Consider the following 45096-nt stretch of genomic DNA (forward strand, 5'->3'; position numbering starts at 1 on the left):
GACACGAAGAAGACCCCCAACCGATGGGTTGGGGGTCTTCTTCGTGTCTGTGGGGCTAACAGGATTTGAACCTGTGGCCTCATCCTTATCAGGGATGCGCTCTAACCAACTGAGCTATAGCCCCGCCGCGCTGCGGTGTGTCCCGCGCGCTGACCTCTGAAGATTAGCGCACGTGCGGGCCAGTCCCAAAATCGATACCTCCGAGGGGACCGGACAGGCCCTGAGGGACCGGACCGGCAGGGAGCAGGCAGCCGGAGGAGGCGGCCGGGAAGCAGAACAGGGCCCCGCCCTGTGGGGGCGGAACCCTGGTCCTACGTAGACCGCACGTAGGGCTACGCAGCTCTACGTAGCCCTACGGAAGATGCGTATCCCTACGGCATACAAGAAGCGAGCAGGAAGAGAACTACTCGTCCTCGGCCAGCGTCAGCTCGACGCCGCCCACGAAGCCCGCGGAGAGGTTGTAGATGAAGGCGCCGAGCGTCGCGAGGGCCGTGGCGAGAACCACGTCGATGACCGCGATGATCGTCGTGAACATCAGGACGCGCGGCAGCGACAGGAAGGACTGCAGGTCGAAGCCGTTGGACTCGTTCGATCCCGTCGCCTCGGAGATCGTGCCGCCCACAGTCGAGAAGACGCCCATGGCATCCATGACCATCCACAGCACGGCGGCCGCGACGATCGTGCAGATGCCGAGCGCGATGGAGAGCAGGAAGCTGACCTTCATCACCGACCACGGGTCGACCTTGGCCACCCGCAGCCGCGCCTTGCGCGTACGAGGCGTCGTGCGCGCCCCGGTCCGCGGCCTGCGCACGGAACCCGTCTGGGAGCCCTGCTGATAGGCCTGCGGCGGGTGGTACGGCTGGGAACCCTGCTGCTGGGGCTGCCGCTCCCCTGGCAGGGCGCCACCGCCGCCCTGGGACGCCTGGGCCCCGGCAGCGTACGACGCGTCGTACTGCGGTGACTGAGCCGACTGCGGCCCTCGGGTGTCGGTCACGGTTCCCCCCTGGGATCCACGGGACTCATGCGAGTCGGGAGAATCAGTGGCGGAGCCACGGACACCGTCTGTACCGGCTGGGCCGGTTCCACTTGCTCCGGCGCCCGTGGCTCCACTCACGATGACTCTCTCCTCGCGCTACTCGGCCGTGGACTCCGTGCCCTCGTCCGTACCGGCGACCGGCTCGCCGTCTGCCGATTCGACGACGATGTCACCGTCGACTTCCTCAGCCTCGCGTCCGGCCTCGGCGTTACGAGCGATACCGACCACGGCATCGCGCTTGCCCAGGTTGATCAGTTGGACGCCCATGGTGTCACGGCCCGTCTCCCTGACCTCGTTGACTCGCGTACGAATCACACCGCCGCCCAGGGTGATGGCGAGGATCTCGTCGGTCTCCTCCGTCACCAGCGCGCCCACGAGTTCGCCGCGGTCCTCCACGATCTTGGCGGCCTTGATGCCGAGGCCACCACGACCCTGGACGCGGTACTCGTCGACGTTGGTGCGCTTGGCGTACCCACCGTCGGTTGCGGTGAAGACGAAAGTACCCGGCCTGACGACATTCATCGAGAGCAGTTCGTCGCCGCCGCGGAAACTCATTCCCTTGACGCCCGAGGTCGCGCGGCCCATGGGACGCAGCGCATCGTCCGTCGCGGTGAACCTGATCGACTGTGCCTTCTTGCTGATGAGCAGCAGATCGTCCTCGGCCGACACGAGTTCGGCGCCGATCAGCTCGTCGTCCTTGCCGTCGTCCGTCTCGCGGAGGTTGATCGCGATGACGCCGCCGGCGCGGGGCGAGTCGTAGTCCTTGAGCGGGGTCTTCTTTACGAGGCCGCCCTTTGTGGCGAGAACCAGGTAGGGCACCGCTTCGTAGTCACGGATCGCGAGGATCTCGGCGATCTTCTCGTCCGGCTGGAAGGCGAGCAGGTTCGCCACGTGCTGGCCGCGGGCGTCGCGTCCGGCGTCCGGCAGTTCGTACGCCTTCGCCCGGTAGACCCGGCCCTTGTTGGTGAAGAACAGCAGCCAGTGGTGGGTCGTCGACACGAAGAAGTGGTCGACGATGTCGTCTTCCTTCAGCTTCGTGCCGCGGACTCCCTTGCCGCCGCGCTTCTGGGAGCGGTAATCGACGGTCTTCGTGCGCTTGACGTAACCGCCGCGCGTGATCGTGACGACGATGTCGTCCTCGGCGATCAGGTCCTCCATGGACATGTCGCCGTCGAAGGGCACGAGCGCCGAGCGACGGTCCTCGCCGAACTTGTCGACGATCGCCGCGAGCTCCTCGCTGATGATCTGGCGCTGCCGCTCGGGCGAGGCCAGGATCGCGTTGTACTCGTTGATCTTCGCCTGCAGTTCGTCGTGCTCGGCGACGATCTTCTGGCGCTCCAGGGCGGCGAGCCGGCGCAGCTGCATCTCGAGGATGGCGTTGGCCTGGATCTCGTCGATCGAGAGCAGGCCCATCAGGCCCTCACGCGCGACGTCGACCGTCTGGCTGGCCCGGATGAGCGCGATGACCTCGTCGATCGCGTCCAGGGCCTTCAGCAGGCCGCGCAGGATGTGGGCCCGCTCCTCGGCCTTGCGCAGCCTGTACTTCGTGCGCCGGACGATGACCTCGACCTGGTGCGTCACCCAGTGGCGGATGAACGCGTCCAGGGAGAGGGTGCGCGGCACACCGTCGACCAGGGCCAACATGTTGGCGCTGAAGTTCGACTGCAGGTCGGTGTGCTTGTAGAGGTTGTTCAGGACGACCTTGGCGACCGCGTCCCGCTTCAGGACCACGACGAGGCGCTGGCCCGTGCGCGACGACGTCTCGTCGCGCACGTCGGCGATGCCGCCGACCCTGCCGTCCTTGACCAGGTCCGCGATCTTCTGCGCGAGGTTGTCGGGGTTGGTCTGGTAGGGGAGCTCGGTGACCACCAGGCACTGGCGGTTCTGGATCTCCTCGACCGCGACGACCGCGCGCATCGTGATGGAGCCACGGCCCGTGCGGTACGCCTCCTCGATGCCCTTGCGGCCCACTACTAGTGCGCCGGTGGGGAAATCGGGGCCCTTGATGCGCTCGATGAGCGCGTCGAGAAGCTCCTCGTGCGAGGCGTCCGGGTGCTCCAGGGCCCACTGCGCGCCCGCCGCGACCTCGCGGAGGTTGTGCGGCGGGATGTTGGTGGCCATGCCGACCGCGATGCCCGCCGAGCCGTTGATCAGCAGGTTCGGGAAGCGCGCCGGCAGGACCGTCGGCTCCTGGTTGCGGCCGTCGTAGTTGTCCGTGAAGTCGACGGTCTCCTCGTCGATGTCACGGACCATCTCCATGGCCAGCGGCGCCATCTTGCACTCGGTGTACCGCATGGCGGCCGCCGGGTCGTTGCCCGGGGAGCCGAAGTTTCCGTTGGAGTCCACAAGCGGCATCCGCATCGACCACGGCTGGGCCAGGCGGACCAGGGCGTCGTAGATGGAGGAGTCGCCGTGCGGGTGGTAGGTGCCCATGACGTCGCCGACGACGCGGGCGCACTTGTAGAAGCCCTTCTCGGGGCGGTATCCGCCGTCGTACATCGCGTACAGGACGCGGCGGTGGACGGGCTTGAGGCCGTCCCGTACGTCGGGCAGCGCACGCGACACGATGACGGACATCGCGTAGTCGAGGTACGAGCGCTGCATCTCCGTCTCGAGCCCGACGGGCTCGACACGCATGCCCACGCCGGGAACGGCGGGCTCCTCTTCGGGCATCACAGGGGTGTTCTCGTCGGCCATTGCTGGTCAAAGTCCTTTCGAGGTGCGGCTTGTACGGCCGACTCAGATGTCGAGGAAGCGGACGTCCTTGGCGTTGCGCTGAATGAACGAGCGCCTCGCCTCGACGTCCTCTCCCATCAGCACCGAGAACAGGTCGTCGGCCTGCGCCGCGTCGTCCAGGGTGACCTGGCCGAGAACGCGGTGATCCTGGTCCATCGTCGTGACGCGCAGCTCCTCGGCGTTCATCTCGCCGAGACCCTTGAAGCGCTGGACCGAGTCGTCCCTGACGCGCTTGCCGGCCTGGCGGCCGAGCTCGATCAGGGCGTCGCGCTCACGGTCGGAGTACGCGTACTGGAAGTCGTCGCGCGTCCACTTGATCTTGTAGAGCGGCGGGCGCGAGAGGTACACGTGCCCGGACTCGACGAGCGGCCGCATGAAGCGGAACAGGAACGTCAGGAGCAGGGTGTTGATGTGCTGGCCGTCGACGTCGGCGTCCGCCATCAGGATGATCTTGTGATAGCGGAGCTTCTCGATGTCGAAGTCCTCGTGCACGCCCGTGCCGAAGGCCGAGATGAGGGCCTGGACTTCCTGGTTGTGCAGGATCTTGTCGATCCGCGCCTTCTCGACGTTCAGGATCTTGCCTCGGATGGGCAGGATCGCCTGGTACATCGGGTCACGGCCGGACTTCGCCGAACCACCGGCGGAGTCACCCTCGACGATGAAGATCTCGCACTTCGTCGGGTCGTTCGACTGGCAGTCGCTGAGCTTTCCGGGCAGCGAGGCCGATTCGAGCAGCCCCTTGCGCCGGGTCAGGTCGCGCGCCTTGCGGGCGGCGACGCGGGCCGTGGCGGCCTGGATGCTCTTACGGATGATGTCCGAGGCCTCGTTCGGGTTCCGGTCGAACCAGTCCGTGAGGTGCTCGTGCACGACCTTCTGCACGAAGGTCTTCGCCTCGGTGTTGCCCAGCTTGGTCTTGGTCTGGCCCTCGAACTGCGGCTCGCCCAGCTTCACCGAGATGATCGCCGTCAGACCCTCGCGGATGTCCTCGCCCGTGAGGTTGTCGTCCTTCTCGCGCAGCAGCTTCTTCTCGCGCGCGTACCGGTTGACCAGGCCCGTCAGGGCGGCCCTGAAGCCCTCTTCGTGCGTACCGCCCTCATGCGTGTGGATCGTGTTCGCGAAGGAGTAGACACCTTCGGTGTACTGCGAGTTCCACTGCATGGCGATCTCGGCCGAGAGCATGCGCTCCTTGTCCTCGGCCTCGACGTCGATGACGGTCGGGTGGATCACCTCGCCCTTACGGGAGTTGAGGTACTTCACGAAGTCGACGATGCCGCCTTCGTAGTAGTACGTCACCGTGCGGGCCTCGGCGGCCTCGTCGTCGGTGGCCTCGGTCGAGTCCGCACCCGCCGTCGCCTTCGCCGACTCGCGCTCATCAGTGAGTTTGATGGTCAAACCCTTGTTGAGGAACGCCATCTCCTGGAAGCGCCGCGCGAGCGTCTCGAAGGAGTACTCGGTCGTCTCGAAGACGTCCGGGTCGGCCCAGAAGGTGACCGTGGTGCCCGACTCCTCGACCGCCTCGTGCTTGGCCAGCGGGGCCGTCGGCACGCCCAGCTTGAAGTCCTGGGTCCAGCGGAAGCCGTCGCGCTTGATCTCGACCGCGAGCTTGGTGGACAGGGCGTTCACGACGGAGACGCCGACGCCGTGCAGACCACCGGAGACGGCGTACCCGCCGCCGCCGAACTTTCCGCCCGCGTGCAGGACGGTCAGAACGACCTCCACCGCGGGCTTCTTCTCCACCGGGTGCATGTCGACGGGGATGCCACGGCCGTTGTCGACCACGCGCACGCCGCCGTCGGGCAGGATCGTCACGTCGATGGTGTCCGCGTGCCCGGCGAGGGCTTCGTCGACGGAGTTGTCGACAACCTCTTGCACGAGGTGGTGCAGGCCACGCTCACCGGTCGACCCGATGTACATGCCAGGTCGCTTGCGGACCGCGTCCAGACCCTCGAGGACGGTGATCGCGCTGGCGTCGTACGAGGCTGTGACCTCGCCGTTCTCGCCGGCGGCGGTGGACGGGATGTTCTCGTTGGGGTTGCCGGAATCGGCCACGAAGCGCCCTTTCTGGCACAGCACAAGCCAAGCACCCGGCGGTGGCCGGAGCGGCTGCGTCGTTCAGCGATAGTCAGCGTTGCTCGGTGCGTCCCACAAGTGGGGCGGGATTAGCTTCCAGTCTACCGGTAGCGCCGACAGTGATGGGGGTTTGCCGGTACCTGAGTCCGCATGTGCCGTCCTGAACCGGCATCATCCGACTCCCCATATGCGGCCTGGGGCTCTAAGAGGCTCACAGCGGCACTCAGCGCTTCGGGGTGTCAACCCCGAGCTACCAACCGGTACGGCCTCAGCCGTAGGTGTCCCCGGGGCCTGTGCTGCCCGGTGCGCGCAGGGGTCCGAAGCGACGCGGGGGACCACCGGGACCGAGGACTTTGATGAGGCGCACGGTGCCGTGACCCAGGTCTTCGTTGAGGCGCGCGACCAGTTGCGGGGCCAGCAGGCGCAGGTTCGTCGCCCAGGCCGTGGAGTCGCACTGGACGGTCAGGATCCGCTCGTTCTCGTCGTAACGCTGCGGGACGCAGTGGTTGGCCAGGTCGTCGCCGACGATCTGCGGCCAGCGGCCCATCACCCCGCCGACCGCGGCCGGCGTCTCCCAGCCGCGCTCGGTGATCAGGCGGTTGATCGCGGAGCCGAGCGGTTGCGGGTCACGCCCGTCGGCGCGCGCGCCGGAGCGCAGGCCGCCCCTGCGGGCCTGCTTCTTCTGCTGCGCGGCGTCTCCACGCGCGCGTGCCTGTTCCTTGGCGGCACGCAGAGCGACCCGGGCGAGGTCGACGCCGGAGGGCTCGGGGGTCTTCTTCGGCGGTCCCGCGTCCTGAGGGGCGCCCTCGGCAGGCTCTTCGGCGCTCATACGCGCTCCCTGCTCAGGCAGGTCATACGCGCTCCACCACGCCGTCCGACACCTCGAACCGCGTCCCGGCGAGCACGCCCGGCACGTCGTCGTCCACGGCGGCCGTGACCAGGACCTGCTCGCCGGGCGCCACCAGCTCCGCCAGGCGCTCCCTGCGGCGCGCGTCGAGTTCCGCGAACACGTCGTCCAGGACGAGCACCGGTTCGTTCCCCTCGGCGCGCAGGAGGTCGTACGAGGCCAGGCGCAGCGCCAGGGCGTACGACCAGGACTCGCCGTGGCTCGCGTACCCCTTCGCGGGGAGCTGGCCCAGCTTCAGGATCAGGTCGTCGCGGTGCGGCCCGACCAGCGTCACGCCCCGCTCGATCTCCTGCTTGCGCGCCTCTTCGAGGGCGGCGATCAACTGCTCGTAGAGGGCCTCGCGCGTGTGTCCTTCGCCCGGCGCGGACGGCTTGTACTCCAGCGAGACGGGGCCGCCGCCGGGTGCCAGCTGCTCGTACGCCTTGTCGGCCAGCGGTTGCAGCGCGGCGATCAGGTCGAGGCGCTGCGTGAGCAGCTCCGCGCCCACGCGCGCGAGGTGCTGGTCCCAGACGTCGAGTGTGGACAGGTCCATGGAGCGCCCGCCGTGGCGCCGCGCCAGGGCCGCCGACTTCAGGAGGGTGTTGCGCTGCTTCAGCACGCGGTCGTAGTCGGAGCGCACGCCCGCCATGCGGGGGGAGCGCGCCGTGATCAGCTCGTCGAGGAAGCGCCTGCGCTCACCGGGGTCGCCCTTGATCAGGGCCAGATCCTCGGGCGCGAACAGCACCGTGCGCACGATTCCGAGCACATCACGGGGCCTGACCTGCGACGACCTGTTGATGCGGGCGCGGTTGGCCTTGCCCGGATTGAGTTCGAGTTCGATCAGCTGCTGGCGCTCGCCCTGGCGGACCTGGGCCCTGATGACGGCGCGCTCGGCGCCCATGCGCACCAGCGGCGCATCCGAGGAGACCCGGTGGCTGCCGAGGGTGGCGAGATAGCCGACGGCCTCGACGAGGTTGGTCTTCCCCTGGCCGTTCGGGCCCACGAACGCGGTGACGCCCGGATCGAGGGGCACCTCGACCCGGGCGTACGAACGGAAGTCGGCCAGCGACAGATGCGTGACGTGCATGGTGTGCGCCGACCTCCCCCGGCGTACTTCACTTGCGATAGACCTGCACAGTTTCCCGCACAGGCTGTGGATCAGTTCTCGCTCTTGGACTCGACGGCGTGGCCGCCGAACTGGTTGCGCAGCGCCGCGATCATCTTCATCTGCGGGGAGTCGTCCTGTCGCGAGGCGAACCGGGCGAAGAGCGAGGCCGTGATGGCGGGCAGCGGCACGGCGTTGTCGATGGCGGCTTCCACCGTCCACCGGCCCTCGCCGGAGTCCTGCGCGAATCCGCGCAGCTTCTGCAGGTGCTCGTCGTCGTCCAGGGCGTTGACCGCGAGGTCGAGCAGCCAGGAACGGATGACCGTGCCCTCCTGCCAGGAGCGGAAGACCTCGCGCACGTCCGTGACGGAGTCGACCTTCTCCAGGAGCTCCCAGCCCTCGGCGTAGGCCTGCATCATGGCGTACTCGATGCCGTTGTGGACCATCTTCGAGAAGTGGCCCGCGCCGACCTTGCCCGCGTGCACGGAACCGAAGTCACCCTCGGGCTTGAGGGCGTCGAAGACCGGCTGGACCTTCGCGATGTGCTCGGCGTCGCCGCCGTACATGAGCGCGTAGCCGTTCTGCAGGCCCCAGACACCGCCGGAGACGCCGCAGTCGACGAATCCGATGCCCTTGGCGGCGAGCTCCTCGGCGTGCTTCTCGTCGTCGGTCCAGCGGGAGTTGCCGCCGTCCACGACGACGTCACCCGGCTGGAGCAGTTCGGCGAGCTCGTCGACGGTGGACTGGGTCGCGGCTCCGGCCGGAACCATCACCCAGACGACGCGCGGACCCTTGAGCTTGCCCACAAGCTCTTCGAGGCTGTGGACATCCGCGACGTCCTGGTTGCGGTCGTATCCGATGACGGTGTGGCCTGCGCGGCGGATGCGCTCACGCATATTGCCGCCCATCTTGCCGAGGCCGACGAGACCGAGCTCCATCAGTGGTTCCTTAAGTAGCGATGTGGCGTGAAGGCACCTTCGTACCCGCGTCCGAGCCTACGCCCGGACGCTCGCTCACACCTGTGGGCTCAGCCGCTCAGACGTACAGGCATGATCAGGTACTTGTACGCCTCGTCGGCCTCCGCATCCATCGCCGGCCGGCCGCTCAGGAGCGCGGGCTTCGTCGACGTCGTGAACGACAGCTGGGCGACCGGGGAGTCGATCGCGCTCAGGCCGTCGAGCAGGAACGTCGGGTTGAAGGCGATCGAGACGTCGTCGCCCTCGAGCTGCGCGTCGACCCTCTCCACAGCCTGTGCGTCGTCGCTGGAACCGGCCTCCAGGATGAGCACGCCCTGCTCGAAGCTGAGCCGGACCGGAGTGTTCCGCTCGGCCACCAGGGCCACGCGCTTCACGGCCTCGACGAACGGGGCGGTCTCAATGACCGCGATCGAGTTGAACTCCGTGGGGAAGAGCGTCTTGTACTTCGGGAGGTCGCCCTCGAGGAGACGCGTGGTCGTACGCCGCCCTGCTCCCTCGAAGCCGATCAGGCCCTCACCGGCACCGGAGCCCGAAAGGGCCAGGGTGACCGTGTCGCCGCTCGTGAGCGCCTTGGCGGTGTCCAGGAGCGTCTTGGCGGGCACCAGGGCGACCGCGGACGCCTCGGGGTTCTCCGGCTTCCACAGGAACTCGCGGACCGCGAAGCGGTAGCGGTCGGTGGAGGCAAGCGTGACCGTGTCGCCCTCGATCTCGATGCGTACGCCGGTCAGGACGGGCAGCGTGTCGTCGCGGCCCGCGGCGATGGCCACCTGGGAGGCGGCGGAGGCGAAGACCTCACCGGGGACCGTGCCGGTCGCGGTGGGCATCTGCGGCAGCGCGGGGTACTCCTCCACAGGAAGCGTGTGGAGTGTGAATCGCGAGGAGCCGCAGACCACCGTGGCCCGTACACCGTCTGTGGAGATCTCCACCGGACGGTTGGGAAGGGCGCGGCAGATGTCGGCGAGCAGCCGGCCGGAGACGAGGACCGTGCCCTCGTCGTCGATCTCGGCGTCCACGGAGACACGCGCCGAGACCTCGTAGTCGAAGCTCGACAGGCTCAGTGCGCCTTCCTCGGCCTTCAGCAGCAGACCTGCCAGCACAGGCGCCGGAGGCCGGGCCGGGAGACTGCGCGCCGCCCACGCCACCGCCTCTGCGAGTACGTCGCGTTCCACCCGGATCTTCACTTAGCCGCCCTCCTGCTGTTGCTGGCACTGGGGACCAGTCTGACGCACCGCACTGACAGCGGGTGCCCGTCGGGGTCAAGTCGTGACGAGCGGCGTCGGAGGTCCGGAGAGCGAGTTGTGCACAGGCCCCCCTTCCAAGCGAATTCCCCGGTGACTCTAAGTGGGAGTAGTAGTAGGGCCTGTGGAAACCGTGGATAACCCTGTTTTCGCAGGTCAGTGCCGGTTTTTTATCCACTGTGCCTGTGGGCGGAGGCGGTGGACAACCGGTGGTTTCTGTGGACGGGCGAAAGTTCTGCACACCCGGTGCACAGGCAAGGGGTACTTCTCCCCAGCACTGTCCCCAGCTTTACCCACCTTCCCCACAGGCCAACCGACCTCCTTGGTGTGACGCCTTTCACTCGGCACGGTGACGGGGCGCGTTGCGTTGCCGAACAGTGGACAGCCGTGTGGAGAAGCTGGGGAAAGCTGGGGACAACCGGGCCGAGCCTGTGGGTTGCCGGTGGACAAGTTCATGCACACCCTGTGGACGAGATTTTCATCCACAGCCTGTGGAGAGTCTTCGTCCACGAATCCACAACCACCTGACCTGGCTTGATGATCCCTCAGCAGGGTCGCCTGTGGACATCATCTGGACAACTTCCCGGTCCCCGGGGTGTGGAGAGAAAAAAGAGCACACATCTGTGGAGAACAGCCCTCTCAGCTGGGGAAATCGAACAGCGGAGAGGGCCGAAGGGGGGCCACGCGCGCGTGCGCAACGGCAAAGGGCGCCCCGGAAGTTGTTCCGGGGCGCCCTTCGACGACGTGTCAGCGGTACGCGTGTGCGGCTCTCAGTGGCTCTCAGCGCAGCTGTGCGCGTCTCAGCCGTTCTTGATGCGGTTGGTGAGCTCGGTGACCTGGTTGTAGATCGAGCGCCGCTCCGCCATCAGCGCGCGGATCTTGCGGTCCGCGTGCATGACCGTCGTGTGGTCACGTCCGCCGAACTGCGCGCCGATCTTGGGCAGCGAGAGGTCCGTCAGCTCGCGGCAGAGGTACATCGCGATCTGGCGGGCCGTCACCAGGACGCGGCTGCGCGAGGATCCGCAGAGGTCGTCCACCGTGAGGCCGAAGTAGTCCGCGGTCGCGGCCATGATGGCCGTCGCCGTGATCTCCGGGGCCGCGTCCTCGCCGCCCGGGATCAGGTCCTTGAGGACGATCTCCGTCAGACCCAGGTCCACCGGCTGCCGATTGAGCGAGGCGAAGGCCGTGACCCGGATCAGCGCGCCCTCGAGCTCACGGATGTTGCGTGAGATACGGGACGCGATGAACTCCAGGACCTCCGGCGGGGCGTTGAGCTGCTCCTGTACCGCCTTCTTACGAAGGATGGCGATACGCGTCTCCAGCTCCGGCGGCTGGACGTCGGTGATCAGGCCCCACTCGAAGCGGTTGCGCAGCCGGTCCTCCAGGGTCACCAGCTGCTTGGGCGGCCGGTCACTGGAGAGCACGATCTGCTTGTTCGCGTTGTGGAGCGTATTGAAGGTGTGGAAGAACTCCTCCTGCGTCGACTCCTTGCTCGCGAGGAACTGGATGTCGTCGACGAGCAGGATGTCCATCTCGCGGTACCGCTTGCGGAAGGTGTCGCCCTTGCCGTCGCGGATGGAGTTGATGAACTCGTTCGTGAACTCCTCGGAGCTCACGTAGCGCACGCGCGTGCCGGGATAGAGGCTGCGGGCGTAGTGCCCGATGGCGTGCAGAAGGTGCGTCTTGCCGAGGCCGGACTCTCCGTAGATGAAGAGAGGGTTGTACGCCTTGGCGGGCGCCTCGGCGACGGCGACGGCCGCCGCGTGCGCGAAACGGTTCGACGCACCGATCACGAAGGTGTCGAAGAGGTACTTCGGGTTGAGGCGCGCGGTGGGCTCACCGGGAGCGGACGCCGGAGCCGGCTGCGCGGCCAGCGGGCCGGGGGCGCCGCTGCCGTGGACACCGTGGCCGTTGCCGTGCCCGCCTCCCCTGGGACCGGAGTGCCCGCCGGAGCCGGGCGACTGCTCGTGCCGCTCACGCCGGTCGTGGTGGTCCTGCTGGTCCTGGCGGTTCTGCCGCTCCTGGCGGTGCTGTTCGTACGGGGAGTGCTGCGGCGGCTGCGACCGGTAGTCGTGCTGGGGCTGCGGAGGGTTCGCGTACGGATCCCGCTCGGGGAAGCCGAGCCGCTGCTGCTGCCAGCCGTAGTCGTCCTGCTGCGGGGGCTGGTGCTGCTGAGGCTGATGCTGCTGGTGTTGCTGCGGCCAGGCGCCGGGCGCGGGGCGCTGGTAGTCGGGGTACGCGGGGCGGGTGGTCGGCAGCTGGTCGCCGGGCCCCCGGCCCGGGGAGTGCTCGTCCGGTACGCGGCGCCCGTAAGCGTCGTACGACTCATGTCCCTGACCGGGGCCCTGGTGCTGCTCGGGATCTTCGTAGCGCTGCTGCTGTTGCTGACCGGGCTGCTGCTGGAGCGGCGGCGCCGGCGGGGTGGGCCGGTCCATGGGGTCGCCGACCGAGTCGTCCACCGTGATGGCGATACGGATCGGGCGGCCGCACTCGCGGCTCAGCGACTCGCTGACAATGGGTGCGAGCCGTCCCTCGAGCACGCCCTTGGCGAATTCGTTCGGTACGGCCAGCAGTGCGGTGTCCGCGACCAGCGCGAGCGGCTGGCAGCGCTTGATCCAGCGCTCGTCCTTCGCGTCGACACCGTGCCCCCGCCCCTCACCCAGCAGCTGCTCCAGAACTCGTGGCCACACTGCGGCAAGATCGGCAGGTACGTCAGCCACAAGGCACGCTCTCTCACGGGGTCCCACGAAGGTGTGGTTTCTAGGGACGGAAATCGGGATGGGGAGGGAGAAGGGAATGAATCGGAGTTTGGCCACGGTAGTCAGGGCAACGGCTGCGGTTCAAGTTGTTGTCCACAGGCTGTGCACAGTGTCTCCCCCTGACGGTCGGTTTGACCGGATGGCGTAGCCCCGCGTACCGTGACCAGGTCGAGTTGTCGATGGCTGCTGCCGCCTGCCTCCGATGGGCAAAGATCACGATCTGTGATTGTGAAGCGGTGCACTCGGTGCGTATTCGCGAGCTTCTCGTGGGCGCACGGTGACAGCCAGGCGATGTCCCGCCACCACACAATCATTTCTGGAGCCCCCGAGTGAGCAAGCGCACCTTCCAGCCGAACAACCGCCGTCGCGCCAAGACCCACGGCTTCCGCCTGCGGATGCGCACCCGTGCCGGTCGCGCGATCCTCGCGAACCGTCGTGGCAAGGGTCGCGCCAGCCTTTCCGCCTGATCGCATTAGGTCATGACGTCGTGCTGCCTACCGAGCATCGGCTGAGGCGGCGCGAAGACTTCGCGACCGCGGTACGCCGAGGACGACGGGCCGGACGCCCGCTTCTCGTCGTCCATCTACGTAGCGGTGCAACGGACCCGCACGCGCCTGGGGAGAGCGTTTCCCCGACGCGTGCGGGTTTCGTCGTGAGCAAGGCCATTGGCGGCGCAGTCGTACGCAACAAGGTGAAGCGCAGGCTTCGCCATCTGATGCGTGACCGGGTGGCTCAGCTGCCCCCCGGTAGCCTGGTAGTCGTACGAGCGTTGCCCGGTGCGGGTGACGCCACCCATGCACAGCTGGCCCGAGACCTGGATGCCGCTCTTCAGCGGCTGCTGGGAGGGGGCGCTCGATGAAGTACCCACTGCTGGCTCTGATCAAGCTGTACCAGTGGACGATCAGTCCATTGCTCGGCCCGGTGTGCAAGTACTACCCGTCGTGCTCCCGCTACGGCTACCTGGCCATCGACCGGCACGGTGCGATCAAGGGAACGGCGCTGACGGCCTGGCGCATCCTGCGGTGCAATCCGTGGTCGCTCGGTGGTGTCGACCATGTCCCGCCGCGCAAGCGCCCGCGGTGGCACGAGATGCTGCGCGCCATGTGGCGCGAACGCACGGGCGGGACCGCCGCCGCTGGCGTGCCGTCCGGGGAGAGCTCCCCGGATACCCCTGGCCCGGCCGCCGAGACTCCGTCCCATGCTCAAGGAGCCTGATTAGTGGACACGATTGCCAGTCTGTTCAGCTTCATCACGACACCCGTTTCCTGGGTCATCGTCCAGTTCCACTCGCTGTACGGGGCCATTTTCGGTCCTGACACGGGCTGGGCCTGGGGCTTGTCCATCGTGTCCCTGGTGATCCTGATCCGTATCTGCCTGATCCCGCTCTTCGTGAAGCAGATCAAGGCGACCCGGGCGATGCAGACGCTGCAGCCCGAGATGAAGAAGATCCAGGAGCGCTACAAGAGCGACAAGCAGCGCCAGTCCGAAGAGATGATGAAGCTGTACAAGGAGTCGGGTACCAACCCGCTCTCCTCGTGCCTTCCCATCCTGGCGCAGTCGCCGTTCTTCTTCGCCCTGTACCACGTGCTCTCCGGCATCGCGTCGAACGACACCATCGGCGTCATCGACAAGCCGCTGCTCGAGAGCGCGCAGAAGGCGCACATCTTCGGCGCCCCGCTGGCCGCGAAGTTCATGGACAGCGAGGAGAAGGTCCAGGCCCTCCACGCCTCGCTGACCGACGTCCGCGTCGTGACCGCGATCATGATCGTCCTGATGTCGTTCTCGCAGTTCTACACGCAGCGCCAGCTGATGACGAAGAACGTGGACACGACGGTCAAGACGCCGTTCATGCAGCAGCAGAAGATGCTGATGTACGTCTTCCCGGTCATGTTCGCCGTGTTCGGCATCAACTTCCCCGTCGGTGTCCTCGTCTACTGGCTGACCACCAACGTGTGGACCATGGGTCAGCAGATGTTCGTGATCCGCCGGAACCCGACTCCGGGCTCCAAGGCCCAGGCCGCGTTCCTGGAGCGCCTGCAGAAGCAGCTCACGCACACCAAGAAGGTGCGGGGCCGCGGCAACACGAACGTCATCAAGGCGATCGTCGCCAAGGGCCGCGACCGCAACGAGTTCGAGCGCAAGTTCATCAACGGTCTGAGCAAGGAAGGCCTGGTGGCCCAGGCCGACGGCACCGTCGCGCCGAGCGAGTCCTCTGTCGCCACGGAGACCGAGGACGGCACTCCGGCCGCCGGTGGCGGTGCCCCGAAGCGACAGCAGCCCAAGCGCCAGAGCAAGTCGCAGCGCCAGTCGGCCGCCGCCCACAGCAAGGCGGAGAGCGACACGGAGACGGCTTCGGATGCGAAGACGTCACTGGAGAAGACTCAGGACGAGCCTCAGGATGCCGCTCCCAAGGACAAGCCCGCGGGCGGCAAGTCCGGGTCAGGTAACGCACGCCAAGCCAAGTCGGGGCAGCGCAAGGGCCAGCAGCGGCCCAAGCACCCGTCCAAGAAGTAGAAGGAGTCCATCCCGTGACGGAAGGCACCACCGCCCCCGCCGAGGCCGAGGTCGAGGCCGGCGACACTCTCACCCGTCTTGAGCAGGAGGGTGAGATCGCGGCGGACTACCTTGAGGGTCTGCTGGACATCGCCGATCTCGACGGCGACATCGACATGGACGTCGAGGCCGACCGCGCCGCTGTCTCGATCATCAGCGACTCGAACAGCCGCGATCTGCAGAAGCTCGTCGGCCGTGACGGTGAGGTCCTGGAGGCGCTCCAGGAGCTGACCCGCCTCGCGGTGCACCGCGAGACCGGTGACCGCAGCCGCCTGATGCTGGACATCGCGGGTTACCGCGCCAAGAAGCGCGAGGAGCTCTCCGAGCTGGGCGCCAAGGCAGCGGCCGAGGTGAAGAGCTCGGGCGAGCCGGTCAACCTCAAGCCCATGACGCCCTTCGAGCGCAAGGTCGTGCATGATGCGGTCAAGGCCGCCGGTCTGCGCAGCGAGTCCGAGGGCGAGGAGCCGCAGCGCTTCGTCGTCGTGCTTCCTGCCTGATCGCACGTTGTTTCCCCGGCCCCGTCTGCTCGCAGGCGGGGCCGGTCTTTGTCAGCCTGATAGTCAGCCACACCAGTGCGGTACGGAAGGACGGTCCTCGTGACGGAGGCAGCGGAGCTCCCCTCGGCGCCCGAGCAGGCCCGGGCGGTATTCGGTGAGCGCTTCTCGGACGCGGTCCGGTACGCGGAGTTGCTGGCCGACGCGGGAGTGCAGCGCGGACTGATCGGCCCCCGCGAAGTCCCTCGACTGTGGGAGCGGCACCTGCTGAACTGCGCGGTCCTCTCCGAGGTCGTGCCCGAGAACGTGATGGTGTGCGATGTCGGCTCGGGGGCGGGTCTGCCGGGCATTCCGCTGGCCCTCGTCCGGCCGGACCTGAAGATCACGCTGCTCGAGCCGCTGCTGCGGCGGACGACCTTCCTCACCGAAGTGGTCGAGCTGCTCGGACTCGACCACGTGACCGTCGTACGTGGCCGCGCCGAGGAGGTCCTTGGCAAGCTGCCTCCCGTCCACGTGGTGACCGCGCGGGCTGTGGCGCCGCTGGACCGCCTTGCGGCCTGGGGAGTGCCGCTCCTGCGTCCGTACGGGGAGATGCTGTTGCTCAAGGGCGACACGGCAGAGGAAGAGGTCAAGGCCGCAGGGGCTGCCCTGGGCAAGCTCGGCGCGGTGACCACTTCGGTGCTGCACGTCGGTGAGGGCGTGGTGGACCCGCTGTCCACGGTCGTACGGGTCGAGGTCGGGGAGAGCCCCGGCGGTGTGCGCTTTGCGGCCAAGCGCGCGAAGGCCGCCCGGACGGGGCGGACCCGACGTCGTCGCTGAGCGGTCCGCCCCTCGTCGTTCATCCGTCCTGACGACGAGTCGTACTCCACAAAAGATGCCAAACGTACGCATACCGGGGTGTCGCGCAAGCGGCACCCCGGCTGCCGTGCATCGTGTTTCACGTGAAACGTCGCTCACTGCTGCATGGCATCATCAGTCGCGGCCGCGCTGCTGAACCCCGCGACCGCCGCCCACTCGGTTCCCTCGACAAGGGGACGGAGTTGTCCACAGAGGTGGATTCGTCCACAGAAGACCGGGCCTCGCTGGTTCATGACCCTCAAAGCATGGGAGGCTCTGTTCATTGCGAGCCTGAAGTCGAGGAGAGTGAATCCTTGCGGTCCGACGCCAACATCGCGGGACCGATGACCGATCCGGTCCCCGGTCCCCGTACCGAGTCGGCGGGGGAGGATGTTTCACGTGAAACACCGCCCCCGATGGACGACACCCCTATCGGTCGAGCTGCCCAACTGGCGGTGGAAGCCCTGGGTCGTGCAGGCGAGGGCCTGCCACGACCCGAGCAGACCCGAGTCATGGTGGTTGCCAACCAGAAGGGTGGAGTGGGCAAGACGACGACAACCGTCAACCTCGCCGCTTCACTCGCTCTGCACGGCGCCCGCGTCTTGGTCATCGACCTCGACCCGCAGGGCAACGCCTCCACGGCTCTGGGTATCGACCACCACGCGGAAGTGCCGTCCATCTATGACGTGCTGATCGACAGCAAGCCGCTCTCCGAAGTCGTGCAGCCGGTCCCCGATGTCGAAGGACTCTTCTGTGCCCCGGCCACCATCGATCTCGCCGGTGCGGAGATCGAACTGGTGTCGCTGGTAGCACGGGAGAGCCGACTGCAGCGGGCGATCCAGGCGTACGAGCAGCCGCTGGACTACATCCTCATCGACTGCCCGCCGTCGCTCGGCCTGCTGACCGTCAACGCTCTGGTGGCCGGCGCGGAGGTGCTGATCCCCATTCAGTGCGAGTACTACGCACTCGAGGGCCTTGGTCAGCTCCTGCGCAACGTCGACCTGGTGCGTGGGCACCTCAACCCCCATCTGCACGTCTCGACGATCCTGCTCACCATGTACGACGGCCGCACCCGGCTCGCTTCACAGGTGGCGGACGAGGTGCGCACCCACTTCGGCGAAGAGGTCCTGCGGACGAGCATTCCCCGCTCGGTCCGCATCTCCGAGGCGCCGAGCTACGGACAGACCGTGCTCACCTACGATCCGGGGTCGAGCGGTGCCCTCTCGTACTTCGAGGCGGCACGTGAGATCGCGCTACGCGGCGTCGGTATTCGGTACGACGTTCAGCACGCCCACATGGGCGCTCAGAATGATCAGCACAGCACGACGGAGGGGATGCAGTGAGCGAGCGACGGAGAGGGCTGGGTCGTGGGCTCGGCGCCCTGATCCCTGCGGCCCCGACGGAGAAGTCGACCGCCCAGGCCATGAGCGGAGCTGCGGCCTCGCCCAGCGCTGTACCGGTACTCACCGCCGAGCGGGGTGTGGCGGCCGCGAAGGTGGCGGCGCTCCCGCAGAGCCCTGTTTCACATGAAACGGAGGAGCCGCCGAACGCAGCGGCGGAGGCCGAGGAAAGTTCGGTCGGAGCGCACTTCGCCGAGCTGCCCCTTGACTTCATCACGCCCAACCCGAGGCAGCCCCGTGAGGTCTTCGACGAGGACGCCCTTGCCGAACTGGTGACCTCCATCAAGGAGGTCGGGCTTCTCCAGCCTGTCGTCGTGCGACAGGTGGAGCCCTCACGCTACGAGCTCATCATGGGTGAGCGGCGCTGGCGGGCCTGCCGTGAGGCCGGTCTCGAGCGCATCCCGTCGATCGTCCGCGCGACGGACGACGAGAAGCTCCTCCTGGACGCGCTCCTCGAGAACCTGCACCGTGCGCAGCTGAACCCGCTGGAAGAGGCTGCCGCCTACGACCAGCTGCTCAAGGACTTCAACTGCACGCACGACCAGCTGGCGGACCGGATCGGCCGTTCGCGCCCGCAGGTCTCGAACACGCTGCGGCTCCTGAAGCTGTCGCCGGCGGTGCAGCGCAGGGTGGCTGCCGGCGTGCTGTCCGCGGGCCACGCTCGTGCTCTGCTCTCCGTCGAGGACTCGGAGGAGCAGGACCGCCTGGCTCTCCGGATCGTGGCCGAGGGGCTCTCGGTGCGCGCCGTCGAGGAGATCGTGACCCTCATGGGTTCGCGTCCGCAGAGCGCTCCGCGGGCCAAGGGGCCGCGTGCCGGCTCTCGGGTGTCGCCGTCGTTCACCAACCTTGCCACTCGTCTCTCCGATCGGTTCGAGACCCGCGTGAGGGTGGACCTGGGGCAGAAGAAGGGCAAGATCGTCGTCGACTTCGCCTCGCTGGAAGACCTGGAGCGCATCCTCGCGACGCTCGCTCCGGGCGAGGGCCCGGTCCTGATGAATGGGATCGCTGAGGACTCCGCCGAGGAGCCTGCCGAGGACGACACGGCCGAGGGCGAAAAGGGCTGAGTCTCCTCAGAAGGTCCTGCTGAGAGCGGGCCGTGTCCGGTGTGTACCGGAACACGGCCCGCTCTTTGCTTTCTTACGGTATCGGTGCAATCGCATCGTGGATACGATGCGATTGGGTATGGCGCATCCAGCTGGCAGCACCTCATTGGGGAGGGGAGGGCCATGCGATCGGTGAGCCGCACCGGATTGATGACTGCGGGCCTTGGGCTGGGAGCGGTCGGCGGATTCGTCGGCAGCCTGCTGAAGGAACGGAGCGCTCTGACCGCCGCCCGAGACGCGGCGGGCGAAGGAAGTGAGGAACAGCCTTCATGGGGCGTCGGCTCGTACCGCTCACGCTGGACAACCTTCCGGACCTTCCCCAGCGTTGCCGGACGTGTGTCTTCTGGGAGCTGGATCCGGTCAGCGGCCAAGCCGCGGTAAAGGCCGGTACGCCGGAGCTCGAGAAAGAGGCGTGGATCTCCGCCGTCCTGCTCGAGTGGGGATCCTGCGGCCGAGTCGTCTACGTCGACGATGTTCCGGTCGGCTTCGTGCTGTACGCCCCGCCGGCGTACGTGCCCCGTGCCACCGCCTTCCCGACGAGCCCCGTATCGCCCGATGCCGTGCAGCTGATGACCGCTTGGATCATGCCGGGCTATCAGGGCCAGGGGATCGGTCGCGTCATCGTCCAGACGGTCGCGAAGGATCTGCTGCGGCGCGGGTTCAAGGCGATCGAGGCGTTCGGGGATGCCCGATGGGAGAAACCCGCCTGCGTGCTTCCGGCGGATCATCTGCTGGCGGTGGGGTTCAAGACCGTCCGCCCCCACCCCTCGTATCCACGGCTGAGGCTTGAGCTGCGCACGACGCTCTCCTGGAAGGAGGACGTCGAGATGGCGCTCGACCGACTGCTCGGGGCGGTGCAGAAGGAGCCCGTGCTCCGACCGCTCTGACTCGCCTTCCCCTGTCATGCGAATGGGCCAGCCCCGGAGGGCTGGCCCATTCGTGTTTCACGTGAAACAACGCGCCGCTTGTCGCGGCGCCGCTCATTACTCGGCGATGAAGTCCGCGAGATCGCGCTCAAGGGCGGCCTTCGGCTTGGCGCCGACGATCGTCTTGGCCACCTCGCCGCCCTGGTACACGTTCAGGGTCGGGATGGACATGACGCCGTACTTGGCCGCGATGCCCGGGTTCTCGTCGATGTTGAGCTTTACGATCTCGATCTTGTCGCCGTGCTCGGCCGCGATCGCCTCGAGGGACGGCGCGATCTGGCGGCACGGGCCGCACCAGGCAGCCCAGAAGTCCACCAGGACGGGCTTGTCGTTCTTCAGGACGTCTTCCTCGAAGGAGGCGTCGGTCACGTTCTTCAGAGTGCCGGCCACGGCGGGCTCCTTAACTCGGTGTTGCGGTGGGGAGGATGGGATGTCAGACGGTCGCTGCGGCCGTCTCGCTGTCCACGAGGGCAGCGAGGAACCGCTCGGAGTCGAGGGCGGCGGAGCAACCGGTGCCGGCCGCCGTGATCGCCTGGCGGTACGTGTGGTCGACGACGTCACCGGCGCCGAAGACGCCGGGCACGTTCGTCCGGGTCGAAGGCGCGTCGACCTTCAGGTAGCCCTCGTCGTCCAACGTGAGCTGGCCCTTGAAAAGCTCCGTGCGCGGGTCGTGGCCGATCGCGATGAACAGACCGGTGACGGGCAGCTCGGAGGACTCGCCCGTCTTCAGGTTGCGCAGCGTCAGTCCGGAGAGCTTCTGCTCGCCCTTGATCTCGGCGACCTCGCTGTCCCAGATGAAGCTGATCTTCGGGTCGGCCAGCGCGCGCTCCTGCATCGCCTTGGAGGCTCGCAGGCTGTCGCGGCGATGCACGATCGTCACGGACTTGGCGAAGCGCGAGAGGAAGGTCGCTTCCTCCATCGCGGTGTCTCCGCCGCCGATCACGGCGATGTCCTGGTCCTTGAAGAAGAAGCCGTCGCAGGTCGCGCACCAGGAGACGCCGCGGCCGGAGAGCGCGTCCTCGTTCGGCAGGCCGAGCTTGCGGTGCTGGGAGCCCGTCGTCACGATCACGGTCTTTGCGCGGTGCACGGTGCCCGCCGTGTCCGTCACGGTCTTGATCTCTCCGGTGAGGTCCACGGAGACCACATCGTCCGGCACCAGCTCGGCGCCGAAGCGCTCGGCCTGCGCCCGCATGTTGTCCATGAGGTCGGGGCCCATGACGCCGTCCTGGAAGCCGGGGAAGTTCTCCACCTCGGTGGTGTTCATCAGCGCACCGCCTGCGGTGACGGCGCCCTCGAACACCAGGGGCTTCAGCGACGCTCGCGCGGTGTAGAGCGCCGCCGTGTAGCCGGCGGGCCCGGAGCCGATGATGATCACGTTACGGACGTCGGTCACGGCTTGATTCCTCGTCTCTGGAGACTGCTGCGTACTGCTGGTGGGTGCCTGTATCAGGTCTCTCACCCCACCCAACGGATCCTACGGGGCATGCATTCCCGACGTGTCAGAGCGCACGGAAGCATGCCGGAGACGTCAGGATGCCACGCCGGGTCGAGTCTTCCGCCGCAGCGGTGAGAGGGTCAGGGCCGCGCGTAGGAGTTGGTCAGCAGCACCTTGCCCGCAGCCGTGGCGGACGACGCCTTGTCCACGCACGTCGCGTCGATGACGTACGCGGAGACCTTCGAGCTGTCGGAGTCATGGGACGCCACGACGAGGTAGGCGTCCTTGCCCTTGAAGGTGCCCTCCTCGGCGGCGAGCGGAATCCTGTTGCCGAGGCCGAGCTGGATGCAGTCCGGGACGGCGACCGTGGCCTCGCGCTTCGGCACGGTCTTGTCCTTCGGGGACTCCGGGCTGGACCGCACATCGAAGGACGGCTTGTCGCTGCCGACGTCGGGTCCGACGGTGGGCGACTTGGCGAGCAGGTCGGTCACCTGCCCCTTGAGCTTGCCTTCGGAGAAGGCATGCGCGGAGTCCCGGCGGCCCGATGCCGTTTCGCTCGTGCCACCCGAGTCGCCGCCCACGTTCTGTATCAACAGGGAACCGAGACCGATGGCAGCAGCCGTGAGAACGGCGCCGAGTACTACGTTGCGCCGACGGCCGCTCCGGAACCGGCCTCCACGCCGGGGCCCGGTGGCGGCGCGAGAGTGTCCTGCGGGCCGGTCCATGGGCGGGGAGGCGGAAACGCGAGATGGCTCGGACGGCCCCGAGGAATCACGGGGTTCACCGGAGGCGGGCGATGTTTCACGTGAAACACGCGCGGCGACCGCAGGCTCAAGCATCGGATCCGGATCGACCGACCCGACGGAGCCGGGTGCGATGGAGTCCAGGAGTGCTTCCGCCGCCAGTGCCGCGTCGATGCGTCCGGCGACCTCGGCCGGCATCCGCGGCGGCCCCGGCAGCGTGCCGAGCATCCCGCGGATCTCTTCCAGGGAGTCGTAGACATCGGCGCAGAGGATGCAGTCGTCCAGGTGGCGTCGTACATCGACGGTCCGGGACGGGGGGAGCAGTCCCTCGGTGAGGTCGGAGATCTCAGCGACTTCTGGGTGCCCGGCCGAGTCGGTCGTGGTTGTCACGCTCGCCCACCTCCGCCCTTCACAGCAGCTGAATCGCTTGGTCCCGCATCCCGTGGTTCCGCTGCAGGTGGGACGGATGTCCCCTGCGTCCGGTTCCTTCCCGGGCCCGACTTCTTGTCGTCGTTGTCGTCGCCGCTGTCTCCACGCCGCGTACGCGTCTCCGTGCGCAGGTGAGTGAGCAGCGGCAGCAGTCTTGCTCTGCCGCGGGCGCAGCGGCTCTTCACGGTGCCGGTGGGCACCTCGAGCACCTGGGCCGCCTCGGCCACCGGGTAGCCCTGCATGTCCACCAGGACGAGGGCGGCGCGCTGGTCGTGCGGCAGGGTTCCCAGCGCCTCGACGAGCTCGCGGTGCAGATCGCCCCGCTCGACGGGGGCCGCCGCTGACTCGTGCGGTTCGAGCAGCTGCTCCAGCCGTTCGGTGTCGTCGATCGGAGAGGTCTTCCGGGACGAGGCCTTGCGCGCCCGGTCGAGGCAGGCGTTCACGGTGATCCGATGCAGCCACGTCGTGACGGCCGACTGGCCGCGGAAGGTGTGTGCGGCGCGATAGGCGGAGACCAGGGCGTCCTGGACCGCGTCAGCGGCCTCCTCGCGGTCGCCCAGCGTGCGCAGGGCCACGGCCCACAGACGATCGCGATGGCGCCGGACGAGCTCGCCGAAGGCGTCCTTGTCTCCGGCCACATGCGCGGCCAGGAGGTCCTGATCGCTCATCTCGCCGTGCGTGGTGTCGTCCACCGTCGAACCCCCTCCCCCGGTGAGCCTCGGCCTCAGCCCGTGAACTTCACATCCGTGATGGCTTGCTTGTACCCAGCACCGCTGTACTGATCCCGGGGCGAGCTCGGAACATGGGTGATCCAGACGAGCACGTACCGCGTCGCGACAGGCTTCTTTGCCTTGAACTTCGCATCCTTGCCCTGAGTCGTGACGGTCCCGATCTTCTTCATCGAGCTCGGGGGCGTCGACGAGGACATCGAGTTCGCGGCGTACAGCTCGATCGTCGTGCGGTCACCGAGGTAGCGGAGACCGATCGACGCCGTCGACACGTCCTGCTTCTTGCCGAGGTCGTAGACGATTCCGACGCCGGGCTTGTACGGAGCCAGCTTGGGACCCTCTATGAAGCTCTTGGACCGCCAGTACGTCGATTCATCGCCGTCGTACGTGTTGGGGACACCCGGAAGATCCTGCGGCCCGCCCTCAAGGACGTACTCCTGGCCATCCGCGATCTTGATGGGGTGCACAGTCTTCGGCTTGCTCTTGTCGCCCTCGTCGGAGGTGTCCGAGCTGCCGGGGTCATCGGAATTGTTCCGGTCCATCAGCGCGTCCGCCAGCTGCCAGCTGCCAAGACCAAGGGCCGCGATCAAAAGCGCGGACACGGCCCACTTGAGGGCCTTTCCGGTACGCGTCTGCAGCGGGGGCGGCGGGGCCGGAATCGTTTGGGTGGCGCCCGGAGGACGAGGCGTGGTCCGGCCGTACGTGCCCTGCTGATAGGTCGTGCGCTGGTACTCGGGCGGTGCGGTGAACACGGGCTCGGGCGGGCGGATGCGCGGCATCTCGCCGATCGCCTTCACCAGCTCTTCCGGCGTCGTGCACGGCGGCTCCTGGCGGGAGGCGGTCGCACCGTCGTTCACGAGCGCGCGCATGGCGAGCTCCGAGAGGCCCCTGTGCACGCCTGCGCGCACCTGGTCGGGTGCGATGAGGCCGACGCCCTTGGGCAGCCCGGAGAGGCCGTACGCGTCATCCTCGTACGGCCAGCGTTGGGTCAGCGAGGCGTACAGCAGTGCGCCGACCGCTTCGGTGTCCGTGCGCTGCGGAGTGTCCGAGCTGATGCCGCGGAGCGCCGCGTTCACGGCGAGGCCACGGATGCGGTACTGGCCGGAGGACGTCCGCAGCACCGCGCTCGGGGTCAGTCGCAGGTGGGCGAGTCCTTCACGGTGGGCGGCAGCCATGGCCTGCGCGACCTGGCTGACGAGCTGGTACGCGTCGTGCGCCTCAAGAGGGCCCGCAGCGAGCAGCGCGGTGAGTTCCGTGGCATCGGGCAGCCACTCGTGCACCACGTAGACGAGGTCGTTCTCCTCGACCGCGTCCAGGACGTGCACGAAGCGGGGGTCGCCTAGCAGCGCCGACGAGCGGGCCGCGGCGAGCACCGATCGTGCCCGTGGATGGTCGGCGGGCAGCAGATGCACGCCGACAGCGCGGCGGAGCTTCTCGTCCACTGCACGCCAGCTGCTGAAACCGTCCAGACGGGTGACGCACTCTTCGAGTCGGTAGCGTCTGGCGAGCTTGTGGCCGCTGTGCAGCTCGGGGGGTGATGCCGCCCCCGGGCCAGTGGGCTCACCGGTTTCTGCCGTGCCTTCTTCTACCGTTTCCCGCTCCCGGGTCTGGGCCACCCCGTCGGCCGTGGCCTCGTCCGCCTTCGCGGTCAGCGGCTCATCGCCGCTGTTGTCTGCCACGTCGACGGCAGCCGTACTCCGTTCCGCCACCGTCGTTCCTGCCTCCCCATCCATCGCGCTTCGTCAGACGCCAAAGCCAATTGTGCCCACAGTCCGGCGCTATGCACGACACGCAGTAGCCGGTGATGGTTGTGCGAACTCCCCGATCTCATCGTCCGAGACGGCCGCGGACCATCCCGACCATGGAATTCAGCTCCGCAATCCGCATCTTTCGGGCGGCAATGAAGAACACGCCCCCGAGGACGACTCCGCCGACCACCAACGCGATGAGGGAACCACCGGCACCGTCGCCCAGAGTCTTGAGGATCCCGTAGCCGACGGCTCCGGAGATGAGGGCCGCCGGGATCGATGCGCCGATGAGCCTCGTGTACGTACGTGCCACCTGTGCGCCGTCCAGATCGCCGCCCAGCCGCTTGCGCAGCCGACGCCAGGCAACGCCTACACCCACGGTGTAGGCGAGGCCGTAGGACGCCGCCATGCCGACGACGGCCCACCGGGCGGGAAGGACGAAGAAGCAGACCGCGGATGCCGCGGCGTTGACGGCCGCGACGATGACCGTGTTGTAGAACGGCGTGCGCGTGTCCTCGTAGGCGTAGAAGCCCCTGAGAACGACGTACTGGACCGAGTACGGGATGAGGCCGAGGCCGAAGGCCATCAGGGTGTAGCCGATGTTCAGTGCGCCCGAGCCGGAACTGGCGTAGAGCAGGGTCGCCATCGGAACGCCCAGGGCGATGAAGGCGAAGGCACACGGCACGATCGCCACGGCCGAGGTGCGCAGGCCGTAGGAGATGTCGTCCCGGACCGCGGCGGGGTCTCCGTCGTTGGCGGAGCGGGAGATACGGGGCAGCACCGCGGTCATCACCGAGACCGTGATGATCGCCTGCGGCATCTGCCACAGCAGCAGCGCGTAGTTGTACGCGGTGATGCCGGTGCCGGGGTGACCCAGCTTCTCGGCGGTCGCACCCGCGCTGGTGGCCAGCTGGGTGACGACGACCATGCCGAGCTGGTTGGCGAGGACGAAGAAGAGGGTCCACTTGGCGAGCCGGGCGGCCTTGCCGAGGCCGTGGCCGCGCCAGTCGAATCGGAGCCGGAGCTTGAATCCCGCTTCGCGCAGGTACGGCAGCATCGCCAGGGCCTGCACGGCGAGGCCGAGCAAGGTGCCGATCCCCAGCAGGCGGGCGCCCTCGGGAGTGATGGTGGTGGCGTTGATGCCCGTGTCGTTGAAGCTGCCGAATGCCCAGATGAACGCCGCGAAGGTGGTGATGACCACGATGTTGTTGAGGACCGGCGTCCACATCATCGCGCCGAAGCGGCCGCGTGCGTTGAGGACCTGCCCGAGCACGATGTGCACGCCCATGAAGAACATCGTCGGGATGCAGAACCGCGCGAAGGTGACCGTGACGTCCAACTTGACGGGGTCATTGGCGATTGTCGGCGACATCATGCGTACGAGCAGCGGCGCGGCCACCACACAGACGACGGTGACGCCCGCGAGCAGGACCATGATGAGCGTAAGGAGACGGTTGGCGTAGCCCTCGCCCCCGTCGTCGTCGTTCTTCATGGCGCGCACGAGCTGCGGGATGAAGACCGCGTTCAGGGCGCCACCGCCGACGAGGACGTAGATCATCGTCGGAAGGACGTTGGCGACCTGGTACGAGTCGTTGAGGGTGCCGACGCCGATCGCGGCGGCCATGACCAGGGTGCGCGCGAAGCCGGTGAGCCTGGACACCAACGTGCCCGCGGCCATCACCGCGCTCGACTTCAGCAGGCTCGCCGCACGTCCGCCACCGCCCGACTTGGGCGGGGCCGGGGCGGGAGCCGGGGGAGCTGCCGGGGCCGGGACCATCGGGGGCTCGGAGGACTGGTAGCCGCCCTGCTGGGGATAGCCACCCTGCTGCTGGTAGCCGTTGCCCTGGGGGTAGCCGTCCTGCTGGTAGGCACCCTGTTGCTGGTAGCCGCTGGGCTGCTGGTCGCGGAAGAGGTGGGCGAAGGCGTCCGGCTCGTGGCGCTCCTCGCCGGAATGGGTGACCAGGTCGTCGACGCCCACGAACTGCGTCGTACGGGCGTCGTCGCCGTACGGGAGATGCCGGGTCGGGCCTTCGGGTTCGGGGGCCGGGGTCTGGGCCCACACGCGGGGGTCCGGGGCGTGCTGCGGGGAGGGCGGCTGAGCGTAGAGCGGCTGGGGGTCCTGGTAGTAGCCGGGCGGCGGCGGGGGGTGCGCGGCGCGGTCGTACAGCGCCTCGGTCACCGGATCCTGCGCGGTGAGGTCCTGTGCCCGGTAGGGATCCTGGTCGTAGGCGTCCTGGAGATACAGGTCCGGGGCAGGCTGCGGTGGCACCTGCTCGCCCTCAGGAGGGCCGGCATCGCCCGCCCCCTGGCCACGGTCACCGTCGTACGGCGCGTTCATGGATTACCCCACCTCATCGTCCCCGGGCCCACCGGCCACGACATCGCTCAACGGTCCACTCTCTCACCCGTGTCCGATGGGTCGGCGCTTTCCGGAGCGGTGTCCGGTGTCGGGTCACTCGGCTGCTCGGGGTCGTCCTCCCCCGTCTCCGTGCCGGACTCGCCCTCGGGGCCGTCCTCCGGGTCTTCCTCGGCCTGCTGACGGGCTGCCCGCTTGCGCTGGGTGTACATCCGGAATCCCGCGAGCACGAGGAGCAGCACGCCGCCCGCGATGACGAGCATCACGGTGAGGGTGATCTCCGTGACCTTCACGTCGAAGCGGACTTTGTCGCCGTACGGCTGGCCGTCCTGCGTATAGAGCTGGGCGTAGACCTCGACCGGGCCGTTGGCATTGGCCGTGGTGGTGAACTTCACCGACTGCGCGTGTCCGCCCGAGACCTTGACCGGCTGCTCGTAGTAGGCCTTGTCGCCGATCTTCAGTCGCGTGGGGTTCGTCGACGTCAGGCGCAGAACCAAGTGGTCGACACCTTGGACCAGGTTGTTCTGCACCGTCACGGGGATCGTCGCGCTGCGCCCGGAGAGCTTCGCGTCGGACTTCGAGATCAGCGCCACCTGGTCGACGAGCGTGCTCAGGTACTTCTCCACGCTCCGGCGGAATGTCTGGGCCTCACCGGCCCGGCCACGCCAGGACGTCGACATCTCGCGGTCTATGGCCCGCCCGAAGGGCGTGATCACTCGGTCGGGCTCGCTGAGGATCGTCTGGAAGCGGTTGAGCTTGTTCTGGGTTTCCTGGATGGACTCGAAGGCGTCCTTCGGCAGCTCCTGCTTGCGCAGCGACGCCGGGTACGACCTGGCCGAAGGTACCTGGGTCGAGGCTGCCGAGTCCGGCTTCGCCTTCGCCGCCGCGGACAGGCCCTGCGGCTCCGACCAGCGTTCCTCGGAGAGAGCGGTGAGCGCCTTCGCCATCGTCTGGGCCTGGCTGGCGGACGGCATGCGCTGCGGGGCGACGACGATGCTGCGCTGCTTGTCCGGGCTCTGCAGCGTGACCATCAGGCTCTGGGCGAGGAACTTCTGCGCGGCGAGCGTGGAGCTCTCGGCCCCCGTCATGTCGCCCTGGAAGGCCGTGGAGAGGCGGGCGTCGGCCACCACCGCCGTCGTGCCGCCGCCGATGGGCCGGGCGGCGTTGGGCGTGTACGGCAGCCCGCTGGACTCGCGCAGGCTGTCGCTCCGGGCGATCACCGTATGAGCGCCGGCAGAGGTGGAGACATCGACGATCGACGGATCGAGGGCGCCGTCCACGGGCCACGCGAAGTCCGACTGCGGCTTGACGTGGAGGATGACCTCCACGGCCTTCGCCCCCACATCGGTGGCGTCCTTGAGCTGGCCCAGCGATCCGGTGACGGCCCTGCCGTTGTGGGCGAGCGAGGCGAGGTCGGGATCGGCGAAGGGCAGCGCGACGACCTTCTTGTCCTTCACCGTCTGCTCGAGCTTGTTGAGCCACGCCTTGGCGACCGCCTGGTGCTTGCCCGGGGTGGTGCTCTTGCCGTCGGCGGTCTGCACCCGGTAGTTCCGCGTCATGTGGTCGACCGAGGCCAGCAGGTCGGGGTCGATGACCCAGGTGACGTCGAGCTCGCTGCCCTTGGACAGCATCTGCTCGAGGCGACCGCCGGGAGCGAGCTCCTTGGCCAGGTCGTCGTCCGTGAAGACGGGTGTCTGCTGTTCGTCCGAGCCGGTCTCCGCCGTGAGGTGCGACGTGGAGATGAGCGGCCACAGGAAGGTTGTCTTGGTCTTCGTGTCGGCGGCGTCCGGCTGCCACGGCAGGAAGGTCCGCTCGAAGCCGAGCACCTGGGACCACGGCTGGACGGAGGTCCGGCCCGTCAGCGAGACACCGAGCTGGTAGACGCCGTCGGCGCCGAGGTCCAGGGCCTTGACCGGGACGGAGATGCTGAAGTCCTGCGGGACGCCGGGGGCGAGCTTGGAGAACTTCTTGACGTATTTGCCGCCGACCTCCGTGCCGTCCGCTCCCGGCTGGTAGCCGGTGCGCTTGGCGGCGGAGTCGATCGCGCTGCGTCCGTTGAGGACCGGCCCCAGGCGCAGCCCGACCTCGGCTCCCGTCACCGTCTGCTTGCCGTCGTTGGTGACCTTGCCGCGGACAGTGACCGTGTCCCCGTCCGACGGGGCGGCGGGTGTGAGCGAGTCGAGCGAGACGTCCACGGTTCTCGAACCGGTGGCCTTCGCCGCCGCGCCCGGTACCGCGGCGTGCGCGGTCGGCTCCGCCGACAGCTGCAGCATTCCGGTCAGCAATGGGGCCGCAGCCAGCACCGCCGCCGTACGCCGCAGCCACCGGCGGGCAGGTGAGGGACTGGTCCCCGGGAAGTCTGCCGCCTCGGCCACGCGTTGCCCGTCCTCGTTGTCGTCAGTGGTCGTCGGTTGTGCGTCCACGCATGGTAACGAGGTGCGCTGTGGCGAAGTGCCGCGGACTGCTCCACATGATCGGAAGACCTGGCCGGGGAGGGGCGCGCGGCCCCGGCGGCCCGCCGAAAACCGGGCGGCCGGTGGTGTCCGGGGCACGTACCCTTTTCTGTTGTGCCGAACGCCAATGAAGAAAATCCCAGCGCACTGAGCCAGGTGCAGCGCCGAGCGGTCAGCGAACTGCTGCGTGTGTCCCCTGTCGCGGACGACCTCGCCCGCCGTTTCCAGGAGGCCGGGTTCTCCCTCGCCCTGGTCGGCGGATCGGTCAGAGACGCGCTCCTTGGCCGGCTCGGCAATGACCTGGACTTCACGACCGACGCCCGCCCCGAGGACGTACTGAAGATCGTCAGGCCGTGGGCGGACTCGGTGTGGGAGGTCGGGATCGCCTTCGGCACGGTCGGGAGCCAGAAGGATGGCTACCAGATCGAGGTCACCACGTACCGGTCCGAGGCGTACGACAGGACCTCGCGCAAGCCCGAGGTGTCGTACGGCGACTCCATCGAGGAAGATCTCGTGCGCCGTGACTTCACCGTCAACGCGATGGCCGTCGCGCTACCCGAGAAGGACTTCATCGACCCGCACGGCGGTCTTGAGGACCTGGCAGAGCGTGTCCTGCGCACCCCGGGCACTCCCGAGGAATCCTTCTCCGATGATCCGCTGCGGATGATGCGGGCCGCGCGGTTCGCCGCGCAGCTGGACTTCGAGGTGGCTCCGGACGTCGTCGCCGCGATGAAGGCGATGGCCGAGCGCATCGACATCGTCTCCGCGGAGCGCGTCCGTGACGAACTGAACAAGCTGTTCCTCTCGCCGAACCCGGCGAAGGGACTTGCTCTACTTGTCGACACGGGCCTCGCCGACCATGTGCTGCCCGAGCTTCCGGCGCTGCGTCTGGAGAGTGACGAGCACCACCGTCACAAGGACGTCTACGAGCACTCGCTGATCGTCCTTGAGCAGGCGATGGCCCTGGAGGAGGACGGCCCGGACCTGACGCTGCGGATCGCGGCGCTGCTTCACGACATCGGGAAGCCGCGGACGCGGCGCTTCGAGGACGACGGCCGGGTCTCCTTCCACCACCACGAGGTGGTGGGCGCCAAGATGACCAAGAAGCGCATGACGGAGCTCAAGTACTCGAACGAGCTCGTGAAGGACGTCTCACGTCTGGTGGAGCTGCACCTGCGCTTCCACGGCTACGGGACGGGCGAGTGGACGGACTCGGCCGTACGCCGCTACGTACGCGACGCCGGCCCTCTCCTCGGCAGGCTGCACAAGCTGACCCGGTCCGACTGCACGACGCGCAACAAGCGCAAGGCAAATGCGCTGTCGCGTGCGTACGACGGTCTTGAGGAGCGCATTGCGCGGCTTCAGGAGCAGGAGGAGCTCGACTCGATCCGTCCCGATCTGGACGGCAACGAGATCATGGAGGTCCTGGACGTGCGGCCGGGTCCGGTGATCGGCCAGGCGTACAAGTTCCTGCTGGAGCTGCGGCTGGAGAACGGGCCGATGGAGCGGGACGCGGCGATCGCGGCGCTCAAGGAGTGGTGGGCCGCGCAGGAGTGAGGTGGGGATCGATGCGATGTTTCACGTGAAACATCGCATCGGATCCGGACATGCGAAGGGGGCACTGTTTCACGTGAAACAGTGCCCCCTTCGCGTATGCCGTTACTTGTTCTTCAGGCAGAGCACCACGTCGTGGCCGCCACCGGTCTGGTAGTAGGAGACCTCGGTCCCCTTGACCGTGTCGCACTTGCTCACGCTGCTCGTGTCGTCGAACTTCTCGATGACCTCGAACTCGGCGTCGCTCGAGGAGCAGTCGGTGTTCTTCAGGTCCGGCTGCGACTGCGTGCCCTTGTTGTGCAGGCAGTCACCGACGGCGGTGGTCTCGGCGTCGCTCTTGCCCAAGTACCACTTGCCGACTGCGATCAGGATGCCGACGAGTATGACGCCGCCGATCCGCAGAACCAGCTTGTTGACGCGTCGACCGCCGCTCGGAGCAGCCGGAGGCGGAACCGGGGCGCCCTGGTTGTACGGCGGGTAGGGCTGCTGCGGAACGCCGGGCTGGCCGGGCTGGGCCGGCTGGCCGGGGGGCGGCTGCATGCCCTGGCCGTACGGATTCTGGCCCTGGGGCGGTGTGGTCACTTGGGGGTCCCCCTAGAACGAAAGCGCGATGGCGCGGATACGACGTCCGTAAGTTATAGGGAGGCAGTGACATCTCTGAAGTTCAGAGGGGCTCTGTGTCACTGATGTGACACTTACTGCGCGTCAAACCTGGCCATAGCGGCAGCAATTGCTGCGTAGATAACGGCCACCGTGACCACCAGAGGAACGGACCGCCCATCAGGCGGCAGCATCAGTGCGGCTACTGCTGCCGCGCCGACGAACGCGACGTTGAATAGGACGTCGTAGACCGAGAAGATCCGGCCACGGAAGCTGTCGTCCACCGCCGACTGCACCACTGTGTCGGTGGCGATCTTCGCGCCCTGGGTCGTCAGGCCCAGCAGGAACGCCGCGATCAGCAGCGGGACAGGTGTGAAGGGAAGAGCGAGCGCCGGTTCCAGGATCGCCGCGGCGCCCGCGCAGGTGATGATCCAGCCGCCGGCCGTCAGTCGGCTCACGGCCCAGGGAGTCACCACGGCCGCCACGAAGAAGCCCGCCCCTGAGACCCCCACGGCCAGCCCAAGAAGGGCGAGGCCGTCGGACTCCGATGACGACCAGGCGTACCGGCAGAGCATCAGGACCATGACCGTCAGGGCGCCGTAGCAGAACCGCATCAGCGTCATCGCGAGGAGCGCGTGAGCGGCCGGGCGCCGCTGCGACAGATGCCGCACCCCGGCCATCAGGTCCCGCGCCGTCCCGGCAAGCGCCGCTCCGAGCCGGGGCCTCATCAGCTCGGGGTCCGGGCCGAGGAGCTCACGCGCCATCCGCAGCGAGGCGAGTGCCGCGCAGAGATACAGGGCGGCCCCGAGCATGACCACGGCCGCGTCCGAGTCGGAGCCCACCAGGCGCACGGCGAACGCGAGACCACCGCCCACGGTGGCGGCCAGCGTCCCCGCGGTCGGCGAGAGGGAGTTGGCCATCACCAGGCGCTCGGCATCGACCACCCGCGGCAGCGCCGCCGAAAGCCCGGCGAGAACGAAACGGTTCACGGCCGTGACGCAGAGCGCGGAGGCGTAGAAGAGCCAGTCGGGCACGCCGCTCAGCATCAGCACCGCGGTCACCGAAGCAAGTGCGGTCCGCAGCAGATTGCCGTACAGAAAAACCTGACGACGTGGCCAGCGGTCGAGGAGCACGCCGGCGAAGGGGCCGATCAGGGAGTAAGGAAGGAGCAGTACCGCCATCGCGGAGGCGATCGCGGCCGGCGAGGTCTGCTTCTCCGGGGAGAAGACGACGTACGTGGCGAGGGCCACCTGATAAACGCCGTCCGCACCCTGGGAGATCAGCCGGACGGCGAGCAGGCGCCGGAAATCCCGCAGACGCAGCAATACGCGCAGGTCACCGACGACAGCCATGGGGCACAGCCTTACATGTGAGAAGGGCCCCCAGGTAGATCACCCGGGGGCCCTCAACAACGTTTCGAGCGGCGAGCCTTAGCGCTCGACCTCGCCCTTGATGAACTTCTCGACGTTCTCGTAGGCCTCGTCGTCGAAGTACTGGACCGGCGGCGACTTCATGAAGTACGAGGACGCGGAGAGGATCGGGCCGCCGATGCCGCGGTCCTTGGCGATCTTCGCGGCGCGCAGGGCGTCGATGATGACACCGGCCGAGTTCGGGGAGTCCCAGACCTCGAGCTTGTACTCGAGGTTCAGCGGGACGTCACCGAAGGCGCGGCCCTCGAGGCGGACGTACGCCCACTTGCGGTCGTCGAGCCACGCGACGTAGTCCGACGGGCCGATGTGGACGTTGTTCTCGCCCAGCTCGCGGTCGCGGATCTGCGAGGTGACGGCCTGCGTCTTCGAGATCTTCTTGGACTCGAGGCGGTCGCGCTCCAACATGTTCTTGAAGTCCATGTTGCCGCCGACGTTGAGCTGCATCGTGCGCTCGAGACGGACACCGCGGTCCTCGAACAGCTTCGCCATCACGCGGTGCGTGATGGTGGCGCCGACCTGCGACTTGATGTCGTCGCCGACGATCGGGACGCCCGCCTCGGTGAACTTGTCGGCCCACTCCTTGGTGCCGGCGATGAAGACCGGAAGGGCGTTGACGAAGGCGACCTTGGCGTCGATGGCGCACTGCGCGTAGAACTTCGCGGCGTCCTCGGAACCGACCGGCAGGTAGCAGACGAGGACGTCGACCTGCTTGTCCTTGAGGATCTGGACGACGTCGACGGGAGCCTCGGCGGACTCCTCGATGGTCTGGCGGTAGTACTTGCCCAGGCCGTCGAGGGTGTGACCACGCTGGACGGTGACGCCCTTGTTCGGGACGTCGCAGATCTTGATGGTGTTGTTCTCGCTGGCGCCGATGGCGTCCGTGAGGTCGAGACCGACCTTCTTGGCGTCGACGTCAAAGGCGGCGACGAACTCGACGTCGCCGACGTGGTACTCGCCGAACTGGACGTGCATCAGGCCCGGGACCTTGGCGTCCGGGTCTGCGTCCTTGTAGTACTCGACGCCCTGGACCAGCGAGGCGGCGCAGTTGCCCACGCCGACGATGGCTACGCGAACCGAACCCATTCCGGTTGCTCCCTGTGTGATTCGTGTATTCCGGATGAGACCCCGCGGACCGCGGGGCCTCACTTGGCGGTGTCATCGGACGGATCCGGCGGCGGGTTCTCGTCCCGCCGCCGGGGCAGGCCGCCCGACTCCCCAGATGTGCTGTCGTGCTGAGCGGAGCTGTCCGGGGCGGACCGTTGCTGGTCCCGCCCCGCTCGCTCGCTCTCGATGAGCTCGTTCAGCCAGCGCACTTCGCGCTCCACGGACTCCATTCCGTGCCGCTGCAGCTCAAGCGTGTAATCGTCCAGGCGCTCCCGGGTACGGGCCAGGGAGGCGCGCATCTTCTCCAGACGCTCTTCGAGGCGGCTGCGACGCCCCTCGAGGACCCGCATGCGTACGTCCCGCGAGGTCTGCCCGAAGAAGGCGAAGCGGGCGGCGAAGTGTTCGTCCTCGTACGCGTCGGGGCCGGTCTGTGAGAGCAGCTCCTCGAAGTGCTCCTTACCTTCCGCGGTCAGCCGGTAGACGATCTTGGCGCGGCGCCCGGTGAGGGGAGCCGCGAGGGCCTCCTCGGGGGTGCCGCTCGATTCCTCGATCAACCAGCCGTTGGCGACCAGCGTCTTGAGGCAGGGGTAGAGCGTCCCGTAGCTGAAGGCGCGGAACACTCCCAGCGAGGTATTGAGTCGTTTACGCAACTCATAGCCGTGCATCGGGGACTCGCGCAGCAGGCCGAGCACGGCGAACTCGAGGATGCCGGAGCGTCTGCTCATCTTCGCCTCCCGTCTGCCAGCGTCTGTCGACACGGTCTTTATGCCGAGCTGATGTATCGACTCGATACATCGAGACGATAGAACGGCCTCCTTGCTGAGACAAGGGGGGAAACGGTGAACGGCGTCACATCACCGATTCGTAGGAAGTAACTTGCCTGATTTGGGGTGAACTTCTGCCCTAAGAGGGTTTTGACGGTGCGTAGTCTGTGCGCCATGCAGACCGCCGGGAACCAAGTGGCACCTGAGGGCGTCGTTGTCCCTGGTGTAGTGCGGGTGAGTGCCAGGACGGCCTCATCCGTACTTCGGGGGGACCGGAAACCAGCCGCCGTTTCCAGGCGCGGATACCTGCGCCTGCCCGAGGAGTAATCGTTCGATGAGCGAGCACCGTCGCAAACCGCCGCAGCCGCAGGGCGGCGGACGCGCCGCGGCCAGACGCGGTACCCCAGGCGCGTCGTCGGGCCGTCGCGCGGCACCGCGTGGCGCCACTGGATCGCCCACTTCCTCTACCGGCTCGCACGGATCAGGGGCCCCCGATGACGGGGACCGGTCCTACGGCGGCCGTGCCGAGGCCCGTCGTGCCGCGCAGCGCAGCGGTTCCGTAGGTTCCGGCGGCCGCCGCAGAGCGGCCGATGGGGCCGGTGCCGGGCGCGGAGGCGCCGGCGGCGGTCGGCGCGGTGGCGGTGGCCCGAACGGGCCGGGCCGCGGCCGGGGCCGTGGTGGCCATGAGCCCCGCAAGAAGCGGTTCATCGACTACCCGCGTGCGGAAAAGGACGGCCTGCGGCGCTGGGTACCCTCCTGGCGCCTGGTCACCGGCCTGTTCGTCGGGCTCGTCGGCAGCCTGATGGCGGTCACGGGAATCGCGTACGCCTTGGTGGGCGTGCCGAAGGTCGACGATGCGGCCACGGCGCAGAACAACGTCTACTACTGGGCCGACGGAAAGCAGATGGTCGCGACCGGTGGTGAGACGAACCGCCAGATCATCGACTACGAAGACATTCCCAAGGAGATGCGGACCGCCGTCATCTCGGCCGAGAACAAGACGTTCGAGGACGACAAGGGCGTCGACCCCATGGGCATCACGCGTGCCCTGGTCAACATGGCCAAGGGCGGCGAGACCCAGGGTGGCTCGACCATCACCCAGCAGTACGTGAAGAACGCGCGCCTGGGCGACCAGTCGCAGACGTTCACGCGTAAGTTCAAAGAGCTCTTCATCTCCATAAAGGTCGGCCGGCAGGTCTCCAAGGAAGAGATCATGGCGGGGTATCTCAACACCGCCTACTACGGCCGTGGGGCGTACGGCATCCAGGCCGCAGCCCGCGCCTACTTCGGTGTGGACGCCAAGGAACTGGACCCCAGCCAGAGCGCGCTCCTTGCGACGGTGCTCAAGGGCGCCACGTACTACGACCCCGCGGGTTCGCCCGAGGTCGACCCCGCGGCCTCACGCGACGCCAATACCGCCAGGGCCACCAAGCGCTGGAGGTGGATCCTCGACGAAGAAGTCAAGGACGGCCACCTGACCGCCGAGAGGCGGGCCAAGTACAAGGATTTCCCGGATCTGGAGAACCCTCGCTCCAACGCTCAGCTGGGCGGGCAGGTCGGCTATCTGGTCGACCTGGCCAAGGCGTATGTGATCAACAACAGCGATGGCCAGATCACGGCCAACGACCTTCAGCAGGGCGGCTACGAGATCCACACGACCTTCGACAGGACGAAGGTCGAGAAGCTCGAGAAGTCCGTGAACAAGGTCCGCAAGGCGAACCTCAACACCAAGCTGCGGCCGAAAAAGGACACCCACGTCCAGTTCGGTGGCGCGTCCGTGAATCCCAAGGATGGCGCGATCGAGGCCATCTACGGCGGTGAGGACGCGACCAAGCACTTCACCAACAACGCGGACCAGACCGGTGCGCAGGTCGGCTCGACGTTCAAGCCCTTCGTGCTTGCGGCGGCATTCAAGGATGGAACGCGCGATCCGGACGGGTTGGCCGACCAGGGCGAGGGCGAGCGCACCATCGTCAACCCCAAGAGTCTTTACAGCGGCGAGAACAAGCTAAAGATCAAGAACTACGACGGCAGTATCTGGAGGGACAAGAACGGCAAGGAGTGGAACCAGACCAACGACGGTGGTGCGGACTACAACCCGCCGACCTACCAGATTGATCTGCGCGAGGCGATGCGGGAGTCGGTCAACTCTGCCTATGTGCAGCTCGGCATGGATGTCGGTCTGGACAAGGTGAAGGAGGCGGCCATCCTCTCCGGTATCAAGGAGAAGAGCCTGGCCAGCTCCAATTACCCGTCCTTCTCGCTCGGTACGTCCTCTCCGAGCGCGATCCGGATGGCTGGTTCCTACTCCACCTTCGCGGCGAGAGGCAAGCAGAACGAGCCATATTCGGTGAAGGAAGTCGAGCACAAGGGCAACACCGTCTTCGAGCACGAGTCGCAGCCCAAGCGTGCCTTCGACGAGACGGTCGCCGACAACGTCACCGACGTGCTCCGGACCGTCGTCGACAAGGGCACAGGCACTTCGGCGAAGCTCAGCGGCCGACAGGTCGCGGGCAAGACCGGTACGACCGACGGCAACAAGTCGGCCTGGTTCGTCGGGTACACCCCGCAGCTGTCGACCGCGATCAGCATGTACCGGCTCGACGACAACGAGGGGAGCAAGAAGCGTGAGTTCCTCGAGATGTACGGCACGGGTGGCCAGAAGAAGATCCACGGTGCGTCGTTCCCCGCGGAGATCTGGCAGGACTACATGGAGCAGGCGCTGAAGAATGTGCCTGTGAAGAACTTCCCGGTCCCGGCTCCGATCGGCATGGTCGTCGGTGAGACTCCGCCGCCGTCTCCGACCCCGACCCCGTCGAAGACCGAGGAGCCGGAGAAGTCACCCACACCGTCTCCCTCGGACACCGGGCCTTCTCCGACTCCCTCCGGAAGCCCCGATCCCACTGAGTCCTGTTCAGACTGGGACTGGCAGTGCGAGAACGACGGCGGTGCCACGGAAGGCGGGGACACCGACGGCAGTACAGGCGGGGAGTCGCCACCGACCACTCCTGATCCGCCGGGCCAAAACGGTGGAGACGACGGAGGCTTCATCCGCGGATCGTCAGGCTGACCGAGGTTCCCCGTGCGGGTGTTTCACGTGAAACGTACGGTTTCACGTGAAACATGCGCCGGGGAGCGCCGATGAAGGCTGAGGAGGGCCGCCACACCGCACCGGTGTGGCGGCCCTCTCCGTGTTCTCAGGTGCGTACGGCAGGATGTGCGGCATGCCCAGTGCAGAGACGACGCGCACGAGCGTGCACAAGACCACTAGTGCACAACAGCCGGAGCCCGTACGGCCGACCAAGGAGGATGAGGTCGCCGCGGCCGGCAGCGAGCTGATCGGCGGACCCATCGGCCGCAGAGTGCTGTACGCGGCGACATGGTGGACCCCCGTACGCGTCATCGCGCTCATTGCCATCGGAATGTTCGCGCTCGGCATGGTGCAGAAGCTGCCGTGTTACGACGGCGCCTGGTTCCAGGGCGCGAGCTCGCAGTACACGCACGCCTGCTACTCGGACATCCCGCACCTCTACCAGGGGCGTGGCTTCGCCGACGGGCTCGTGCCCTACTTCGACAAGCTGCCGGGTGACATGGAGTACCTCGAGTACCCGGTGCTCACCGGTGTGTTCATGGAAGTGGCCTCCTGGCTGACACCGGGCAGCGGCAGCATCCAGCACCAGGAGAAGTTCTACTGGATGGTCAACGCGGGCATGCTGATGGCCTGCACGGCGGTCATCGCTGTCTGTGTCGCCCGCACTCACCGGCGCCGCCCCTGGGACGGCCTGATGGTCGCCCTGGCGCCCGCCTTCGCGTTGACCGCCACCATCAACTGGGATCTGTTCGCCGTCGCTCTCACGGCCGCCGCGATGCTGATGTGGGCCCGCAGAGGGGCGCTCTCCGCGGGGGTCCTGCTCGGCCTGGCCACCGCCGCCAAGCTCTATCCGGCGCTGCTCCTGGGGCCGCTGCTCATCCTGTGCTGGCGGGCGGGACGCTGGCGGGCCTTCTTCATGACCGCCGGGGCCGCGGTGGGCGCCTGGCTCGTGGTGAACCTGCCCGTCATGATCACGCACGACTCGACGGGCTTCCACATCCGAGAGGGCTGGGCGAAGTTCTATACGTTCAGCCAGGAGCGGGGCGTCGACTTCGGCTCGATCTGGCTGATCCTCTCCCAGCGCATGGACGACCCGCTGTCCACGGACACGGTCAACACTCTGGCGACGGCGATGATGCTCCTGGCCTGCCTCGGAGTCGGCGCGCTGGGTCTGACCGCGCCGCGCCGCCCGCGCTTCGCGCAGCTCGCTTTCCTGGTGGTCGCCGCGTTCATCCTCACCAACAAGGTCTACTCGCCGCAGTACGTACTGTGGCTCATCCCCCTCGCCGCGCTGGCCCGTCCGCGCTGGCGTGACTTCCTGATCTGGCAGGCGTGCGAGGTGGCGTACTTCCTGGGGATCTGGCTGTACCTCGCGTACACGACGAGCGGAGACGCCCACAAGGGCCTGCCGACCGAGGGATATCAGCTCGCCATCGCGGTCCACCTGCTGGGGACGCTGTACCTGTGCGTCATGGTCGTACGCGACATCCTGATGCCGGAGAGAGACCCGGTACGGCGGTCCGGCGACGACGACCCCTCAGGGGGCGTCCTGGACGGCGCACCGGACGTCTTCGTCCTCGGGCAGGCGGCTCATCCGCCGCGGCACGCGGTGCACTCCACCGAAGGGGCGCCGGTGCGCTGGGGAGCGGCGCCGACGGACGTTTCACCCTGAGCGAACAGGCTGGCGCAGAGGCGGCCGGGAAAGACCGAAGGGCCGGGATCGACGGTTGTCGCTCCCGGCCCTTCGGCCTGTGCTCGGTCCGGCTGCGATCAGCGGTCGACGATGCGGTCGAACTGGGTGGTGGTGTGCCGCAGATGGGCCACCAGCTCCTCGCCCACCTTCGGCTCGGGCGCGTCCGAGGGCACGAAGAGGATGGACACCTGCATGTGCGGCGGCTCGGCGAACCAGCGCTGCTTGCCGCCCCATACGAACGGCGACAGGTTGCGGTTGACCGTCGCGAGGCCCGCGCGGGCCACGCCCTTCGCGCGCGGCACCATGCCGTGCAGCGCCTTCGGGGCCTCCAGGCCGACACCGTGCGACGTGCCGCCCGCGACGACGACCAGCCAGCCGTCGGAGGCGACCTTCTGCTGGCGGTAGCCGAAGCGGTCGCCCTTGGTCACCTGTGTGACGTCCAGGACGGCGCCGCGGTACTGGGTGGCCTCGTGGTCACCCAGCCACAGATGCGTACCGATGCGCGCGCGGAAGCGCGTCTGGGGGAACTGCTGCTGCAGGCGGGCGAGTTCGTTGGCCTTGAGGTGGCTGACGAACATCGTGTGCAGGGGAAGGCGGGCGGCACGCAGCCGGTCCATCCAGCCGATGACCTCCTCGACGGCGTCCGAGCCGTCGGTGCGGTCCAGCGGCAGGTGGATCGCGAAGCCCTCGAGCCGTACGTCCTCGATGGCCGCGTGCAGCTGTGAGAGCTCCTGCTCGCTCACGCCGTGCCGCTTCATCGAGGACATGACCTCGATGACGACGCGGGCGCCCACGAGGCCGTGTACGCCGTCCAGGGACGACACGGAGCGGATGACGCGGTCGGGCAGCGGCACCGGCTCCTCGCCCCGCCGGAACGGGGTCAGGACCAGCAGATCACCGCTGAACCAGTCCTTGATCCGGGCGGCTTCGTACGTGGTGCCGACGGCGAGGACGTCGGAGCCGAAGCGGGTCGCTTCCTCCGCGAGGCGCTCATGGCCGAAGCCGTAGCCGTTGCCCTTGCAGACCGGGACGATTCCCGGGAACTGCTCCAGCACGTGCTTGTGGTGTGCCCGCCAGCGCGCGGTGTCGACATAGAGCGTGAGCGCCATGGCCGGATCCCGGAACCTTTCTCGTGGCTGCGGTGTATCAGAGGTATGAAGACTATTTGTGGCTCAGTGAATTGTGCCGGGTCGGCGAGGTCAGCGGCGCGACATGTAGATGTCGAGCGCCTTGTGGAGCAGCTTGTTGAGCGGGAAGTCCCACTCACCGATGTACTCGACAGCCTCTCCACCCGTGCCCACCTTGAACTGAATCAGTCCGAACAGGTGGTCCGTCTCGTCCAGAGAGTCGGAGATGCCCCGCAAGTCATAGACGGTGGCGCCGAGCGCGTAGGCGTCGCGGAGCATCCGCCACTGCATCGCGTTCGAGGGCCTGACCTCACGGCCGATGTTGTCCGACGCGCCGTAGGAGTACCAGACGTGCCCGCCGACGACGAGCATCGTCGCCGCGGACAGGTTCACGCCGTTGTGCCGCGCGAAGTACAGCCGCATGCGGTTGGGGTCCTCGGAGTTGAGGGCCCGCCACATCTGCTGGAAGTAGCCCAGCGGCCGCGGCCGGAACTTGTCGCGGATCGCGGTGATCTCGTAGAGGCGCTGCCACTCGGCGAGGTCCTCGTAACCGCCCTGGACGACCTCGACGCCGGCCTTCTCGGCCTTCTTGATGTTGCGTCGCCACAGCTGGTTGAAGCCCTTGAGGACCTCGTCCAGGGAGCGATTGGCCAGCGGCACCTGGAAGACGTAACGCGGCTGTACGTCACCGAAGCCGGCGCCGCCGTCCTCGCCCTGCTGCCAGCCCATCTTCCGCAGCCGGTCGGAGACTTCGAAGGCACGCGGCTCGATGTGCGAGGCCTCCACGTCCCGCAGGCGCTTCACCTCGGGGTTCTGGATGCCCGACTTGATCGCGGGAGCGTCCCAGCGCCGGATGACGACCGGCGGGCCCATCTTCACGGAGAAAGCGCCCTGCCGCTTCAGATGCGCGAGCATCGGCTGCAGCCAGTCGTCCAGGTTCGGTGCGTACCAATTGATGACCGGGCCCTCGGGCAGGTAGGCCAGGTATCGCTTCACCTTGGGCAGTTGCCGGTAGAGCACCAGGCCCGCGCCGACGAGTTCGCCGGTCCGGTCGTCGAACCAGCCCAGGTTCTCCGAACGCCATTCACTCTTCACATCCGCCCATGCCGGGACCTGGCAATGACTTGCCGACGGCAGGCTCTGGATATACGCCAGATGCTGCTCGCGACTGATGGTCCTCAGGGTCAGACTCATTCGGGGCGCTCCTCGGGCTGGTGTGTCCCCATGGGTACAGGGGCTCCGGCTCTCGCGCCGAAGCCTACTGTGCCCCGAGAGCGCCCCGTCTGGGCGTACGGGACCTACGCCCCCGGCCTATGCCCGGCGGGGGCGTCGAGGGGTGGCTACCAGAGCCCGCCGAAGAGTCCGCCGTGGGCCATGCCCAGGAAGAATCCGACTGCCGAGGCGCCCAGGCCGAGGATCAGACCGAAGCGCTCGCGAGTCGTCTCGGAAATGACATGTCCCCAAACGCCCGTGGCGATCCCCGCCAGACCGGCCCATGAGCTGAGCAGGTGGAGGTTGTGGAACATCGCCGTGACGAAGGCGACCACGCCCAGGACCAGGGTCACGCCGAGCAGCGCGTCCTGCATGGGATGGCCCTTGCCGTCCGTGGCGAAGAGGGAACCAGCGGTGTTCGGTCGCAATGTCTGTGCCATAAGGCACCTCCTGCGTAAGGCGGCGCATCGTAGCGCCATGCACACCCGATGTGTACAGATTCTCCCCGCCGGCCGCCGGATTTCAACCGGAAGCCCGGGTGCGGGTACTGTGTACCGTCTGCACCGGTGTCTGCCCAGGCCATGGCAGGGACTCCCGATCGGCCTACTGATCGAGAAGCCCGATTGTCAGTGGCTGCCGATACCGTTGCGTACGCATCACGACCCTCCTGCCACGGAACGACCGTGGCCGCTGAGTCCAAAGGAGGTGGGTTCCACATGCGTCACTACGAAGTGATGGTCATCCTCGACCCCGATCTCGAGGAGCGCGCTGTCTCCCCGTTGATCGAGAACTTCCTTTCCGTCGTCCGTGAGGGCAACGGAAAGGTCGAGAAGGTCGACACCTGGGGCCGTCGTCGTCTCTCGTACGAGATCAAGAAGAAGCCCGAGGGCATCTACTCGGTCATCGACCTGCAGGCCGAGCCTGCGGTCGTCAAGGAGCTCGACCGCCAGATGAACCTGAACGAGTCGGTCCTCCGGACCAAGGTCCTCCGTCCCGAGACCCACTGAGCTTCCTAGCTCAGCGGTACTCGGGATCCGAGTAGCAGCAGCAAAAGCAGCCAGCAGCAAACCCGCCGAGAGGTTCCCCCATGGCAGGCGAGACCGTCATCACGGTAGTCGGCAATCTTGTCGACGACCCCGAGCTGCGCTTCACCCCGTCCGGTGCGGCGGTCGCGAAGTTCCGTGTCGCGTCCACTCCCCGCACCTTCGACCGTCAGACCAATGAGTGGAAGGACGGCGAGAGCCTCTTCCTCACCTGCTCGGTCTGGCGTCAGGCGGCGGAGAACGTCGCGGAGTCGCTTCAGCGAGGCATGCGCGTCGTCGTGCAGGGCCGGTTGAAGCAGCGGTCCTACGAGGACCGTGAGGGCATCAAGCGCACGGTCTACGAGCTGGACGTCGAGGAAGTCGGCGCCAGCCTGAAGAACGCCACGGCCAAGGTCACCAAGACCACCGGTCGAGGCGGCCAGGGCGGCGGATTCGGCGGCGGCGGTGGCGGCCAGCAGCAGGGCGGCGGCAACTGGGGCGGCGGCTCCGGTGGCGGTCAGCAGCAGGGTGGCGGCGGTGCTCCCGCCGACGACCCCTGGGCGACCGGTGCGCCGGCCAGCGGCGGCCAGCAGCAGGGCGGCGGCGGTGGCTGGGGCGGAAGCTCCGGCGGCTCCGGCGGCTCTGGCGGCGGCTACTCGGACGAGCCCCCCTTCTAGGCCTCAGGGCCAAGGGTGGGCCGTTCCCACACTTCTTGATCAAACAGGAGAGAACACATGGCGAAGCCGCCTGTGCGCAAGCCTAAGAAGAAGGTCTGCGCATTCTGCAAGGACAAGGTCACGTACGTGGACTACAAGGACACGAACATGCTGCGGAAGTTCATTTCCGACCGCGGCAAGATCCGTGCCCGCCGCGTGACCGGCAACTGCACGCAGCACCAGCGTGACGTCGCCACGGCCGTGAAGAACAGCCGTGAGATGGCGCTGCTGCCCTACACGTCCACCGCGCGATAAGGGAAGGGTGACCGACTAATGAAGATCATCCTCACCCACGAGGTCTCCGGCCTCGGCGCCGCCGGCGAGGTCGTAGACGTCAAGGACGGCTACGCCCGTAACTACCTGATCCCGCGGAACTTTGCGATCCGCTGGACCAAGGGTGGCGAGAAGGACGTCGAGCAGATCCGTCGTGCTCGCAAGATCCACGAGATCGCGACCATCGAGCAGGCCAACGAGGTCAAGGCCAAGCTCGAGGGCGTCAAGGTCCGTCTGGCCGTCCGCTCCGGCGACGCCGGTCGTCTCTTCGGTTCCGTCACCCCGGCTGACGTCGCTTCGGCGATCGAGGCCGCTGGTGGTCCGAAGATCGACAAGCGTCGTGTCGAGCTCGGCGCGCCGATCAAGACGCTGGGCGCCCACGCGACGTCCGTGCGTCTGCACCCCGAGGTTGCCGCTCAGGTCAACATCGAGGTCGTCTCCGCCTAAGCACTGCGCTTGGCAGAGCTGAAGCAACCGTTGGGCCGCACCCTCTGGGTG

38 protein-coding genes and 1 tRNA gene are annotated in these 45096 nt (G+C 67.6%); 16 read left to right on the top strand and 23 right to left on the bottom strand.

Going from position 1 to position 45096, the window contains the following annotated elements; translation table 11 throughout:
* Nucleotides 1-50: 50 nt before the first annotated feature.
* The 9 genes from ACWFR3_RS36630 to dnaA all read right to left on the bottom strand — a co-directional run bounded on the left by ACWFR3_RS36630 (nt 51) and on the right by dnaA (nt 12768).
* A tRNA-Ile gene (locus ACWFR3_RS36630) sits at nt 51-124 on the bottom strand.
* Between the two features lie 279 nt (nt 125-403).
* Complete coding sequence (locus ACWFR3_RS36635) at nt 404-1114, bottom strand: DUF3566 domain-containing protein (RefSeq protein WP_453739022.1); 711 nt, start codon at nt 1112-1114, stop codon at nt 404-406.
* 18 nt (nt 1115-1132) lie between these two features.
* A complete protein-coding gene (gene gyrA, locus ACWFR3_RS36640) occupies nt 1133-3733 on the bottom strand; it encodes a DNA gyrase subunit A (RefSeq protein WP_453739023.1) in 2601 nt (866 codons plus the stop codon).
* Nucleotides 3734-3775: 42 nt separating this feature from the next.
* Entirely contained in the window at nt 3776-5845 is a 2070-nt protein-coding gene (gene gyrB / locus ACWFR3_RS36645; RefSeq protein WP_453739024.1) for a DNA topoisomerase (ATP-hydrolyzing) subunit B, read from the bottom strand.
* A gap of 265 nt (nt 5846-6110) precedes the next feature.
* Nucleotides 6111-6671 (bottom strand): DUF721 domain-containing protein, encoded by a 561-nt coding sequence (locus tag ACWFR3_RS36650; protein ID WP_453739025.1) that lies wholly within the window; start codon nt 6669-6671, stop codon nt 6111-6113.
* A 22-nt stretch (nt 6672-6693) separates the two neighbouring features.
* Nucleotides 6694-7815, bottom strand: coding sequence for a DNA replication/repair protein RecF (gene recF / locus ACWFR3_RS36655; protein ID WP_453739026.1), 1122 nt, complete (start codon nt 7813-7815; stop codon nt 6694-6696).
* Between the two features lie 71 nt (nt 7816-7886).
* Nucleotides 7887-8771 carry a phosphogluconate dehydrogenase (NAD(+)-dependent, decarboxylating) gene (gene gnd / locus ACWFR3_RS36660; protein WP_453739027.1) on the bottom strand — a complete coding sequence of 295 codons (885 nt, stop codon included), beginning with the start codon at nt 8769-8771 and terminating at the stop codon, nt 7887-7889.
* Between the two features lie 89 nt (nt 8772-8860).
* Nucleotides 8861-9991: a DNA polymerase III subunit beta gene (gene dnaN, locus ACWFR3_RS36665; RefSeq protein WP_453739028.1), complete on the bottom strand. Its 1131-nt coding sequence runs from the start codon at nt 9989-9991 to the stop codon at nt 8861-8863.
* A gap of 857 nt (nt 9992-10848) precedes the next feature.
* Nucleotides 10849-12768, bottom strand: a complete 1920-nt coding sequence (gene dnaA, locus ACWFR3_RS36670; RefSeq protein ID WP_453739029.1) for a chromosomal replication initiator protein DnaA — start codon at nt 12766-12768, stop codon at nt 10849-10851.
* 368 nt (nt 12769-13136) lie between these two features.
* Here dnaA and rpmH point away from each other — a divergent pair, with 368 nt between their 5' ends.
* The 9 genes from rpmH (at nt 13137) to ACWFR3_RS36715 (ending at nt 20081) form a co-directional block, all read left to right on the top strand.
* Complete coding sequence (gene rpmH / locus ACWFR3_RS36675; protein WP_006381191.1) at nt 13137-13274, top strand: 50S ribosomal protein L34; 138 nt, start codon at nt 13137-13139, stop codon at nt 13272-13274.
* Between the two features lie 20 nt (nt 13275-13294).
* The gene (gene rnpA, locus ACWFR3_RS36680) at nt 13295-13666 is read left to right on the top strand and encodes a ribonuclease P protein component (RefSeq protein ID WP_453739030.1); all 372 of its coding nucleotides are present in this window, start codon (nt 13295-13297) and stop codon (nt 13664-13666) included.
* A complete protein-coding gene (gene yidD, locus ACWFR3_RS36685; protein ID WP_453739031.1) occupies nt 13663-14022 on the top strand; it encodes a membrane protein insertion efficiency factor YidD in 360 nt (119 codons plus the stop codon). The genes rnpA and yidD overlap by 4 nt, the downstream gene beginning before the upstream one ends.
* Nucleotides 14023-14025: 3 nt before the next feature.
* Nucleotides 14026-15321, top strand: coding sequence for a membrane protein insertase YidC (gene yidC, locus ACWFR3_RS36690; RefSeq protein ID WP_453739032.1), 1296 nt, complete (start codon nt 14026-14028; stop codon nt 15319-15321).
* Between the two features lie 14 nt (nt 15322-15335).
* Entirely contained in the window at nt 15336-15857 is a 522-nt protein-coding gene (locus tag ACWFR3_RS36695; RefSeq protein WP_135332061.1) for a Jag family protein, read from the top strand.
* Nucleotides 15858-15956: 99 nt separating this feature from the next.
* The gene (gene rsmG, locus ACWFR3_RS36700; protein WP_249588898.1) at nt 15957-16673 is read left to right on the top strand and encodes a 16S rRNA (guanine(527)-N(7))-methyltransferase RsmG; all 717 of its coding nucleotides are present in this window, start codon (nt 15957-15959) and stop codon (nt 16671-16673) included.
* 284 nt (nt 16674-16957) lie between these two features.
* Nucleotides 16958-18034, top strand: coding sequence for a ParA family protein (locus ACWFR3_RS36705; RefSeq protein ID WP_283779165.1), 1077 nt, complete (start codon nt 16958-16960; stop codon nt 18032-18034).
* Entirely contained in the window at nt 18031-19155 is a 1125-nt protein-coding gene (locus ACWFR3_RS36710; protein ID WP_453739033.1) for a ParB/RepB/Spo0J family partition protein, read from the top strand. The genes ACWFR3_RS36705 and ACWFR3_RS36710 overlap by 4 nt, the downstream gene beginning before the upstream one ends.
* A gap of 308 nt (nt 19156-19463) precedes the next feature.
* Nucleotides 19464-20081 carry a GNAT family N-acetyltransferase gene (locus ACWFR3_RS36715; protein ID WP_383272419.1) on the top strand — a complete coding sequence of 206 codons (618 nt, stop codon included), beginning with the start codon at nt 19464-19466 and terminating at the stop codon, nt 20079-20081.
* A gap of 96 nt (nt 20082-20177) precedes the next feature.
* Here the strand turns inward: ACWFR3_RS36715 and trxA are convergent, their stop codons facing one another.
* The 7 genes from trxA to ACWFR3_RS36750 form a co-directional block, all read right to left on the bottom strand.
* Nucleotides 20178-20510 carry a thioredoxin gene (gene trxA, locus ACWFR3_RS36720; RefSeq protein WP_135332065.1) on the bottom strand — a complete coding sequence of 111 codons (333 nt, stop codon included), beginning with the start codon at nt 20508-20510 and terminating at the stop codon, nt 20178-20180.
* A 43-nt stretch (nt 20511-20553) separates the two neighbouring features.
* Nucleotides 20554-21513, bottom strand: a complete 960-nt coding sequence (trxB, locus tag ACWFR3_RS36725; RefSeq protein WP_453739034.1) for a thioredoxin-disulfide reductase — start codon at nt 21511-21513, stop codon at nt 20554-20556.
* A 182-nt stretch (nt 21514-21695) separates the two neighbouring features.
* Nucleotides 21696-22688 (bottom strand): hypothetical protein, encoded by a 993-nt coding sequence (locus ACWFR3_RS36730; protein ID WP_453739035.1) that lies wholly within the window; start codon nt 22686-22688, stop codon nt 21696-21698.
* Nucleotides 22685-23419, bottom strand: coding sequence for an RNA polymerase sigma factor SigM (gene sigM, locus ACWFR3_RS36735; protein WP_453739036.1), 735 nt, complete (start codon nt 23417-23419; stop codon nt 22685-22687). The genes ACWFR3_RS36730 and sigM overlap by 4 nt, the downstream gene beginning before the upstream one ends.
* Nucleotides 23420-23451: 32 nt before the next feature.
* Nucleotides 23452-25164 (bottom strand): protein kinase family protein, encoded by a 1713-nt coding sequence (locus tag ACWFR3_RS36740; protein WP_453739037.1) that lies wholly within the window; start codon nt 25162-25164, stop codon nt 23452-23454.
* A 118-nt stretch (nt 25165-25282) separates the two neighbouring features.
* Entirely contained in the window at nt 25283-27541 is a 2259-nt protein-coding gene (murJ, locus tag ACWFR3_RS36745; protein WP_453739038.1) for a murein biosynthesis integral membrane protein MurJ, read from the bottom strand.
* 47 nt (nt 27542-27588) lie between these two features.
* Nucleotides 27589-29934 (bottom strand): DUF6049 family protein, encoded by a 2346-nt coding sequence (locus tag ACWFR3_RS36750; protein WP_453739048.1) that lies wholly within the window; start codon nt 29932-29934, stop codon nt 27589-27591.
* Nucleotides 29935-30126: 192 nt separating this feature from the next.
* On the opposite strand from ACWFR3_RS36750, the gene ACWFR3_RS36755 reads away from it, so the two are divergent.
* Nucleotides 30127-31569: a CCA tRNA nucleotidyltransferase gene (locus ACWFR3_RS36755; protein WP_453739039.1), complete on the top strand. Its 1443-nt coding sequence runs from the start codon at nt 30127-30129 to the stop codon at nt 31567-31569.
* Between the two features lie 102 nt (nt 31570-31671).
* On the opposite strand, the gene ACWFR3_RS36760 is transcribed toward ACWFR3_RS36755, so the two are convergent.
* The 4 genes from ACWFR3_RS36760 to ACWFR3_RS36775 form a co-directional block, all read right to left on the bottom strand.
* Complete coding sequence (locus ACWFR3_RS36760) at nt 31672-32148, bottom strand: LppU/SCO3897 family protein (protein WP_453739040.1); 477 nt, start codon at nt 32146-32148, stop codon at nt 31672-31674.
* 113 nt (nt 32149-32261) lie between these two features.
* A complete protein-coding gene (locus ACWFR3_RS36765) occupies nt 32262-33518 on the bottom strand; it encodes an MFS transporter (protein ID WP_453739041.1) in 1257 nt (418 codons plus the stop codon).
* Nucleotides 33519-33596: 78 nt separating this feature from the next.
* A complete protein-coding gene (locus ACWFR3_RS36770; RefSeq protein ID WP_453739042.1) occupies nt 33597-34679 on the bottom strand; it encodes an inositol-3-phosphate synthase in 1083 nt (360 codons plus the stop codon).
* Nucleotides 34680-34738: 59 nt separating this feature from the next.
* Nucleotides 34739-35425 (bottom strand): helix-turn-helix transcriptional regulator, encoded by a 687-nt coding sequence (locus tag ACWFR3_RS36775; RefSeq protein WP_453739043.1) that lies wholly within the window; start codon nt 35423-35425, stop codon nt 34739-34741.
* A gap of 373 nt (nt 35426-35798) precedes the next feature.
* Here ACWFR3_RS36775 and ACWFR3_RS36780 point away from each other — a divergent pair, with 373 nt between their 5' ends.
* The gene (locus tag ACWFR3_RS36780) at nt 35799-38534 is read left to right on the top strand and encodes a transglycosylase domain-containing protein (protein ID WP_453739044.1); all 2736 of its coding nucleotides are present in this window, start codon (nt 35799-35801) and stop codon (nt 38532-38534) included.
* Nucleotides 38535-38679: 145 nt separating this feature from the next.
* The gene (locus ACWFR3_RS36785) at nt 38680-40227 is read left to right on the top strand and encodes a glycosyltransferase family 87 protein (RefSeq protein WP_453739045.1); all 1548 of its coding nucleotides are present in this window, start codon (nt 38680-38682) and stop codon (nt 40225-40227) included.
* 98 nt (nt 40228-40325) lie between these two features.
* On the opposite strand, the gene ACWFR3_RS36790 is transcribed toward ACWFR3_RS36785, so the two are convergent.
* The 3 genes from ACWFR3_RS36790 to ACWFR3_RS36800 form a co-directional block, all read right to left on the bottom strand.
* Nucleotides 40326-41357, bottom strand: a complete 1032-nt coding sequence (locus tag ACWFR3_RS36790; protein WP_363210315.1) for an alanine racemase — start codon at nt 41355-41357, stop codon at nt 40326-40328.
* Nucleotides 41358-41447: 90 nt separating this feature from the next.
* Nucleotides 41448-42569, bottom strand: a complete 1122-nt coding sequence (locus ACWFR3_RS36795) for a lipid II:glycine glycyltransferase FemX (RefSeq protein WP_190082969.1) — start codon at nt 42567-42569, stop codon at nt 41448-41450.
* Nucleotides 42570-42715: 146 nt separating this feature from the next.
* Nucleotides 42716-43027, bottom strand: a complete 312-nt coding sequence (locus tag ACWFR3_RS36800) for a hypothetical protein (RefSeq protein ID WP_453739046.1) — start codon at nt 43025-43027, stop codon at nt 42716-42718.
* A 276-nt stretch (nt 43028-43303) separates the two neighbouring features.
* On the opposite strand from ACWFR3_RS36800, the gene rpsF reads away from it, so the two are divergent.
* The 4 genes from rpsF to rplI all read left to right on the top strand — a co-directional run bounded on the left by rpsF (nt 43304) and on the right by rplI (nt 45045).
* On the top strand, nt 43304-43594 hold the full coding sequence (gene rpsF / locus ACWFR3_RS36805) for a 30S ribosomal protein S6 (RefSeq protein ID WP_006604399.1): 291 nt from the start codon (nt 43304-43306) through the stop codon (nt 43592-43594).
* A gap of 80 nt (nt 43595-43674) precedes the next feature.
* Nucleotides 43675-44286 (top strand): single-stranded DNA-binding protein, encoded by a 612-nt coding sequence (locus tag ACWFR3_RS36810; protein ID WP_453739047.1) that lies wholly within the window; start codon nt 43675-43677, stop codon nt 44284-44286.
* 57 nt (nt 44287-44343) lie between these two features.
* Complete coding sequence (rpsR, locus tag ACWFR3_RS36815; protein WP_003949403.1) at nt 44344-44580, top strand: 30S ribosomal protein S18; 237 nt, start codon at nt 44344-44346, stop codon at nt 44578-44580.
* 18 nt (nt 44581-44598) lie between these two features.
* Entirely contained in the window at nt 44599-45045 is a 447-nt protein-coding gene (gene rplI / locus ACWFR3_RS36820; RefSeq protein ID WP_361385532.1) for a 50S ribosomal protein L9, read from the top strand.
* Nucleotides 45046-45096 lie beyond the last annotated feature (51 nt).

The sequence above is a fragment of the Streptomyces sp. NPDC055189 genome (assembly GCF_053606765.1).

Bases quoted from the DNA above. Each gene is read 5' to 3' on its own strand.
- ACWFR3_RS36705 (WP_283779165.1), top strand. From the start codon at position 16,958: ATGGGAGGCTCTGTTCATTGCGAGCCTGAAGTCGAGGAGAGTGAATCC.
- rplI (WP_361385532.1), top strand. From the start codon at position 44,599: ATGAAGATCATCCTCACCCACGAGGTCTCCGGCCTCGGCGCCGCCGGC.
- recF (WP_453739026.1), bottom strand. From the start codon at position 7,815: ATGCACGTCACGCATCTGTCGCTGGCCGACTTCCGTTCGTACGCCCGG.
- ACWFR3_RS36810 (WP_453739047.1), top strand. From the start codon at position 43,675: ATGGCAGGCGAGACCGTCATCACGGTAGTCGGCAATCTTGTCGACGAC.
- ACWFR3_RS36765 (WP_453739041.1), bottom strand. From the start codon at position 33,518: ATGGCTGTCGTCGGTGACCTGCGCGTATTGCTGCGTCTGCGGGATTTC.
- rpsF (WP_006604399.1), top strand. From the start codon at position 43,304: ATGCGTCACTACGAAGTGATGGTCATCCTCGACCCCGATCTCGAGGAG.
- yidD (WP_453739031.1), top strand. From the start codon at position 13,663: ATGAAGTACCCACTGCTGGCTCTGATCAAGCTGTACCAGTGGACGATC.
- murJ (WP_453739038.1), bottom strand. From the start codon at position 27,541: ATGAACGCGCCGTACGACGGTGACCGTGGCCAGGGGGCGGGCGATGCC.
- ACWFR3_RS36650 (WP_453739025.1), bottom strand. From the start codon at position 6,671: ATGAGCGCCGAAGAGCCTGCCGAGGGCGCCCCTCAGGACGCGGGACCG.
- ACWFR3_RS36715 (WP_383272419.1), top strand. From the start codon at position 19,464: ATGGGGCGTCGGCTCGTACCGCTCACGCTGGACAACCTTCCGGACCTT.
- ACWFR3_RS36770 (WP_453739042.1), bottom strand. From the start codon at position 34,679: ATGGGTTCGGTTCGCGTAGCCATCGTCGGCGTGGGCAACTGCGCCGCC.
- gyrA (WP_453739023.1), bottom strand. From the start codon at position 3,733: ATGGCCGACGAGAACACCCCTGTGATGCCCGAAGAGGAGCCCGCCGTT.
- ACWFR3_RS36795 (WP_190082969.1), bottom strand. From the start codon at position 42,569: ATGAGTCTGACCCTGAGGACCATCAGTCGCGAGCAGCATCTGGCGTAT.
- gnd (WP_453739027.1), bottom strand. From the start codon at position 8,771: ATGGAGCTCGGTCTCGTCGGCCTCGGCAAGATGGGCGGCAATATGCGT.
- ACWFR3_RS36785 (WP_453739045.1), top strand. From the start codon at position 38,680: ATGTGCGGCATGCCCAGTGCAGAGACGACGCGCACGAGCGTGCACAAG.
- ACWFR3_RS36800 (WP_453739046.1), bottom strand. From the start codon at position 43,027: ATGGCACAGACATTGCGACCGAACACCGCTGGTTCCCTCTTCGCCACG.
- rpsR (WP_003949403.1), top strand. From the start codon at position 44,344: ATGGCGAAGCCGCCTGTGCGCAAGCCTAAGAAGAAGGTCTGCGCATTC.
- ACWFR3_RS36790 (WP_363210315.1), bottom strand. From the start codon at position 41,357: ATGGCGCTCACGCTCTATGTCGACACCGCGCGCTGGCGGGCACACCAC.
- ACWFR3_RS36775 (WP_453739043.1), bottom strand. From the start codon at position 35,425: ATGAGCAGACGCTCCGGCATCCTCGAGTTCGCCGTGCTCGGCCTGCTG.
- ACWFR3_RS36780 (WP_453739044.1), top strand. From the start codon at position 35,799: ATGAGCGAGCACCGTCGCAAACCGCCGCAGCCGCAGGGCGGCGGACGC.